The sequence below is a fragment of the Homoserinibacter gongjuensis genome, assembly GCF_030161875.1.
Taxonomy (GTDB): domain Bacteria; phylum Actinomycetota; class Actinomycetes; order Actinomycetales; family Microbacteriaceae; genus Homoserinibacter; species Homoserinibacter gongjuensis.
Genome location: NZ_BSVA01000001.1, coordinates 614,922 through 671,220 on the forward strand (window position 1 = coordinate 614,922; position 56,299 = coordinate 671,220).

Here is a 56,299-nt window from a genome sequence, read left to right on the forward strand (position 1 = left end):
CGTTGACGCACTCGACCGGCCCGATGCCCTCCGGGAAGTGGAACACCTCGGGCTCCGAGAACGGCTCGGTCGTGTACCACCCGCGGTCCTTCTCCCACACGACCGGCGGGTTGAGGCACTCCTCGATCGTGGTCCAGATCGAGAAGGAGGGCGCGAAGATCTCGTTGCCCGCCTCGTCGCGCACGACCAGATTGGCGCCGTCGCGCACGCCCAACTCGTCGATCTCGCGGAAGAGCTCGTCGGAGGCGTAGCGGGCGAAGACATCCGAGAGCCCCGGCTCGACGCCCATGCCCACGAGCGCGAGACGGCCCGCGCGCTCCCAGTCGGGCGCCGTCGCGAACTGATCATCGCCGAGCTTGACCCCCGGCTCCGCGTACGGGCGCTCGGGATGCGGCTCCGAGAGGCTCATGGCCATGTCGAGATAGTCGGCGCCCGCCGCGAGCGCGCCCGCGAAGATCGTGGGCACGAACTTCGGCTCCACGGCGTTCATCACGTGGGTCGCGCCGTGTTCGCGGGCCACCGCGGCGACGCTGTCCGGGTCGGATGCGTCGATCCTTGCGGCGACGAAGCGCTCGCCCTGCGGCCCGTGCTTCGCCTCGATCCAGCTCAGCGTGCGCTCGGCGCGGGTGAGGTCGTAGTCGCTCACGACCATGGTCTCGAAGAAGTCGCGACGAGCGGCGATCTTGGCGATGGCATCACCGACACCGCCCGCCCCCACGAGGAGGATTCTCATGGCAACGAGGCTAGTGGCCACGCGCACGGCCGGGAGCCAGGCGCGGCCCAGCTTGCGGCTAGCACGGGGCCGGGCCACGGTCAACCACCTCTGCCGACGGCCGCCGTCGAGGCATCCTGACTCTCGACGGGAGGTGGCGCATGGCCGACGCCGGGTGGGCGCTCATCGTGCACGGTGGTGCGCGCGAGATCCCCGATACCGACCGCGACGACTTCCGACACGGCTGTGCCGCGGCGGCGGCGCGGGGGCGAGCCGTGCTCGAGGCGGGTGGTTCCGCTGTCGACGCCGCGATCGCCGCCGTTCGCGCGCTCGAGGACGACCCCACCTTCAACGCCGGCATCGGCGCGGCCGAACGCGCGGATGGCCGCGTGCAGCGCGACGCCGCCGTCATGGACGGCTCGACCCTCGACGTGGGTGCCGCGGCGGCCGTCGAGGGGTTCCCCATCCGATCGAACTCGCCGCCTCGCTGCTGCGCGAGGAGGAGGTGCTCCTCGTCGGCCCGGGCGCGGAACACGTCGCGGCCCGCCGCGGCCTCACCGCGCCCGCCGCCTCGCACGGTGGCCGAGAGAAAGCCCCGGCACTCGACACCGTCGGATGCGTCGCGCGCGACAGCGAGGGGCACCTCGCTGCCGCCGTCTCCACGGGTGGCATCGCGGGCGCCCGCGTCGGCCGTGTCGGCGACAGTCCGCTGCCCGGCGGCGGCTTCTTCGCCGACGACGAGGTCGGTGCCGTGGTGCTGAGCGGAGCCGGTGAGCAGATCGCGCGCGTCGCGCTCGCCGCGTGGGTCGAGCACAGGATGCGGGCGGGCCTCAACCCGGCCGCCGCCACGGCATCCGCGCTGGAACGACTCGACCGGGTGGGGGCCAAGCGGGCCTCATCGCCCTCGACCGCACGGGGCGCCCCGGTTGGGCTTACAGCAGCCCCGACTTCGCTATCGCGTATGTCTCGAGCACGCACGACGTGCACGCCTTCACCCGACCGCCCACCCCCGACATCGACGCCCTGGAGGAGCGAGCATGACCTTGACCCACGAGCCGCCGACCCGTCTCGGGATCGCAGTGCGCGGCCCCCTCAGCGCGGCCCTGCTGCCGCTGTTCGGCGGTGAGGCCTCCGTGGAACTCGACGAGCTCGCGGGACTCGCGGAGACCGTCGCGTCCTGCGACGACGCGATCTTCGACGACGACCTGCAGCTCTCGCTGTTCCTGCTCTACGCGATCTGCTACGGCTCGCTCGACCAGCTCGGCGCCCAGTGGGAGTGGCATCCGGCGGTCATCGGCGCGCGCACGACGCTCGAGCGCGCCTTCGAAGCCGCGCTCCGGACGCGCGTCGAGAGCCCCGCCGCGCCCGAACCGCACCGGGAGGCCGTGGCGGCGACGCTCTTCGAACTGACCGCCCCCACCCCCGGTCCGAGCCTCTCGCGTTACGTCGCGCGCACCGCCGACCGCGCGCAGGTGCTCGAACTGCTCATGCAGCGCAGCATCTACACCCTGCGCGAGGCCGACGCGCATTCGTGGACCATCCCGCGTCTCACCGGACGCGCGAAGGCCGCGCTCATGGAGATCCAGTCCGACGAGTACGGCGGCGGCAGCTTCACCCGCATGCACCAGGAGCTCTACGCGCGGGCCATGCGGGGCGCCGGACTCGATGACCGCTACGGCGCGTATGTCGACGAGGTTCCGGCGATCACTCTCGCCTCGTTCAATCTCATGACGATGTTCGGCATGAACCGTCGCCTGCGCGGCGCCTCGGTGGGGCATCTCGCGGCGTTCGAGATGACGTCGTCGATCCCGTGCCGCTTCGTCGCCGAGGGCATCAGGCGCGTCGGGTTCGGCGATGACGTCGCCGACTACTACGACGAGCACGTGGAGGCCGATGCCGTGCACGAGCAGATCGCGGGTCGCGACCTTGCCGGCTCGCTCGCCGAAGACGAGCCCGAGCTGCTGCCCGACATCCTGTTCGGAGCCGCCGCGTGCCTCACGGTCGACGGCTGGGCGAGCGACCACATCCTGCACAGCTGGGAGGCGGGTCGCTCGTCGCTGCGCCCCGCTGAGACGACCCGATGAGCGCCGAGCGCCCCGTGCAGATCACCCCATGCCCGAACGGGCCGCTGCTCGTGCGGGGAGACGTGGAGCTCGTCGACGGCGACGGCGAGGTCATCCCGCACACCCGTCGCACCGTGGCGCTGTGCCGCTGCGGCGTCTCGCTCATCAAGCCCTACTGCGATGGCAGCCACAAGATGGTCGGCTTTCGCACCGAGGAGGCAAGCGGATGAGGCGCCCACCGTTGCGCGATCAGGTCGCCGTGATCACCGGCGCGTCGAGCGGCATCGGGCGCGAGTGCGCGCTCATGCTGGCCGACGCGGGAGCGCGGGTGGTGCTGCTCGCGCGCGAGGAGCTGGCGCTCGCGACCGTCGCCGATGAGATCACCGAGCGCGGCGGCACGGCCCGCCACATCGTGTGCGACGTCACGGATGCCGCCCAGCTCGAGGCGGCGGCCGCCCGCACCGAGGAGTGGTTCGGCGGCATCGACACCTGGGTGAACAACGCCGGGGTGCTGCTCTACGGCGAGTTCTGGAACACGCCGCCTGACGAGTTCCAGCGCGTCATGGAGGTCAACTACCTCGGGCAGGTGCACGGCGCGCTCGCCGCGCTGCCCGCACTGGAGCGCAGCGGCGGAACCCTCGTGGCCATCGCATCCGCGGAATCCTTCCTCACCCTGCCCATGCACAGCGCCTATGCGGCGTCGAAGGCCGCGGTCTCGGCCGCCATGGACGGACTCCGCCGCGACCTCATCGCCCACCGGATCCCGGTGAATGTCACGACGGTGTTCCCCGCGGTCATCGACACGCCCATCTACCGCACGGCGCGCAACCACATGGACGTGGAGCCCTCCGCACCGCCGCCGTACTACGACCCCGTCGTCGTGGCGCGGTGCGTGCTGTTCGCCGCGACCCACCGCGTGCGCAACCTCTACGCGGGCGGTGCATCGCGCGGCATGTCGGTGCTGCAGGCGCTCGCGCCCGCCGCGGCCGACCGCCTCTTCGGACGCGTCGGCATGCCGATGCTCCGCACCGAGCAGCCGGAGACCGACCCCGCGGGCAACCTCGAGGTGGCGCACGACCTCGCCAGGTCGCGCGGCGGCGGGCTGCCGCGCGCGGGGCGACGAGTGAGCAGCTACACCTGGCTCGCCACGCACCGACCCGCACGATGGGGGCTCACCGCTGCCGCCCTGCTCGGCGCAGGGATGCTGCTCGGGCGACGCCGCTCGCGCTGAGGTGAGTGGCCGTCGCCCGGCGGCGTGACTCAGCGGAACCCTTCGGCCTGCGTTCCCTCTGCGGCCACCCGCACCCCGAAGTGGTAGGCGAGCTTGCCGCCCAGGTACCCGGAGAATCCCAGCACGAGCACGCCCACGAGGCTCACGACGAAGCCGAGCACGTTCTCCTCGTCTGCGCCCGCCACGAGCCGCACGACGAGGCTGATCACGAAGAGAGCGACGACCGTGAGATTGAGCAGCATGTGGGTGGTGGCCGTGCGGCGTGCCGGCGTGCCGTTCTCGAGCTGCGAGTAGTCGAGCAACCCGAGGATCGCCGCGAGCACAGCGCCGATCAGTCCGATGACGATGAGCACGGTAGCCCCCACCGCGAAGGGCTCGGGGTCGTCGACCACGAAGGCCACGATGTCGAAGACGAGGCTCGAGATCCAGGCTCCGATCGGGATCGTCACCATGATCGGGTGGAACGGGTGTCCGTAGGGTCCCGCGATGGGCGAGCGCGGTCGCTTCGAACGCGCGTGCGCGTCGGCCGCCGCGGCGGCCGTGTGGGGGCGTGGGATGACACGATCGGACCTCCTCCGTCTGCCGCGCCCGCCGGTTCTGCTGGCGCGGATGGGTCCAAGCTAGAAAGAGCGTCTTCCGGCGATCAGGGCCTTGACATCGAGCGACTAAGCTCGGCGGAGCCGTGTCGACGTCGACCGTCACCCGAGGGGGCGAGCCCGACAGCGCGTCGCGCGGACCCGACTTCCTCGAGCGAACGGAGCACCATGCGCAAGCGCGGCCTCATCACCCTCGGCGTCATCGTGGGCGTGCTCGCCCTCATCGTCGGCGGACTCTACTGGGCGGGCCGCTCGCTCTTCTACGAGCCGACCGCCCGCGGGGTCGACTCGGTGATCGGCGAACTGGGCGGCACCCGCGTGCTCGGCGTGTTCGCGCACCCCGACGACGAGCAGACCGTCAACGGGCTGTTCTGGCGCGCGAAGGATCGCGACGGCGCCTACACCGCCATGATCACCGCGACGCGCGGCGAGGCCGGCGAGCAGTCGCCCACGGTGGGCCGACAGGAGGACCTCGGCGACATCCGCAAGGCCGAGGCGCTCAAGAACAGCTTCAACCTCGGGGTCGACCGCCATGTCGTGTGGGACTACCCGGACGGCGGGGTGCCGCAGGCGGATGCGGACGAGATCGTCGAGCGCATCGTCGCGGAGCTGAAGCTGGTCAGGCCGGATGTGGTGGTCGCCTTCTGGCCGGAGTCGGGTGCGACCGGGCACAAGGACCACATGAAGATGGGTGAGCTCACCGAGCGGGCGATCGCCGAGCTCGCGGATGGCGAGGGCACGTACACGGGACCCGCCTACATCGTCTACACGATCAGCCCCTCGAAGGCGCTCGAGGCCTTCGGCGGCGAGGTCGGCGCCTTCGTCGTTGAGAACCAGCCCGACCCCGAGTACGCGATGTCGGCCGAGGTGGGCAAGAAGCACGAGGGCTGGACCATCCACGCCTCGCAGGCGAACTACATGCAGGAGTCCTACATCCTGCCCAACTGGCTCACCTACCTGCTCTGGGACGAGGAGTTCTACCACGTGCGCGATCTGCGGAGCGATCCGCTGCCGTAGTTCGCCTCAGCGCGGGGGCAGCGGCTCGAGGCGCAGCTTCGGCAGCAGCAGGCACCACACGAGCAGGGCCACACCCGCGCCGAGCAGGGCGCCGCCGAGGGTGTCGGTGAGCCAGTGCGCACCGAGGTAGGTCCGGCTGAACGCCATCGCGACGAGGTACAGCATCCCGAGCACCCACACCCACGCACGTCGCAGCAGCAGGCCGAGGCTCACCGCGATGACCGCGGCGTTCGTCGCGTGGCCCGACGGGAACGATCCGTTCTCGAGCGGCACGAGGATCTCTTCGGGGCGAGCTCGCCCGAAGAGCGCCTTGAGCAGCTGGCACACCACGGCGGCGAGCGCCGAGGCGAGCACGAAGGCGAGGGCCGACCAGGGGCGACGCGCGAGCACGAACGCGATCGCCACGCCGATGGGCACCACGAGGATGGCGAACCAGCCGCCGCCGAGAAAGTCGAAGACCAGACTCACCGACTCGCCCACGGGACCGCGCCACTCGAGCACCTCGGTCATCCACTCCTCGTCGAGCCCGACCGTGTCACGCAGCGCGACGAGCAGCCCGAGGCCGACCGCGAGCACGAGCGCCACGACACCCGCATAGACGATCGGTCGTCGCGAGGGAGCGTCCATCGCCCCACGTTATACCGGCGTCTCACGCCTCCAGGGGCGGCACCGTGGCGGGGCGCACGATCGTCCACAGCACCGCGATGGCGATCACGATGGCGACGACCATCACGCCCGCCATCGGGATGGCGTTCGTGATCGTGAACAGCCCCACGATGGGCGAGACGATGCCGGCGACACCGAAGTTGGCGGCCCCCAGCACCGACGCCGCGGTGCCCGCCTCGTGCCCGTGCCGCACGAGAGCAAGCGCCGAGATCGCGGGGAAGTTGAACCCGCACGCCGCGATGAAGAACCACAACGGGATCGCGATGCCCAGGAACCCGGCACCGGATGCGTCGAGCACGATGATCGCGACGGCCGCCACGAGCTGCACGATCGTGGCGCCCGCGATGATCCACTGCGGTCCGATGCGCTTCTGCATGCGGCTCGAGCTCTGCACGCCCACGATCACGCCGACGGAGTTGATGCCGAACAGGATGCCGTACTCCTGCGCCGAGAGCGTGTACACATCCTGGAACAGGAACGAGGAGCTCGAGAGGTAGGCGAACAGCGCCGAGAAGTTGGCACCCGCGATGATCACGGCGCCGACGTAGATGCGATCGCGGAACAGTGCGCCGTAGCGCTGTCGCACGGTCGAGTGACCGCGCGCGTGGCGAGCGGATGCCGGCAACGTCTCGCGCAGGAACAGCGCGTTGGCGACGAGCACGAGGAAGCCGAACGCGGCGAGGAACACGAACAGGCCGCGCCAGTCCACCACGAGCAGCAGTTGGGAGCCGAGCACGGGCGCGATCACGGGCGCGAGCCCGGAGACCAGCGCGAGGCGGCTGAGCATCTTCACGAGCGGGTAGCCGCCGAACAGGTCGCGCACGGTCGCCATCGCGACCACGCCGCCCGCGGCGGCCCCCACCCCTGCAGCACGCGCGCGACGCTCAGCCAGAACAGGTCGGGGGCGAGTGCCGCGCCGAGGCACGCGAGGATGTGCACCCCGGTCGCCAGCAGCAGCGGTCGCCGTCGCCCGACCTGGTCGGAGAGCGGCCCGACGAACAACTGACCGAGCGCGAAACCCACCATGGTGGCCGTGAGGGTGAGCTGCACGAGCGCGGTGCGCGCGTCCAGCTCACGCTCGAGGATCGGCAGGGCCGGCAGATAGAGGTCGATCGTGAACGGCCCGAGGGCCGTGAGCGCGCCGAGCACGAGGATGTAGGTGAGCCGCTCGGGGCGCGAGAGCGCGTCGCCGGGGTGCACGGCGGCCGTCATGGAGACCTCGGTGGGAGTCGGGTGGAGAAAGAGAAAAGAGCGGCGACGCCGCTCTGCTCTCGAAGTCTATGACGTTTCACCCATGGTCCGTCACGCCGGCGAGGCGCGCAGAACCTCGGCAAGCGGTTCGCGGATGACGCAGTTGGAGAAGGCGAAGGCGTCGGCAAGCGCCTCGGCGTCGTCCGAGGTCAGTCCACGGAACGCGTTCGCGTAATCGTCGACCATCGCCTCGGCCAACATGACGTGACGGATGTGGCCGGCGATCCAGCGGTCGGCGCCCCACGGATAGGGCGCGAAGTCCGGGAACTCCTCGCGGAACAACCGCTCGAACGGAGCGATCAACTCGCGTATCCCGACATCCGTGGATCCCCATGAGTCCACGCCCAAGCGCTTCTTCTTCTCCACCACGGGTGCGATCAGCCGCACATACGCGGAATCCGGCGCCGCGCTCAGGATGCCCTGCAGGCCGATGTCCTTGTAGGTCCAGAGCGCCCAGCTCGCGTCGTGCCTCGCGAAGATCTCCAGCTGGTCGGCGAGCAGCCGCCGACGCTGTTCGTCGCGCTCCGGATCACCCGTGTAGACCGGCCCGAACTCACCGACCCAGATCGGCGTGCCCGTCTCACGCATGTACCGCGTGCGCTCGAGGAAGGTCTCCTCGACTCGATCCCTGTTGACGTACTGTCCCCGGCTGACGCCAGGGTACGGGCCGCCGTCGACGAACCCCGGCAGCGCGTAATCGTGGGCGGTGTACACGGTGTTGGGCAAGGGATCGCCGAGCTGGTCGAACTGCGTGGAGTAGCGGTTCCCGTCGAGGAACAGGATGTGATCGGGGTCGACCGCGCGAATCGCCCGCTCAAGCCGCCGGTAGAACGGGCCGAGGGTCTCGCCGTGCGCATCGGCCGGTTCGTTCACGGGGTTGTATCCGGCCACCCAGGGGTTGCCGCGATAGCGGTCGGCGAGCGCCTCCCAGAGGTTGACCACGCGATCCTGGAAATGCCGGTGCGTCCAGAACGATGCCCACTGCGTGGGGTTGTCACTGTGCCAGTGCTGGTTCTGGCTGCCCGGAAGCGCGTGCAGGTCGAGGATCGTGTAGATCCTGTGACGCGCGCAGATCTCGATGACGCGGTCGAGCAACCGGAAACCGTCCTCCGTGAGCACCATCGGAGCGTCGTCGTCTTCGAAGTGTCGGTAGTTGAGCGGGATCCGCAGTGAGTTGAGGCCGAGACCTGCGAGGAAGGCGGCGTCCTCGTCGGCGAAGAACACATCGAGAAAGCGCGCGAAGAAGCGTTCATACCCGTCCTCGCCGAGAACGCGGTGCAGCGCGCGGCGCATCTGCGCCTCGGTGCCGGCGTGGCCCGTGATGAAGTTCTCCATGTTCATCCAGCCGCCGAGGCCGAAACCGCGGAGGATGAGAGGTCCACGATCGTCGACGATCCGCGTTCCCGAGACCCGGAGCACGCCGTGTCCGGTGCTCATCGCAGGGTCACGGCGGTCCAGGAGACCGGGGGCAGGATGACGCGCAACTCGCCGTCGGCGAGGCGCGCGGTCTCATTGGGCCGAAGTCGCACCCGGTCCGGGGCCGAGAGCGTGTTCGCGGCGTGGATGTCGTCGTCATAGAGGCTCTCGGCGCTGACGAGACTCACCTGCCCGAGGAGTGCAGCATCGACGATGAACTCCGCGGACTCGTCGAGGCTTCGGTTCACGACGAACACCGCGGTCTCGCCCGACTCGGCATCATGCGTGGCGACGGCGTCGACGAGGCTTGCGGTGCCGTGCTGCTCGGTCTCGTAGCTCGGGCAGTCGAGCTTCAGCTCCAGGGCGACCCCGCGCGCGAGCTTCGAGGTGACCGCGAACGGGAAGTACGTGGTCTGCTTCCACGCCGGGCCACCGGGCTCGGTCATGATCGGTGCGATCACGTTGACCAGCTGTGCCAAGCTCGCCGCGGTCACCCGATCGGCATGCCGGATGAGCGAGATGAGCAGATTGCCGAAGACGACCGCGTCGACGACGGAGTACACGTCCTCCAGCAACCGGGGGCCACCGGCCACTCCTGGGGGTCGGTGATGCGGTCGACCTCGGCATAGCGCGAGTGGTACCAGACGTTCCACTCGTCGAAGGAGATGTTGATCGTCTTGTCGCTCCCGCGCATCCCCTTCACATGATCGGCGGTCGCCACGACCGAATCGATGAAGTTGTCCATGTTGACGGCCGAGGCCAGGAAGCTGCCGTAGTCGCCGCCGATGGGCTCGTAGTAGGCGTGGCAGGAGATGAAGTCGACCTCGTCGTAGGTCTCCTCGAGCACGACGCGCTCCCAGGTGCCGAACAGCGGCATCTGGGCGCTCGAGCTGCCGCACACCACGAGCTCGAGATCCGGGTCGACCTGCCGCAGTGCCCGCGCCGTCTTCATCGCGAGCCTGCCGTACGCACGAGGGGTGTCGTGGCCGAGTTGCCACGGGCCGTCCATCTCATTGCCGAGGCACCACATCCGGATGTCGTAGGGCTCGGTGGCGCCGTTCGCGATCCGCTGCTGCGACAGGGTGGTACCTCCGCGCACGTTCGCGTACTCGAGAACGTCGAGCGCCTCCTGCACCCCCGCGTGCCGAGATTGACCGCGTACATCAACTCCGCGTCGACCTTGGCGATCCAGCGAGCGAACTCGTCGAGGCCGATCTCGTTCGTCTCGAGCGAGTGCCAGGCGAGATCGAGGCGCCGCGGACGCTCCTCGCGCGGGCCAACCCCGTCCTCCCAGCGGTAGCCGGAGACGAAGTTGCCACCCGGGTATCGCACCGTCGATACACCGAGCCCCTGACGAGGTCGATGACATCCTGACGGAACCCGTCGGCATCTGCGCGCGGGTGGCCCGGCTCGTAGATACCGTCGTAGACGCATCGACCGAGGTGCTCGACGAAGGAGCCGAACAGGCGACGGTTGATGGGGCCCACGACGAAGTGGGGGTCGATGGTGAGATGTGCGGTGATCACGAATTCCTCGGTGGCTGGGTGACGGCGGGCGCGGGTGGCTACTTGAGACTGCCGATGGCGAGACCCCTTGCCAATACCGCTGGAGGGTCAGGAAGGCGATGATGAGCGGGATCACCGACACGAGCGAGCCGAGGATGATGATGCTCCACAAGCTCTGTCCGCCCGCCGCGCCGTAGGTCGAGGCGGTGGACTGCCACAGGCCGATACCGACCGTAACGGGGAACAGCTGGTTGTTCGACAACATGACCAGCGGCAGGAAGTAGTTGTTCCAGGAGGCGACCACTGACAGCAGCAGCACCGTCACGATCGCGGGACGCAATAGCGGCAGTGCCACACGGAAGAACGACCGGAACTCCCCCGCGCCATCGACACGGGCGGCGTCCAGCAACTCGTCGGGAACCGCATCGCGCGCATAGACGTGCATGAGATACACCCCGAACGGGTTGAGCAGGGTCGGGAAGATCACCGACCAGATCGTGTTGGTCCAGCCCACCTGCGCGAACAGCATGAACGTCGGGATGACGAGTGCGGTGGTCGGCACCATGACGGCGCCGAGAAGGATGGCGAACGACAGGCGTCGCCCCGCGAAGCGGTACTTCGCGAACCCATAACCGGCGAGGACCGCCAGGACCGTCGCCCCGACTCCCCGGCGATCGCGTACAGCGCGGAATTGCCGAGCCAGCGCGCATAGATGCCGCCGCTGTAGGTGAACAGGTCGCTCAGATTCGAGAGGTAGTTGATGTCGCTCGCGAACCACAAGGCGCTGCCGCCGCCGAACAGCCCTGCGGCGCTCTTGGAGCTGTTGACGATGAGCCACCAGAACGGAACCAGGAAGTAGACCATGAGCAGCCCGAGCACGATGTTCAGGGGCAGACGCCCCGCCGCCCGCGGCGCGGCTGCCGGGGAAGGGATGTGGTGCTCATGAGAGGAAGCTCCTCGCTTGCGCGTCGCGAACAGGAAGATGTAGACGCACACGAACACCACCGCGCCGAGGGCGAATGAGATCGCCGAGCCGTAGTTGTAGTTGGCGAGCGAGAACGCCTGCTGGTAGGCGTACATGTTCGGGGTGAAGTCGTCGGGGATCGCGCCCGCGGCGAGCTGCTGCAGGATCTTCGGCTCGTTGAAGAACTGCAGGGTGCCGATGAGCGCGAACACGAGGATCAGCAGGAGCGCGGGCGCCACGAGCGGGATCTTGATCCTCAACACGATCTGCCACTGCGAAGCCCCGTCGATGCGCGCCGCCTCGTACAGGGTGGGGTCGATGCCTTGGAGGGCCGCGAAGAGGATGATCATGTAGTAGCCGGCCCACTGCCAGGTCACCACGTTGAGCAATCCGTAGAAGATGAGGCTCGAGCTGAGGAAGTTCGGCGCCGACGCGCCGAAGAGCCCGAAGATGTCGCCCAAGGGCCCGAAGTTCTTGCTGTAGAGGAAGCCCCACATGAGGGCTCCGATCACCGTCGGGATCGCGTAGGGCATGAAGATCATGAGGCGCGAGAAACGCGCGAACCGCGTGAGGACGATATCGAGGATGAGCGCGATCGCGAGGAGATCGCCATCTGCAGCGGGATCAGCACGAGCGAGAACGAGAGCACGAACCCGACACCGCTCAGGAACGACGGGTCACTGAACGCCTTGAGGTAGTTGCCGAACAGCACGAACCTGGTGCCGCCGATCAACGACTTCTGGAAGAGGCTGAGGTAGAAGGCGTAGCCGATCGGAAGCACGAGGAGTGCGAGGAAGATGAGGCCGAACGGGCCGACGAAGAGCCAGCCGGTCAGGTTGTGGCGTCGCGTCGTGGACCTGCGATGCTTCGTCGCGACGACCCTGTCGCTGGGGACGGTCATGAATGTCTCCGGATGTGAGGAACGGATGAGCGGGGCCGGCCCGCGCTGCGGCGAACCGGCCCCGGGATCAGGTCACTTGACAGTGAAGCCCTGCTCCTTGGCGTACGCCACGACATCGGCCTGCAGAGCATCCGCCGCCGCGGAGCCTGTCGTCGACCCCTCGTTGATGGCAGCGATCTGCTTCGTCAGCGCCGAATAGTAGTACTGCCCGAGCGGCGTATAGGTCATGCCCGTGTAGGCGTCTGCCGCGGGGACGTACACCTCCTTGTTGGCCTGCTGACCGCTGAAGAACGGCACCTCGTAGTTCTGGAACTCGTCGGACTTCAGCACCGTGAGGTTGAGCGGGAAGATGACCTGGTTCTTCCACCCTGCGTCGAGGGACGCCGGGTCGGCGTAGACGCCGAACGCGACCTTCGCCGCGAGCTTCGCGTCCTTGGCCTGCTTGGTCACCGAGAACGCCGAGCCGCCCCAGTTGATTGCGATGGGGTTGCCGGTGTCCCACTGCGGCATTGGAGCCGTCGCCCAGACAGCGGCGTCGGCGCCCTCGCCCACCCCGGCGCCCTGCAGATAGCCAGGTGCCCACGCGGCCGAGAGGTACGTCGCGTAGTCGCCGTTGATCACACCGGCGATGTACTCCGGCGTGAACTGGTCCTCGGTGCCGACCAGCCCCTTCTCGACCAGGCCGCTCCAGTAGTCGAGCACTCCCTTGATCTCATCGCTGTCGAGGTCGATCCCGATCTCGCCCTCGTTGGCCGGGTCGTACTCGAACGGCTGCGCACCGCTCTGGTACATGAGCGCCGTGACGTAGGCCGGCTGGTTGGCCGCGAAGCTCGCGAAGTACGGTCCGCCGGCATCCTTCACCTTCTGCGCCGCGGCTTCGAACTCATCCCAGGTGGTGGGAGGGGTGATGCCGTAGGTGTCGAAGACATCCGTGCGGTAGATCATGCCCATCGGACCGCCGTCGACCGGTGCGCCGTACACACCGTCGCCGACCGAGACGTCCTTCCAGGCTCCCGCGCTGAAGTTGTCCTTCACATCCTGATAGCCGAGGTCGGACAGATCGACCAACGCATCCTGCGCTTGGAAGGTCGGGATGCGGTCGGCTTCGAGCATGACGACGTCGGGGGCGCCGCTTCCCGCGGAGACGGCGGTCTGGAACTTGTCGTACTCGTCGCCGCCGGCGCCCGCGTTCGTCCAGCAGACCTGCACGTCGTCGTGCGCCTTGTTGAAGTTGTCGACGACCTCTTCCATGTTGGGGTACCACGCCCACATCGTCACGACGGGCGCGTCGGTGTTCACGAGCTTGTTCGTGCACGTCGCGTTGCTGTTGTCGCCGCCTCCGCCACCGGTTCCGCCATCGGAACAGGCGACGAGAGCACCCGCGACCACGAGGGTCACGGCGGCGGCGATTGACTTCTTGGTGTTCATCAATCGATTCCTTTCGGGGGCATTCCTGTCGGTGCAAATGTCGCGCCCCGGCACGTGCTCGATGCCACAAGGGTTTCAGGCATCGTCGCCAGGGAGTTTCTAACGTTGTACTTCCAACGTTGTAGGAAGACTATTGCTAACGTCCTTCCTGATGTCAAGGAGATTCTGGCGAGCCGCGCCAACCTCGACAGCAACGAGAAGAACAGAAGGGAGCGCCGATGGGCTCGACGCTCCATGACGTCGCCCGGATCGCAGGTGTGTCGATCAAGACCGTCTCGAACGTGGTCAACAACTACCCCCATGTGCGGCCGAGCACCCGCGAGAAGGTGCTGTCGGCCATCGAGGAGCTCGACTACCGGCCGAACCTCTCGGCGCGCGGTCTGCGCTCCGGACGGACCGGGGTGATCGGGCTCGCCATCCCCGAACTCCGCCAGAACTACTTCGCCGAGCTGGCCGACTCCATCATCCGTGCCGCGGACGCCCACGGGGTGGGCGTCGTCATCGACCAGACGAGCGCAACCAGGGAGGGCGAGCTCGCGGTGCTCTCAGGTGAACGGCTACGCCTCACCGACGGAGTGCTCTTCAGCCCGGAACGACTCGGCCAGGACGACGTCAACCTGCTGAACGTCGGCTTCCCCCTCGTGTTGCTCGGCGAACGGATCTTCGGCGGCCCGACGGATCACGTAACCATGCGGAACGTCGAATCCGCGCGGGCCGCGACCGAGCACCTGATCGGCATCGGCCGCCGCCGCATCGCCGTCATCGGCGCCCACCCCGTCAACCAGGACGACATCCGTTCGGCGAACCTTCGCGTGCGGGGCTACCGCGAGGCACTCGACGCCGCGGGGCTGCCCTACGACACGACGCTCGTGCGCACGGCCGCCCCGTGGCACCGCGAGAACGGAGCAGTCGCCATGCGACGCCTGCTCGAGGACGGGGTCGACTTCGACGCGCTGTTCACCCTCAACGACACGCTCGGTTTGGGAGCCCTCCGTGCGCTCGGCGAAGCCGGCGTGCGGGTGCCCGATGATGTGGCCGTCATCGGCTTCGACAACATCGATGAGTCACGCTTCTCGGTGCCGTCGATGTCGAGCGTGGATCCGGGCCGGGACGAGATCGCGCGGGTCGCGGTCGACACCCTGCTCTCCCGCATCCACGAGAAGGGCGAACCGGCTCCTCCCCGGCAGATCCTGGCCGACTACCGCATCGTCGGCAGGGAGTCGACTGGCTTCTCCGAGCCGATCGAGGCCGAGCCCCCGAGACCGAGCCCGCCTTGGCGGAATCCGCTCGCGGTTGAGCGAGTCACCCGCGGACCGGGAGCACGCCGAGCCGCGCCCCGCAACCGCGCGAGCGCACGCCGCGCCGACGCACTTCGGTCGGCGCATGTGACAACATTGGCGGATGGTCGACATAAGCGGGGCTGACGCCCAGCGGCACATCAACGCCCTCGGCTCCTCGGTCGCGAGCGACCTGTTCCAGATCCTGCGCGACGGCCGACCACGTACCCGCAGTGAGCTCTCCGCCATCACCGGCCTCGCCCGCTCGACCGTCGCCCTGCGCATCGACGCCCTCATGAAGCTGGGCCTCGTCGACTCCGTCGGCGACGCCGTGTCGACCGGCGGTCGCCCCTCCTCGCAGTTCGCCATCGCCACGAGCGGCCGCGTCGTGCTCGGCGTCGACGTCGGCGCCACCCACGTGCGCATCGCCGTCAGCGACCTCGCCGGCGGCGTGCTCGCCCAAGACGTCGAACGGATGAATGTGTCCGAAGGCCCCGAGAAGGTGCTCACCTGGGTGATCTCCGCGGCCGAACGCCTGCTCGCCTCCGTCGATCGCGCATCCGCCGACCTGCTCGCCATCGGCATCGGGCTACCGGGCCCCGTCGAGCACTCCACTGGACGCCCCATCAACCCGCCCATCATGCCCGGCTGGGATCGCTTCGACGTGCCCGACTACCTCGCGTCGAGCTTCGACGCGCCCGTGCTCGTCGACAACGACGTCAACATCATGGCCCTCGGCGAGCGCGAGCACGCCTGGCCGCACGTCGACCATCTCATCTTCGTGAAGGTCGCCACGGGCATCGGCTCCGGCGTCATCTCGAGCGGCCTCCTGCAGCGCGGAGCCCAGGGCACCGCGGGCGACATCGGCCACGTCTACGTCGCACGCGGTGCCGACGTGCCCTGCGCATGCGGCAACCGCGGCTGCCTCGAAGCTCTCGCATCCGGGCCCGCACTCGCGCGCGCCCTCGCCGCCACCGGGCTCACCGCATCCTCGAGCCAAGACGTCGTCGAGTTCGTCAAGCGCGGCAACATCGACGCCATCCAGGCCGTGCGCCAGGCCGGCCGCGACATCGGCGAGGTGCTCACCACCTGCGTGAGCCTCATCAACCCCTCCGCCATCGTGCTGGGCGGCGCCCTGGCCCAGGCGGGCGAGCATCTCATCGCGGGCGTGCGCGAAGTCGTCTACACCCGCTCGATGCCGCTCGCCACCGAGCACCTGCAGATCACCCAGTCGAAGCTCGGACCGGATGCGGGAGTGCTCGGCGCGAGCATGCTCGCCATCCACCATGCGCTGGCCCCCGAGTCGATCGAGGCCATGGTCGCCTCGAACGGCTCGCGGTAGCCACGCGAGGGGCGCCGAGCCCGCAAGCCCGACGCCCCTCGACCTGAGCTGTCAGTCGCCCGAGGAGAACGCGGCGTCGAACGCCGCATCCGGCGCGTCGAACGCGAGCCGACGCACGAACTCGAGCGCCTCCGGGGCACCCACCAGGCGGTCCATCCCGGCGTCCTCCCACTCCACCGAGATGGGGCCCTCGTAGCCGATCTGGTTCAGCATCCGGAAGGCGTCCTCCCAGGGCACGTCGCCGTGGCCCGTCGAGATGAAGTCCCAGCCGCGGCGGCCGTCCGCCCACGCGAGGTGCGAACCGAGACGCCCATTGCGCCCGTTGTTCATGCGCTTGCGGGTGTCCTTGCAGTCCACGTGATAGATCCGGTCGCGGAAGTCCCACAGGAACCCGACCGGGTCGAGGTCCTGCCACACCATGTGCGAGGGGTCCCAGTTGAGCCCGAAGGCCTCCCGGTGCCCGATCGCCTCGAGGGTGCGCACGGTCGTCCAGTAGTCGTAGGCGATCTCGGAGGGGTGCACCTCGTGTGCGAAGCGCACGCCCACCTCGTCATAGACATCCAGGATCGGGTTCCACCTGTCCGCGAAGTCCTGGTAGCCCGCGTCGATCGCCTCCTGCGAGACGGGCGGGAACATCGCCACGTACTTCCAGATCGACGACCCCGTGAACCCGATCACGGTGTCGACGCCGAGCGCCCGGGCCAGGCGCGCCGTGTTCTTCATCTCCTCGGCGGCGCGCTGCCGCACGCCCTCCGGTTCGCCGTCTCCCCAGACCCGCGCCGACACGATGTCGCGGTGGCGCTGATCGATCGGGTCGTCGCACACCGCCTGACCCTTGAGGTGGTTCGAGATGGCCCACACCTTCAGGCCATAGCGCTCGAGCAGCTCGAGCTTGCCCTCGACGTAGCCGGGCTCGTCCCATCGCCACGGGTCGAGATGGTCGCCCCAGCAGGCGAGCTCGAGACCGTCGTAGCCCCACCCGGATGCGAGGCGCGCCACCTCCTCGAGCGGCAGGTCGGCCCACTGGCCGGTGAAGAGCGTGATCGGACGAGACATGGTGTCCTCCTCGATGGATCTGTCGGTTGTCAGACGGTAGTCCAGACGCTCTGCGCGGCGGCGCTGCGCTCGACGGCGTCGAGCACACGCTGCACGTGCAGTCCGTCGGCGAACGACGGCGTGGGCTGGTGCCCCTCGGCGATCGCGGTGACGAAGTCGACCACCTGGTGCGAGAAGCCGTGCTCGTAACCGAGCATGTGGCCTGCGGGCCACCAGGCGGAGACGTACGGATGCGAGGGCTCGGTCACGAGGATCCGCGTGAAGCCCTGGCGGTCATCCGGCGCGGTGCGGTCGTAGAACTCGAGGGTGTTGAGGTCTTCCAGATCGAAGGCGATCGCCCCCTCGGTGCCCGACACCTCGACCCGCAGCGCGTTCTTGCGGCCGGTGGCGAACCGGGTCGCCTCGAAGCTGCCGAGCACACCCGAATCGAAGCGGCCCGTGAACATCGCGACGTCGTCGACGGTGACCTCGCCGGTGCCCGAGCCGGCGGCTCCCCGAGGCTCGCGACCTCACCGGGTGAGGTGTCGGCGGGCAGCGGGCGCTCCTTCACGATCGTCTCGAGCGTGCCCGAGACCGATTCGAGCCGCTGACCGGTGATGAACTGCGCGAGGTCGATGGCGTGCGCTCCGATGTCGCCGAGGGCGCCCGAGCCCGCGAGCTCCTTGCGCAGGCGCCAGGCGAGCGGAACCTGCGGGTCGACGAGCCAATCCTGGCGGTAGCTCGCCCGCACCTGGGTGACCCGACCGATGCGGCCCTCCGCCACGAGCTGACGGGCGAAGGTGGTCGCCGGCACCCGGCGGTAGGTGAAGCCGACCATCGCGAAGACGCCGCGTTCCGCGGCACGCGCCGCGGCATCCGCCATCGCCTCCGCCTCCGCGACCGTGTTGGCGAGCGGCTTCTCGCAGAGCACGTGCTTGCCCGCCTCGAGCGCCGCGATGGCGATCTCGGCGTGCGAGCTGCCCGGGGTGACGATGTCGACCAGATCGATGTCGTCGCGCTCGAGCGTCGAGCGCCAGTCGGTGGCGCTCTCCTCCCAGCCCCACTTGGCGGCGGCGGCTGCCACGGCATCCGCGTTCCGCCCTACGACGAGCGCCATCTGCGGATCGGCGGGCAGGTCGAAGAAGCGGGGCGCCACGCGCCACCCCTGTGAATGGGCGGCACCCATGAACCCGTAGCCGATCATGGCCACGCGCATCGACGGCATAAGTCTCTCCTGTCGGAACGTGTGTGGAAGGCGAGCCGGGCGCCCGCGCGAACGCGGACGCCCGGCGGGTGCGTCAGGACGTGAACGCCGTCGGCAGGTACTGGTCGACGTTGTCCTTCGTGACGACCGGTGCGTAGAGCACGATCCGGTTCGGCACGTCGACCTCGACGAGGTCGCCGAGCGCCTTGTTCTGCACGAGCAGACGGGCCAGGCGGATGCCGTCGGCAGCCTGCGTCGACGGGTAGATGATCGTCGCCTTGAGCACGCCGTCGTCGGCCTTGATGGCCTCCATGGCGTTCTTCGAGCCGGCGCCGCCGACCATCACCATCTCGCTGCGTCCCGCGGCGTCGAGGGCCGCGAGCACGCCGACACCCTGGTCGTCGTCGTGGTTCCACAGCGCGTCGATCTTGGGCGCGGCGGCGAGCAGCTGGGATGCTGCCGCCTCCCCGCCTGCCACCGTGAAGTCGGCCGCCACACGGTTGTTCACCTCGAGCCCGCAGTCCTCGAGCGCGTCGGCGAAGCCGCGCGACCGGTCCTGCGTGAGCGGCAGCGAGTCGATGCCGGCGATCTCGGCGACGACCGCGTCGGTGCCGCCGAACTCCTCGCAGATGTAGGTGCCGGCCGAGACGCCCATGCCGTAGTTGTCACCGAGCACGGTGACGCGCGCGGCGAACGGGCTCGAGAACTCGCGGTCGACGTTGACGACCGGGATGCCGGCCTCCATCGCCTTGATCGCGGCGCCGGTGAGGGCCGCCCCGTCGGTCGGCAGCAGCACGATCGCGTCGACCTTGTCGTTGATGAAGGTCTCGATCTGACTGATCTGCAGGTTGGCGTCGTTGGTGCCCTCGGCGACCTTCAGTTCGATGTCGTCGTACTTGGCGGCCTCGGCGAGCGCGGCCGAGTTGATCGCGCCGAGCCATCCGTGGTCGGCCGCGGGGCCCGAGAAGCCGATGACGACCTTGTCGCCGCTGGCCTCGTTGTCGGTGTTGTTGGTGGGCTGGCTCGACGTGCCTGTGTCGCCCGCGGTGCAGCCGGTGATGAGTCCGGTGACCGCGAGGGCGGCGCCTGCCGCGATGACGACGTGCCGCCTCGTGCGGGATGCGCGCATAGGTTCCTCCATAGCTCGGTGAGTGCTGTGTGCCACGGAGACCTGCGCCGCGCGACGCGGAGCTGGATGGGTGTCCCCGTTGACGTGGGTCACGCTAGCAGAAACGTCGCGAAGGGTCCTAACTTTTTCTGTCGCTCGACATAAGCCCCAATGCTATGGTGCATCCCATGGTCAAAGGCGATTCTTCGACGTCATTACTGTCGATGCGCGGGATCACCAAGTCCTTCGCGGGCGTTCACGCCCTCAAGGGCGTCGATCTCGAGGTGCACGCGGGCGAGGTGCACTGCGTGCTCGGGCAGAACGGTGCCGGCAAGTCGACGCTCATCAAGATCCTCTCGGGCGCCTATCAGCCCGACGACGGCGAGCTCGTGTGGCAGGGCGAGACGGTGACGATTCCCGGCCCCGTCGCCGCCCTCGACATGGGCATCGCCACGATGTACCAGGAGCTCGACGTCGTCGACGGCCTCAGCATCGCCGAGAACATCTTCCTCGGCCACGAACTCTCCACCGCCGGGGTGTTGCATCGCGGCGTCGCCGCCAAGCGCACCCGCGAGTTGCTCACGCGTCTCGGTCACGGCGATCTCAACCCGCACACCGAGGTCGAGTCGCTCTCGGCCGCCGGCAAGCAGATCGTGAGCATGGCGCGCGCGCTCTCGCGCGACGCGAAGCTCATCATCATGGACGAGCCGAGCGCCGTGCTCGACTCCGAAGAGGTCAAGAACCTGTTCCGCGTCGTCGAGGAGCTCACCGCCCAGGGCATCGCGATCATCTACATCTCGCATCGCCTGGAAGAGATCCGCCAGATCGGCGACCGCATCACCGTCATCAAAGACGGAGCGAGCATGGCATCCGGCCTTCAGGTGGCCGACACCCCCACGACGAAGCTCATCACCCTCATGACCGGGCGCGAGATCGAGAACGTCTTTCCGCCGCGTCGGCCGGTGGCGCCGGATGCCGCGGTCGCGCTCGAGGTCGAGGGCCTGACCCTGCGCGGTGTGTTCGCCGACATCGACTTCACGGTGCGTTCCGGCGAGGTCGTCGGACTCGCGGGCCTCGTGGGCTCCGGGCGATCGGAGATCGTCGAGACCGTCTACGGCGCACGCAAGGCGACGAGCGGAACGGTCACCGTGCGGGGTGCCCAGCTGCGCCGCGGATCGGTGCGCCACGCCGTCGCGGCGGGCGTCGGCCTCTCGCCCGAAGAGCGCAAGAGCCAGGGGCTGCTTCTCGACGAGCCCGTCTTCAAGAACGTCACCCTCGCGAGCTTCGCCCGCTTCGCGAAGGCCTCCATGCTCGACGAGCGCCGCGAGCGTGCGGTCGCACGCGAGCAGATCGACGCCCTCGAGCTGCGGCCCGCCGACCCCGATCGCGAGACCCGCACCCTGTCCGGAGGCAACCAGCAGAAGATCCTGCTGGCGCGCTGGCTCGTCGAGGGCAGCAGGGTGCTGCTGCTGGACGAACCGACCCGGGGTGTCGACGTCGGCGCCCGCAGCGAGATCTACAACCTCATCCGACAGCTCGCCGATGCGGGCACGGCGATCGTGGTCGTCTCGAGCGAGATCGAAGAGGTGCTCGGGCTGTCCGACCGCGTTCTCGTGATCGCCGAGGGCCAGCTGTTGACCACCGTCGACGCCGACCAGATCGACGAGCACGGCGTGCTCGACCTCGTCATGAAAGGAACCGCCGCGTGAGCGTCACGACCACGACCCCCGAGTCCCCCGCGCCCGGCGAGCACCGCCCGAGCGCCATCCGCCGCGCCCTCAGCGGGTCGGCGGGTCGCAACCTCGGGCTCGTCATCGCCCTCATCCTCATCGTGCTGGTCGGGTGGATCACCGCCCAGGAGCGCTTCATAAGTCTCGACAACTTCGAGACGATCGTGCGCTACGGCTCGATCCTCGGCGTCGTCGCGATCGGCACGACCTTCGTCATCACCGCGGGCGGCATCGACCTCTCGGTCGGTTCGGTCATGGGGCTCGCGAGTGTCGTCGCATCGCTCTCCTGGGTGCAGAACGCCGCGAGCCAGTCGACGTGGCTGCTCATGGTCGTGGTCGCCATCGGGGTCGGCGGCCTCGCGGGGCTCGTCAACGGTCTCGTGATCGCCTACGGGAAGGTGGTGCCGTTCATCGCGACGCTCGCGATGCTCGTGGCCGCCCGCGGGCTCGCCGAGATCTTCGCGAACAAGCAGACCCAGGTGGTGAACGTCACCGGATTCCTAAGCTTCTTCCGCGGCGACCTGCTCGGCATCTCGCTGCTGATCTGGATCTTCGTGCTCGCCGCGGTGGTGGGCTGGTTCCTGCTGGCGCGCACCACCTACGGCCGCCGCACGATCGCCATCGGAGGCAACTTCGAAGCGGCACGCCTCGCCGGCCTGAACGTCAAGCGCCACACGGTGTCGCTCTACGTGCTGGGGGCATCGCGGCCGGTATCGCGGGCGTCATGATCCTCGCGCGCACGACGGCCGGTTCCTCGACGCACGGAACGCTCTACGAACTGGATGCGATCGCCGCGGTGGTCGTGGGCGGCACCCTGCTGATCGGTGGACGCGGCACGATCGTCGGCACCGTGCTCGGCGTGCTCATCTTCTCGACGCTCACCAACGTCTTCACCCAGAACAACCTCAACATCTCGGTGCAGTCGGTGATCAAGGGCGCCATCATCGTGATCGCGGTGCTGCTGCAGCAGCGCTTCGCCTCGCGCTCCAGTTCGGGTTGACGGTGGCGCTCGGCCGTGGGCTCAGCGCCAGCTGAGCCAGGCGGCCGGGTTGTCGACGAGGACCGCGTTCAGCGCGTCGGCGCCGATGCGCTCGGCCATGCGGGGAACGAATCGCTCACCCAGATAGGCGAGCCCGGGGATGCCCCCGTAGGCCGCGTAGCGACTGGCGCGCGCGACATCCGCGCCCAGCAGGATCCGATCGCCCCTGCCCGCGGCGACGACCGCGGCGCAGCTGTCGATGAGGGCGCTGTCGGGCCAGTCCTTGAAGCGGCCAGCACCGTCGTAGCCGAGGTAGGCGCCACGCTCGGCGATCGCGGCATGCAGGCCGGGGTCGGGGGTTCGATCGGCATGGGCGATCGCGACGCGCTGCGCGGCCACGCCCTCGGCGTCGAGCAGATCGAGCACCTCGTCGACGGCCGAGCAGCGCTCGGTGTGCACCATGACGGGTGCCCCCGTCGCCCGGTGCGCTTCGGCGACGGCCTCGAGGGTCGTGCGTTCGGCGGGAGTGATGCGCCAATAATCGATGCCGGCCTTGAGCACCCCGGCGCGCACCGGCGCGCCATCCGGTCCGATGGCGCGGGGGCCGTCGACATCACGATCGTCGGCGGGCATCCCCTCGCGCAGCTCGCGCGTGAAGCGCTCGGCCCACACCGAGGCAGTCCTCCAACACGTGCGGTTGGTCACGGTAGTGATCGTCGCGGTGGCGCCCAGCCGTGGCGACGACCGTGAGGCGAGCGGCGCGGCTCAGCCGCGCGAGCGCATCCGGTCGCCGACCGAGTCCGTGCGGGGTCGCATCCACGACCGCGGCGAAGCCCGACGCGCGCAAGCTGCGCGCCTCCTCGGTCGACGCGGTCTCATCCACGAGCTCATCGCCCGGCAGCAGGGGGCTCACCTGGAAGAAGTGCTCGTGGTAGTTCGTCGCACCGAGGGCGTCGACGGCGAGATCGCCCCCGACGGTTCGGACGAACCCGCCCGTCACCGAACCTCGCCCGCCCGTACCGCGAGACGCTCGAAGAGCTCAGGGGTGAGTTCGATGTCGAAGACCTGCGCGACGACCTGCCCCCATCCGTGCAGGAAGTACACCCAGCCGTCCTCGACGATGAGCTCGCGAGCCTCCTGCTGCGCCCGCGCCTGGTGGAGGAACTCGAGCGTGCCGCGGTAGTTGAACTCCCATACGGCGGCCTTCCGCGGAAAGGCGACATCGTCGCTCAGCGGCGAGCCGGGGCGGTCCTTGCCCATGCCGGTGGCGTTCGCCACGAGCACACCCTCGCCGCCCGCCTCCACCAGCCGGTCGGCCGAGCCCGCGAGGTCGTCGCCATCGAGCAGCTCGTAACGGAACAGGCCGCGGTCGAGGCCGCCGCGTTCGTGCACCTCGCGCAGGTGGTCGAGACTCGCCTGCCGCCGGGCGGCGACCGTCACGAAGGCCGGGCGGTCGGCACGGTGCGCGAGATACCACGAGAGCGCGGTGCCGGAGCCGCCGGCGCCGAGGCAGACGACTCCGGCCTGCGTGCGGGCGAAGTAGTCGTCGGGCAGGAACGACTCGAGGGCAGCCCCGACCGTGATCGGGTCCTTGGCTGCGCCGTGGATGCTGCCGTCCCGCTTGTACACCGAGGAGATCTCGCCGCACGCCTCGGCGAACTCGTCGACGCTCGCGAACAGGTCGCGCGCCGCCTCGAAGACCCGCACCTTATGGGTCGTCACGAGCGCTCCGGCCTGGCCGGGGTCGTCGCGGATCTCCTCCACGACCTCGCGGTAGCGCTCGTCGGGGGCACCGAGGGCGACGTCGAAGCCCTTCAGCTCACGGCTGTCGAGTCCGAGCTCGTCGGCCCAGGCCGGGAACACCCGGTTGATCGAGGAGTTCGCGGTGTCGACGCCGACGAATCCCATGCGTCCGCGCGTCACGCCCCGGCCTCCTTCCGCGCCTGCTCGAGCGCCTCGGTGAACTGCTGCGCGCGGCGCCGCGTCGACGAGAAGTCCTCCGCGGCCAGATCGGCTGACGACACGAGCTCCCCGCCGACCCCCACGGCGATCGCGCCGGCCGCGAGCCACTCGGCCACGTTTCCAGCGCTCACACCCCCGGTGGGCATGAGCGGCACGTCGGGGAACGGGCCGCGAAGGGCACGCAGATAGGACGGGCCGCCGAGACTCGCCGGGAACACCTTGACGACATCCATGCCCGCCCCGCGCACCGCCATCACCTCCGACGGGGTGAGGGCCCCGGCCATCGTCGTGAGGCCCGTGGCCCGCATCGCCGCACCGAGGTCGGGAGCGAAACCGGGCGACACCAGGAACACCGCGCCCGCATCCGCGGCCCGCTGCACGTCATCCGGAGTGGTCAGGGTGCCCGCGCCCAACAGGATGTCGCTGCCGAAGTCACGTGCGAGGTCGGCGATGAGCGTCGCGGCGTCGGGCACCGTGAAGGTCACCTCGATGCCGCGTACCCCTCCCGCGATGACCGCATCGATGGCGCGACGTGCGAGAGCGGCGGACGGCGCGCGGACCACGGCGATCACGCCGGTCTCACGCACCACGGTCAGGTCGTGTGCGTTCATGATTCCTTACTTCAAGCGGTGACGAGGTGCACGGGTTCGCGCCCGGCGACGACGTCGAGCACGGCGTCGACGCTCAACCGGGTCATCATGTCGATGGCCTGCACGGTCTGGGCGCCGAGGTGCGGGGTGAATGTGGTGAGCTCGCGGAGATCGTCGGCGAGCAGCGGGCTCTCACCGCCCGCGGACTCGGTGGACAGGGTGTCTGCCGCGTAGGCGGCAAGACGTCCGGCGCGCAGCGCGTCGGCGACGGCGACCTCGTCCACGAGGTCGGCGCGTGCGGTGTTCACGAGCACGAGCCCCTCGACTCGCGCGAGCCAGTGCGCATCGATGAGGGTCTCGCCGCCGGGCGAGTGCAGCGAGACCACGTCGAGACCCGCGAGCTCGGCGAGCGAGTCCACACGCGTGACGTCCTCCACGACGCCGGGCGGAAGCCACGGGTCGAAGACGTGCACGCTCGCCCCGAGGGCCCGCACGCGGCGTGCGAACCCGCGGCCGATGCGACCGTATCCGATCACGCCGACCCGCCTGCCGTCGATGCCCATGCCGCGGATCGCCGACCAGTCACCACGGCGAAGCGCGGCGTCGCCGCGGGCGATCCGGCGCAGCCCGAGCAGCGCGAGCGTGAGGGCGAGTTCCGCCACCGACTCGGAGTTCGCGGCGGGGGTGTTCGCGACCAGGATGCCCCGACGCGTGGCTGCCGCGAGGTCGACGGCATCCACCCCGACGCCGTAGCGGGCGACGATCCGCAGCCGGGGGCGAGACCGAGGTGATCGTCCGTGACCGGGCCGGTTCCCGCGATCCAGGCGTCGACCTGCGGAAGCACCTCCGCGAGCTCGTCGAGGGAGTGGGAGGGCGGCGCGGTGATGACCTCCAGACCCGCCTCGGCCAAGCGCGCGCGACCGTCGTGGCCACCGGACGAGAATGAGCGGCTCGTCACGAGCACCGCACCACTCATCGGGTGCCTCCGTACCAGGGCTCGAGAGATGCATAGGCCTGCTCGAACCGCTCGGCCGCGACACGATAGGCCGCAGTGCGGCCCGCATCGGGCACGAACTCGGCCTCGACGACCGAGAGCGAGCGAGCCGCATCCACGCTCGGCACGCTGCCCAGTCCGACCGCGCCGAGCACGGCGGCACCCAGGCTGTTGGCCTCGTCGACGATGCTGCGCCGGCGCACCGGCAGCCCCCACACGTCCGCGAGCACCTGCAGCCAGACATCCGACTTGGCACCCCCGCCGACGGCGTCGACCGAGTCGATGCGGGCGCCCGAGGAGCGGAAGGCGTCGATGCAGATGCCGAGGTTGAACGCCACGCCTTCCAACACGGCACGCGTCAGGTGCTGCCGACCGTGCGAGCGGGCGAGGCCGACGAACGAGGCGCGAACGCTCGGATTCCATCGCGGCGAACGCTCCCCCAGCAGGTGCGGCAGGAAGAAGAGCCCCTCCCCGAGGCGTCGACCGTCTCGGCCTCTGCCACGAGCCGTGCGAAGCGCTCGCTTCCCGCACCCGGTTCCAGCACGTCGGCAAGCCAGTCGAGGGCGCCCGCCCCGGTCTGCATCGTCGCGGTCGGGACGAACCGGCCCGGTACGACGTGGTTGAAGGTCATGGTGCGTCGCCGGGGGTCCAGCAGCGGCGCATCCGAGGCGAGCGAGACCCACGAGCTCGTGCCCAGGCACACGTAGGCGCCGTCCTCGGGGGCGACGATGCCGGTGCCGAGTGCGGCCATCGGTCCGTCGCCGCCTCCCACGACGACGGCGATCCCGGCGCGCAGCCCCAGCTCGGATGCGGCATCCGGCAGCAGCGGTCCCAGCACCTCGGTCGAGGGCAGGATCTCGGGCATGAGCTCACGCGCGACACCGGCCGCGTCGAGCAGCGGTGCCGACCAGTCGGCCGACTGCTGATCGTAGGCATTCGCTCCGGATGCGTCAGAGGCGTCCGTCGCGAGGCGTCCGGTGAGGCGACGGTTCACGTAGTCCTTGGCGAAGGCCAGGTGGCGCACCCGATGCCAGACGTCGGGCTCGTTCTCGCGCACCCACATCACCTTGGGCAGGGTGTAGGTGGCGTTCAGCGGATGCCCCGTGATCCGGTAACCCTCCTCGGCACCGACGGTCTCGACGAGTTGCGCCGTCTGCTGCGAGCTCCGCGTGTCAGCCCAGATGATCGCGGGCCGGACGGGCTCATAGTCGGCGTCGAGGAAGATGCCGCCCATCATGTGCCCCGATACCGAGACCGCCTCGACCGCGGAGCCCGCGACCTCTGCCGACGCGAGCAGTTCGCGCGTTGCGGCGACGACCGCGGTCCACCAATCGGCGGGATCCTGCTCGACCACGCCCGCCGCGCCGTAGTGCGTCGAGTAGCTCACGGTCGTCGCCGCGACGAGCACGCCCTCCACGGTGTGCAACGAGGCCTTGTTCCCGGTGGTTCCGAGGTCGTGCGCGATGATCATGGCGCTACTTGATGCTGCGCAGACGCGAGCGGTCGATCGTGAGCGCCACGGCCGCGACGATCACGGCACCGTAGAACACCTGCTCCCATGCCGGGTCGACGCCGACGGCCGAGAGACCCACGCGCAACACCACGATGATGAGCGCGCCGACCAGCGTCTTCATGGCGCCGCCGACACCACCCGTGATCGCCGTGCCGCCGATCACGACCGCCGCGATCGCGGGCAGCTGCATGCTGTCGGCGAGCGACGGCCCACCCGAGCGCTGCAGAGCAACGAGCATGACTGCTGCGAGACCCGAGAACAGACCCGAGAGGGTGAAGGCGAGGATGCGCAGGCGCACGGTCGAGATGCCCGACATGAGCACCGCCGGCTCGGCCAGGCCGAGCGCGTGCAGAGCACGTCCGCGCCGCAGCGTGCCCATGAGCACCGCGATGACCACCGCGATGACGATCGCGAGCAGACCGCTCGCCGGCAGCTGCGCGATCCGGAGGTCGGCGAGCCACCCGACGACGTCATAGCCCTCGCTGAGGCGAATCGTCGAGGCGCCCGAGATCCACAGGCCGATGCCGGAGTACAAGCCGAGCGCGCCGAGGGTCACGATGAACGACGGCACCTGGGCCTTGGCCACCACGAATCCGTTGACGAACCCGATGAGCGAGGTCACCAGGAGCGCGAGCACGATGCCCCCGGGGCCCATGTCGGGGATCCAGAGCGCCAGCAGCACGGTGCCGAAGGAGGCGACCGCCGCGAAGGCGAGGTCGATGCCGCCGGTCAGGATCACGAACATCTGCCCGAGCGCCAGCAACAGCAGCGGGGCGACGCTCTCGAGCAGCCCACGCATGCTGTAGAGGCTCAGGAAGTTGGGCTGCTTGATCGTGATCACCAGCACGAGGGCGATGAGCACCACGAGCGGGATGAGCGGCGTCAGCCGGTCGCGCCAGCTCCGCCCCGTCGCGGGGACGATGGCGCGGAGTGCCGCGGTGCTGGGATCGGCTGCGGCTTCATCGGTACGACGGTTCATCAGCGTCACACCATCCTCTCGACGAGATCCACGGGCTTGGGCTTGGATCCGGCGGGCGCGTCGAATCGGCGCTCGATCCGGCCGTCGCGCATCACGAGGATCGTGTGACTCAGGGCGATCGTCTCCTCCAGCGAGTCGGCGAGCAGCACCACCGCCATGCCCTTCGCGCACTGCTCGCGCACGAAGATGTAGACGTCCTCCTTGGCGCCGACATCGAGTCCGCGCGTGGGGTGGTCGAGGATGAGCACCTCGAGCTCGGGCGAGTTGAGCCACTTCGCCAGTACGACCTTCTGCTGGTTGCCGCCGCTCAGGTTGCCCACGTTGGTGCGCTCGTCGGGTGTGCGGATGCGCAGGCGCTTGATCCAGGCGCCCGCGATCTCGAGCGCCTTCTTCGGGTTGCGGAACGGCCCCCAGGCGGCGGTCTGCGGCGCCACCAGGAAGATGTTCTCGGCCACGCTCAGGCCGTCGGCGATGCCCTCGATGCGGCGCTCGGCCGGGATGTACCCGAAGCCGGAGGAGACCGCGTCGACCGGGGAGGCGAACTTGACCGGCTTGCCGTCGACGACGATCGAGCCCGAGGTGCTCGGCTCGGCGCCGAACAGCACGCGGCTGAGCTCTTCGCGTCCGGAGCCGATGACGCCCGCGATGCCGACGACCTCGCCCGCACGCACGTCGAAGCTCACGTCCTCGAACTGGCCCGCGCGTGTCAGGTTCTTCACCTGCAGCTTGACCGGAGCCTCGTCGACGGGAAGCTGTTCGTCCTCGTGGTAGAACTGCGCGGAGCTCTCGCGTCCGACCATGAGGCGGTGCAGCAGATCGATGTCGGCGGATGCGGCATCCGTCTCGCCCACCGAGCGGCCGTCCTTGAGCACGTAGACGCGATCCGAGACGCGCAGCACCTCTTCGAGTCGGTGCGAGACGAAGATCACGGATGCGATCTGCCGCAGCCGGTCGATCTGGGCGAAGAGTGTCTCGAGCTCGGCGCCCTCGAGCACACTCGTGGGCTCGTCGAGGATGATGACGGGCTCGACCTGCGCGCCCTCCTCGACATACATCGCCTTGGCGAGCTCGACGAGCTGGCGTTCGGCGAAGCTGAGCTTTTCGACGATCGTGGTGGGGCTGATGGCCGAGGCGATCTTGTCGAGCTGGCGCTGCGCGACGGCGTTGAGCTTGGGCCAGTTGTAGAAGCCGAAGCGCACCGCGTCGCCCTCGGCGCCGAGCAGGATGTTCTCGGCTACGCTCACGCTCGTGACGAGCGACTGCTCCTGGTGCACCATGCCGATGCCGGCGCGGGCGGCGTCGCTGGAGTTGCGGAAGGTCACGGGCTCGCCGTTGCGGAGCACGACGCCCGCGTCGGGCTGGTAGATGCCCGTGAGCACCTTGAGCAGCGTGGACTTGCCGGCGCCGTTCTCTCCGATGAGGCCGACCACCTCGTGGGGGCGCACCTCGAAGCTCACCCCGTCGAGGGCGACGACGCCGCGGAAACGCTTCGTGAGGTCCTTGACCTCGAGCACTGCGGTCACTTGATGATCCTCACTCTCGTGCGCAGACGCCATCCGGTGGCGACCACGGCCGCGATGATCACGAGGCCCTGCACGGCGACCTGGGCGTACGGGTTGACGCCGATCAGGATGAGGCCGTTGGCCAGGACGACGATGATGAGCACGCCGACGAAACTGCGCAGCACCCCGCCGCGTCCACCGGTGAGCAGAGTGCCGCCGAGCACGACGGCGGTGATGGCGGTGAACATGGTGCCGGAGCCAATCGTGGGCATCCCGACGCCCAGCTGCGACCCGAGCAGCACACCCGCGATGCCCGAGGCGGTGCCGCCGAGCACGAAGGCACCGATCTTGTAGCGGCCGACGCGCACGCCGGAGAGACGGGCGACCGCCTCGTCGCCGCCGATGACGTAGCCGTAGCGGCCGAGCCGCGTGAAGCGCTGCACGAACCAGCCGATCACCAGTACGAGCACCGCGATGAGGAAGATGTTCGCGATGCCGAGGGTGCTGCCCTGGCCGAGCATCCGCATTCCGGAGTCGAGCACACGCGGCGAGCGTCCCGCGAAGAGCACGGTCGCGATGCCGATGCCCACCGCACCCAGCCCGAGCGTCGCCATGAACGACGGGATGCCGAGCTTCACGTTGGCGAGGCCGTTCGCGAGGCCGAACACCGAGCCGGCGAGCACGGCCAGCAGCGCGCCGAACAGGCCGAGGGCGAGGTCGTTGCGATCGTTGGCGACGGTGAGCGCGAACACGAGCGACGATGTCGCGACCACGCCCTCGATGGAGAGATCGATACCGCCGAGGAGGATGACGAAGGTCAACCCCGTCGCGATCACGAGCGGCACGGCCGCCTGCGACAGCAGGATGCCGATGTTGCCCGGGCTCACGAAGACCGGGTTCGCCACGGCGAAGACGACGATCAGCACGATGAGGGCGACGAGCGGCCCTGCGTCGGCGATCAAGCGGCGGACACGCGGCGAGAGCCTCCGCTCGTCCACAGTGGGCGGGTGCGTCATGTTCTTCCTCGAAGTCATCGGACAGGGGCGGGAGCGTCGGGACGGTGGTCACCGTCCCGACGCTCCCTGGCTCATCCAGCCTGGGTCAGGAGATGGGTCCCTGCGAACGCAGGAACGGGTTCTCCAGGTCGGACTTGAGCGCGTCCAGCAGCGGAGCCTTCGTGAAGTCGCCGACGTTGTCGAGCGTCACCACGATCTGCTTTCCGTAGAAGGCGCGCTGCTCGTGTGAGAGCTCCGACACCTTGATCTTGCCCGTCGCCGCCTGGTAGGCGAGCGAGAGGCCCGCGCCGCCCTGCCACCACGGATCGGTGGAGACCGTCGCGATGTAGCCGGTCTCATCCGAGTTCTGGATGTTCTCGAGCGCCTCGGGAACCGCGTCGAAGCCGACGATCGGGATGGTGCCGGCGAGCCCGGCGGCCGTGAGGGCCTCGAATGCCCCGAGCGCCATGTTGTCGTTGGCGGCCCAGATGCCGTCGACCTGGCCCTGGTACTGGCTCAGCAGCGTCTGGGTGACCGAGAACGCCTCGGCCCGGTCCCAGTTGGCGGTCTGGTCGGCGAGGAGCTTGATGCCCGGGTTCGCCTCGAGCGCCTTCTGCAGGCCGGCGAAGCGCTGCTTCGCGGGGACGTTGTCGAGGATGCCCTGCAGCGCGATGATGTTGCCGGAGCCGCCCATCGCGTCGAAGAGGGCCTGCGACACCTCTTCACCGCTGGTCTCGCCGTTGAACGAGATGTGCGCGACCCAGTTGTCGCTCACATCCCACGGCCACAGGTCGTCGGGCTTGTTCCACTGCGTGACGACGTAGCCGCCCGCCTCGGTGACGGCCTTGACGATGGCTTCCGTGGTCGAGGAGTCGTTGGGGTCGACGTTCAGGGCGAACACCTTGCCCTCCGCGCCGAGCGCGCGGATCTTCGACAGCTGCGTCTGCGAGTCGCCCTCGTCGACGATCGTGACGACCTCGACGTCGGCCCAGTCGCCGAACAGGGCACCGCCGTCGGCCCAGTTAGCGTGGTACGGGTTGGACATGCTGCGGATGGACTGCACGGCGGTGACGTCGTCCGACGTGCCCCCGGTCGATCCGCTGTCGTCCGAGGCGGACGAGCAACCGATCAGCGCAGCGGCCAGGGTCAGTGCGATACCCCCGGCGACGATGCCACGCCTGCGGAAAATGTGATTCATCGAAGGAATCTCCTTTTTCACCTCTTTGTGGGAACGACTCGACGATGATCGAGCCGATTTCGTAGTCATACTACGCGGTCCGGCCGCCCAGTCAACTCGAACTGTGCTCAGAGCCGTCAATATCCCCCATTTTGGTAGTAGTGCTACGCATATACTCGTTTTGACGTCCCTCTTCCGGGACGAGCGCAAAGGAGCAGAGAACGTGTCCGAAACTTCCCAGAATGCACAGCGCTGGCGCGCCAAGGTGACGCGGTCAGGTGTCGTCGAGATCCTCGAGGAAGCGGCAGCCGAGCTCGGCGCCACCGAGGCGCGCGTGTCGATGCGGATCGCCGGCGTCTGCGGCTCGGATACGCACGCGTACCACGGCCGCCACCCCCAGATGTCGATCCCGTACTACCCGGGCCACGAAGTCGTGGGAGTCGTCGAGGAGCTCGGCGCCGAGGTGACCGGGCTCGCGGTGGGCACCCGCGTCACCCCCGAGCCGACGCTGCCCTGCGGCACCTGCAAGGTATGTCGCGCCGGTCACGAGAACGTGTGCGAGAACCTGCAGTTCTTCGGATGCGGATACCGCGAGGGCGGTATGGCCGAGAACTTCACCATCCCGGCCGACCGACTCCGCCTCGTGCCCGACGACCTCAGCGACGACCAGGCGATCCTCATCGAGCCGCTCGCGACCCCGGTGCACGCCGCCCGCCTCGCGGGAGATCTCACCGGCAAAGTCGTGCTCATCCACGGCTGCGGCACGATCGGCCTGCTCATGCTCGCCGCCGCGCGCGCCGCCGGCGCCGGCCGCATCGTCATGAGCGACCTGCTCCCCGCCAAGCGCGAGGTCGCGACGCGCCTCGGCGCCGACGCGACGATCGACGCCGCCTCGGCGACCTTCGTCGACGACGCCATCGCGGCCCTCGGCGAGACCGCCGACGTCGTCTTCGACTGCGTCTCGATCCAGAGCACGGTCTCGGCCTCCACCGCGATCGTGTCGAAGGCCGGCACCGTCGTGATCGTGGGCGTCCCGGCGCGGCCCGTCGAGATCGATCTGCCGACCGTGCAGGATCGCCAGATCACGGTGCAGGGGGCGGCCACCTACGTGCGCGAGGACTACGAAACGGCGATCGAGATCATCCGTTCGGGTGCCGTCGACCCCTCGGTCATGCTCTCGAGCCGCTTCCCGTACACCCGCACCCAGGAAGCCTTCGACCTCGCGGCCACCGGGGCGGAGATCAAGGTCGTCGTCACGGCCTGACACCCCACGTCGGCGAACGGGCCGCGCACCACTGCGGTGCGCGGCCCGTTCCGTCATCCGGACGGATGCAGCTCAGTCCTTCATGCCGCCTTCACGGAACTCGCGCAGGCCTTCCTTCATGGCACGGAACTCCTCGGCGTGCTCGCCACCACGGCGCACCGCGACGGCGGCGGCGAGCGCGTCGATCACGGCGAGCCCCGCGATGCGGCTCGCGGACGGCGTGTAGCGATCGGTGTTCTCGAAGGTGCGCACGACGATCGGCACATCGACGTGCTGAAGCAGCTCGGACTCGTCGTATCCCGTGATCGCGACGACCGGCAGTCCGCGTTCGTGGGCGAGTTCGGCGAGCTGCACGACCTCGCGCGTGCGACCGGTGTTCGAGATCGCGACCACGACCGCACCCGGCGGCAGGGTCGCCACGGTCATGTACGCCTGGTGCGGATCCGTGGGCGCCGACAGCGGTCGGCCGAACACGGCGACCTTCTGGGCGGCGTCGAACGCGATGACGTTGGATGCGCCGAAGCCCAGGAAGACTATCGACGGCGCCTGCTCGAACAGGTCGACCGCGCGCTCGAGGGCGGACACCTCGAGGAGCCGCGCGCGCGGTCGAGACTCGTGATGGTGTGGTCGAAGACCTTGCGCGAGATATCCGCGACGGTGTCGTCATCGTCGATCGCCGAGAAGGTCACCGGCATACCGAGCGCGAGGGACTTCGCGAGGGCGATCTTGAACGCCTGATAGCCGTCGCACCCCATCGAGAGCGCGAAGCGCATGACCGTCGGCTCGCTCACGTTCGCGACGTCGGCCGCTCGCGCCATCGTGTACTCGGTGAACGCGGCCGGGTCGGCGAGGATCGCCTCGGCGACCTTGCGCTCGGACTTGCTCAGCGCGTCGACGTGAAGCGAGATGCGGTCGAGTATCGACTGGTGGTCGGCATCATCGATTCCCAACGGTTCCCCTTCGTGGATGCTGTCGAGGGGCGTGTGTCCGGCCATGACGGAAGTCCAGCAGCTTGGCGCCCCTGTGCCAAGTCCCCGGGTGCGGACTCAGCGTGTCGCACGCCCGGATTCGTAACCTCGGTGCCCCGGATTGGGAATCGCCTCCCAGCCGCCGTCACCGTCGTCGACCACGAGTTCGCGCATCCCTCCGGCACGCGCGATGATCTCGTAGTCCTGGCCTGCATCTGTGTTGTAGCAGAAGATCGTGACGAAGGCTTCATTTCCCACGTTGACGCTCCGATGCACCCAGCCACCGGGAACGTGCGCAGCGCGGCCGGGCGTGAGCTCGATCGCCTCAGTGCGCCCGTCGAGCGAGTCCATGAGCATGACGCCGCGCCCGCTGATGCAGTAGTACAGCTCAGCGCGATCGGACCGGGCGTGGAGGTGGCCACGAGTGAGGGCGAACTCCGCGCCGACGCGGCCCGGTTCGAGTCGGCTCGTGCCGATCGTGAGGCCGCCCGGCCCCTCGCCGTAGTCGTGCGATTGCACGGAGTAGACCTCGGCGTCGGCCCCGAGCCGTGCGACCTCCGCTGCATACGACTCGGCGTCGGAGTAGACGCCCTCGAGCCGCTTGAGTTGCACGCGGTACGTGGAGGACCTTCCCTCCATCGCCCCGTCGACGGCGATGTCGAGAAGGGCGGGGTCGGGCACAGTGGCCGCTCCATTCTGTTCGATCATGTAGCTATACTACCGAATCAGGGACTCACGACGCCTCCGGTGGGCGTATATGACCGAAAATCCGTAGTCCTACTACTGAGACCGGGGCGCGCCGCGCCCCGCAACCCCCAATGGAGGGAAGAAGCGATGAAGGCCGTCGTATTCCGCGAGGGCGCCCGTTGGGCTGTCGAAGACGTTCCGAAGCCGGTGCCTGCCGAGGGCGAGGTGCTGCTCGAGGTCATCCGCACCGGCGTGTGCGGCACCGACGAGCATCTGCTCCACGGAGGCTTCATCGCGAAGCTCCCCCTCATCCCCGGCCATGAGATCCTCGGTCGCGTGGTCGAGCACGGCCCCGGCGTCACCTCGCCGGCCGTCGGCACGGTCGTCGTGGTCGACAACACGATCCACTGCGGCCACTGCGACCCCTGCCTCACCGGACGCGCGCTGTTCTGCGAGAACTTCGTCTCGCTCGGCTGCAACGCGCCCGGCGGCTTCGCGGAGTACGTCGCCGTCCAGGCGGCCAAGACCTTCGACACCGACGGGATGGACCTGACCACCGCCGGGCTCGCCGAGCCCACGGCGTGCGCCGTGCACGGGGCCGACATGCTCGCCCTGCGGCCCGGCTCCGACGTGCTCGTCTTCGGCGCGGGCCCGACCGGCCTCATCCTCGCGCAGTTGTTGCGCGCCTCCGGGGCCTCACGCGTCGTCGTGGCGGCACCCACCGCGAGCAAGCTCGAGCTCGCGCGCGAACTCGGCATCGACGAGACCGTGCAGCTCGACCGCAACGACCCGGATGCGGCGGAAGACACCCTGCGGGCTCTCGCTCCGAAGGGGTTCGACGCGGTCGTGGAGGCGACCGGCTCGACCGCCGTGTTCGAACTCGCCGTGCGCCTCACCGCGACCGGAGGCACGGTGCTCGTCTACGGCCTGGCCGGCGAAGACGCCACCGCGAAGGTGTTCCCCTACGAGATCTTCGCGCGCGAGCTCACCATCAAGGGCTCCTACGCGCAGGCGTTCACGATGAAGCGCGCCGTCGACATCCTGAAGTCGGGCGCGATCCGCACGGAGGGTATCGTGACCGAGGTCGTCGGTTTCGAGGACTTCGAGCGCGGACTCGCCAATCTGCATGACTCCAGCCAGATCAAGACCGTCTTCGAACCCCAGAAATGAGCACCGACATGACCACGCCTGTTCAGCCCCTCGTCATCGACCACATCGGATTCCTCGTCGAGAACCTCGAAGAGGCGATCGAGCGCTGGTCGGTCGCGACGGGCTACACCTTCAGCCCCATCGCCCGCTACCGCACCCAGAGCTGGGTCGACGACAGCAACCCCGAGCCGCACTGGCACGACGCGCGCATCTCCTTCTCCAAGGAGGGCTCGCCCGCCATCGAGCTCATGGAGTTCCACGGTGAGGGCACGCACTCTGCACGGGAGGGCGAAGGCTTCCACCACATCGCGTTCATGAACGTGACCGACATCCAGGAGCGGAAGCAGCAGATGGCGCAGCTGGGGTTCTCCAACAACGGTCAGGCGATCGACGAGAATGGCAATGTCATCCTCTGGTTCACCGAGAAGAAGGACCTCAACAATGTGCGCCTCGAGTACGTCAGCGCCGATCCGCAGCCGATCGTGGCGGACAACGGCGACGCCCTCGCTCCCGACGCCGCCGGCAAGCCCGACCTCTGGGCTCCTCGGTAGGCCGTGATGGGCGCTGCCGCGCTCGTCGTGGGCGAGACCCTGATCGACGTCGTCCACGCCGAGGGTGACCAGCCGACCGAGAAGGTCGGCGGGAGCGCCACCAACACCGCCGTGGCCCTGCGCCGTCTCGGCCGCGATGTGCTCATGGCGACATCGTTCGGCCGAGACGAGCGGGGGCCGCGATCGCCGAGTTCCTGGAAGCCGAACGCATCCCGCTGGCCGTGGATCCCTATGTGATCCCGCACACCTCGACCGCGACCGCGACGATCGGCGCCGACGGGGCCGCGAGCTACACCTTCGACCTCGACTGGCGGCTCGGCGAACTGCTGCCGGCCGAACGCCCCGAGCTCGTGCACGTGGCCTCGCTCGGCGCGGTCGTGCCGCCGGGGAGCGCGGCGGTGCTCGCCATGGTGCGCGACCTCGCGGCGAGCACGACCGTGAGCTACGACCTGAACCTGCGGCCCGCCATGGTGGACTACCAGAGCGACCTCGCGGGCACGATCGGTCGGCTCGTCGACATCGCCCACATCGTCAAGGCGAGCGACGAGGACCTCGCGATGCTCTTCCCGCACCTGAGCTGGGACGACGCCGCCCGCGAACTGCTCGCGCGCGGTCCCGCCCTCGTCGTGATCACCTTGGGCGACAAGGGCTGCGCCTGGGTGGATGCCGACGGCACGGTCTCGGTGCCCGCTCACCCCACGACGGTCGTCGACACCATCGGCGCCGGCGACACCTTCGGTGCGGCACTGCTGGACGGGCTGTGGCGCCACCAGCTGCTGGATCGGGCGCGCGCCGGTCGCCTCGAGATCGACGACGCGACACGGGTAGAGATCCTCACGCGGGCGGCACGCGCGGCCGCCATCTGCGTCGCGCGACGCGGAGCGAACCCGCCCACGCTCGCCGAGCTCGACGGCTGAGGCGGGCATCCGCCGTTCGCCGCCCCGGCCTGGCCTATCCGGGCCGGCCTAGGGGATGCGCCGCGTCGCGATGAGCTCCCGCAGCCAGAGCGCCGAGTCCTTGAGGATGCGCTCCTGCGTGTCGTAGTCGACCCGCACGATGCCGAAGCGCTTGGAGTAGCCGTAGCCCCACTCGAAGTTGTCGAGCAGCGACCACACCTGGTAGCCGCGCAGGTCCACCCCCTGCGCCATCGCCCGGTGCGCCGCCCCGAAGTGACGCCGCAGGTAGTCCACGCGTTCGACGTCGTGCACGCGCGGACCCGCCTCCGTCTGGGTCACCCGGTCGGGGAACGCCGCGCCGTTCTCGGTGATCATGAGCGGCTGCTCGGGGAACTGCGCCTTCAGCGAGAGCAGCAGCTCCTCGAGCCCGTCGGGCACGATGTTCCAGCCCATGTCGGTGAAGGGGCCGGCCTGCGGCAGGAACTCGACGTTCCGCGAGCCCGGCCAGGGCGAGCCACCCATGTCCTTGTGGCCGTCGTTGTTGGTGCGCGGGCTGACGCCATCCCACATCCGCACCGTCACCGTGGAGTAGTAGTTGACGCCGAGCACCTCGAGCGGCTGGTTGATCTGCGCAAGGTCGCCGTCGCGCACGAAGCCCCAGTCGGTGACCTCGCGCGTGTCGTCGAGCAGATCGGCGGGGTACTCGCCCAGCAGGATCGGATGCGTGAACGCCCGGTTGGCGAGGCCGTCGACGCGGCGGATCGCCTCGGGCGACGTGTCGTCGCTGCCCCGGATGACGTGGAAGTTGAGCGTGACTGAGAGGTCGGGGTCGTTGGTCGCCGCGCGACGCACCTCTTGCACCGCGAGGCCGTGGGCGAGGTTCAGGTGGTGCACGGCAGCGAGCGCCGCTGCACCGTCCGTGCGCCCCGGCGCATGCGCTCCCGAACCGTAGCCGAGGTAGGCCGAGCACCACGGCTCGTTGAGCGTCGTCCAGGTCGCGACGCGGTCGCCGAGCGCCTCGGCGGTGCGGGCCGCATACTCGGCGAAGCGATACGCGGTGTCACGCGCGGGCCACCCGCCCGCATCCTCGAGAGCCTGCGGCAGATCCCAGTGGTACAGCGTCGCGATGGGACGGATGCCGCGCTGCAGCAGGCCGTCGACGAGCCGCGAGTAGAACGCGATCCCCGCCGGGTTCACCGCGCCCGCACCGGTGGCCTGGATGCGCGGCCAGGCGATCGAGAAGCGGTACGACTGCAGCCCGAGTTCCGCCATCAGGTCGAGGTCCGACTCCCAACGGTGGTAGTGGTCGTCGGCCACGTCGCCCGTGTCGCCGTTCCACACCTTGCCGGGTGTGTGGCTGAAGGTGTCCCAGATCGATGGGCCGCGCCCGTCTTCCCGGGCCGCACCTTCGATCTGGTACGAGGCGGTGGCGGAGCCGATGAGGAAGTCGGGCGCGAACTCGAGTCCGCGGTCAGAGGAATCCGGGGGTGCGGGGGCATTGCTCCATTCTGCCCCGGTCGTGGGTTTCGATACGTCGCTTCGCGGTTACTCGACCATCGAGGGCGTCGAGCCGAACGACGCCGGGTCGCGCAGGATCTGCGAGAACGCGAGCTCGGCCGCGCCGATGAGCAGGCGATCGCGGCGCAGGGCCGCGGCGCGGATGCGGGTGCCCTCCCAGGCGACGGGCAGCGTGCGTGCCGCGACGGCGGCCTCGAGTGCGGGCGCGTCCCACGCGAGGAGGGTGCCGAGGAAGCCGCCGAGCACGACGAGTTCGGGGCCGATCACGTTGATCGCGTTGCCGAGCGCGCCGCCGAGCACGATCTGCTGGCGCGCGAGCTCGGCGTGCAGCTTCGGGTCGTCGGAGGCGAGCACCGCCGCCTCGAACTCGGGCTCATCGGAGGTGCGGCGACCGAGGATCTCGAGCAGCCGCGAGCGACTCACCTCCTCCTCAAGCGTGCCGCCCACCGTGGCGCGGTGGGCCGGATCGTCGAGTCGCGGCCGGTTGTGCCCGAACTCCCCGCGTAGCCGAACGCGCCGCGATACGGCTGGCCGTTGACGATGACGCCGCCACCGATTCCGCTCGCACCGCCGTTGAGGTACACGAGCTGGTCGACCCCGCGCCCCACCCCGAACAGACGCTCCGCGAGCGCACCCAGGGTCGCGTCGTTGTCGGCGACGGTCGGCAGGCCGACCACCGACTCCACGAGGCGCGCGAACGAGCTCTCACGCCATCCGAGATGCGGAGCCCAACGCACCACACCGTCGCTCGCCCGCACGAGTCCCGGCACGGCGAGGCCGACCGCGACGAGCCGACGATCCTGAGCGGGCCCGGACCGCAGCTCGTCGACGACCTCGCCGACGACCGCGGCGGCCTCCTCGGGGCTGGGGATGTGGTCGAGCTCGTGGCGGATGCGGTGCTCCACGCGCGCGCCGAGGCCCACGAGAGCCACGGTCACGGCGTCGATCTCGGGGTTGACGGCGATGATCGCGGGGCGCGGATCGGGCACGACGCGTCGCGAGGGACGGCCCACCCGATTGGTCGCCCCGGGGTCGGCCTCCTGCACGAGACCGAGCTCGACGAGCTCGGCGACGAGCGCCCCGATCGTCGATCGGTTGAGGCCGGTGAGCGCGGTCAGATCGGCGCGCGAGGGCGTGCCGCCCCGGTGCACGAGCTCGAGCACCGTCGAAAGGTTTCGACGGCGAACCGAGTCGACGGTGTCTCCGAGGGCTGCCACGTCGCACACAATAGCGGCTGCCGAAGCGTCGCCCGGCCCGACACCGCGGGGGCTGTGGCCCCTGGATGGGGGCGCAACCGTTATTTTGTTGTTATTGACCCCAATTGCGGCATCTGCGTATGATCGCGGCATCCCAACCACTTTCGACGTAGTTGTCGAAACTTTCGAGAGGTGTTCGAAGATGAACAGAGCCCGGATTATCCGGGTCGGAGCGATCGCCGCGGCATCCGCTCTGACCATCGGCGGTCTCACCGCCTGCAGCGCCGGCGGCGGAGGCAACGACGACGGCACCGTCACCATCACCTGGTGGCACAACGCGACGACCGACCCGCAGCAGGGCATGTGGGAAGACGTCGCTGCGGAGTTCGAGAAGGACCACCCCGGCGTCAAGGTCGAGGTCACCGGCTACCAGAACGAGGACCTGCAGCGCACGCTCATCCCGAACGCGCTCCAGTCCGGCGACGCGCCCGACATCTTCATGGTGTGGCCCGGCGGCGAGGTTCGCTCGCAGGCCGACGCCGGCTACCTCATGGACCTCACCGACGTGATGTCCGACACCATCTCCGAGTACGGCGGAACCGTGAAGCCGTGGCAGGTCGACGGCAAGCAGTACGCCATCCCCTACACCTTCGGCATCGAGGGCTTCTGGTACAACAAGGACCTCTTCAAGGCCGCCGGCATCGACGAGCTGCCCGAGACCCTGCCCGAGCTCGAGGACGCCAACAAGAAGCTCCGCGCGGCCGGCACCACGCCGATCGCGGTCGGCGCCGGCGACCTGTGGCCGGCCGGCCACTGGTGGTACCAGTTCGCGCTCGCCGCGTGCTCGACGGACACCCTGCAGAAGGCCATCCCGGCGCTCGACTTCAGCGACCCCTGCTGGGTCGAGGCGGGCGAGCTGCTGCAGGACTTCGTGGCGACCAACCCGTTCCAGGACGGCTTCCTCGCGACCTCCGGCCAGCAGGGCGCTGACAGCTCCGCGGGTCTCGTCGCGAACGGCAACGCCGCGATGGAGCTCATGGGCGCATGGAACGCCGGTCAGATCGGCTCGCTGACGCCGGATGCCACCGTGCCCGAGTGGCTCGGCTGGTTCCCGATGGTGTCGGTGCCCGGCACCGCGGGTGACCCGACCATCACCATGGGTGGTGGCGACGGCTTCGGCATCTCGAAGGACGCCCCGAAGGAGGCCGTCGAGCTGCTGAAGTACATCGCGAGCGAGGACGTGCAGAAGCGCTTCGCCGAGACCGGCGCCGGCATCCCGGCTCACCCGGGTGCCATCGACTCGCTGACCGACCCCAGCCTCAAGTCGATCGCCGAGGGTCTCGCCGGATCGTCGTACGTTCAGCTCTGGCTCGACAGCGACCTCGGCCCGTCGTTCGGCAACCCGCTCAACCAGGCCATCGTGAACCTCATGGCGGGCTCCGGCACGCCCGAGGATGTCGTGAAGGCGCTGGAGGACACGGCCGCCGCGCTGTAGCGCGGCCCGTCCGGACGTACACCCGTACAGATAGACAACATGACCAGCATCACTCAGGCAGGGCCCGCGGTCTCCGCGGGCCCTGCCGCCCCACCCACCCGTCCGCGCGCGCGCGGCGCGACGGCCGCAAGTGGCTCGAGATCGCCCTCTTCGCCGGCCCCGCGCTCATCGTCTTCGTCGGCTTCGTGATCCTCCCGGTCGTGCTCGCCGCCGTCTACAGCTTCTTCAACTGGAACGGCCTCGGCCCGCTCGAGCGGTTCATCGGCTTCGACAACTACGCGCGCGCACTCACCGACCCGCTGTTCCTCAAGTCGATCGGCAACAACTTCACGATCGTCGGGCTCTCCCTGCTCATCCAGGGGCCGCTCGCGATCATCGTCGCGCTCCTGCTGAACCGCCGGATGCGCGGCCGCACGATCATCCGCGCCGCCATCTTCGTTCCCTACGTGCTGGCGGAGGTCATCGCCGGTCTCTCGTGGAAGCTCCTGCTCTCGCCGCGCGGTGGCGTGAACGCGTTCCTCGAGTCCATCGGCCTCGGCGACCTCGCCCAGCCGTGGCTCGCCCAGCCCGACACCGCCCTCTGGGTGATGTTCGGCATCCTGACCTGGAAGTATCTGGGCTTCGCCATCCTGCTCATGCTCGCGGGACTCCAGGGCGTGCCCGAGGAGCTCTCGGAGGCTGCGGCCATCGACGGCGCCAGCTGGTGGAAGATCCAGTGGCACATCACGATCCCGCTGCTCGGCCCCACGATCCGCATCTGGGCGTTCCTCTCGATCATCGGATCGATCCAGCTGTTCGACATGGTCTGGGTCACCACCAAGGGCGGTCCCGTCGGGGCCACCAGCACGATGGCGACCTACATGATCCAGTACGGCCAGGGGAACCCCGGCTACGGCAGCGCCGTCGCCGTGATCCTGTTCCTGATCTCGCTCGTGATCGCCGTGCTCTACCAGCGCCATGCCATGCGTCGTGACCTCGGAACGTCCGACGCGCGAGGAGATGACTGACATGACGACCGCATCCGTCCCCGCAGCTCAGGCGGGCACGCATTTCAACTGGCGCCAGCCGGTCATCTACGTGGTGGCCCTCACCGCGATCCTCATCTCGATCATCCCGGTGCTCTATATCTGGATCTCCGGCTTCCGTACGAGCGCCGACCTCAACGCCTCCCCCGGCGGGTGGCCGAACCCGTGGTTCCTCGGCAACTACGCGAACGTGCTCTCGAGCCCGAGGTTCTGGGGCTCGGTGTTCTCGTCGTCGCTCGTGGCCGTCGGAACGACGGCGGGCGTGGTCGTGCTCGGCCTGTGCGCGGCGTACGTGATCGCGCGCTACAAGTTCCGCGGGCGCCAGTGGCTCTACACCTTCTTCTCGGCGGGCCTCATGTTCCCGCTCACGGTGGCGGCCCTGCCGCTCAGCATCCTGCTGCGCGACATCGGTCTGCACGGCACGTTCCTCGGCCTGATCATCCCGCAGGTGGCGTTCGCGCTGCCGGTGACGATCATCATCCTCGTGCCGTTCCTGCGGGCGATCCCCCTCGAGATCGAGGAGGCCGCGTCCATCGACGGCGCGAGCCGCATCGGGTTCTTCTGGCGCATCGTGCTGCCGCTCTCGCTGCCCGGCCTCATCACGGTCGGCGTGCTCGCGTTCCTCGGAAGCTGGAACGGCTACCTGCTGCCGCTACTCGTGATGGCTGCCGGCGGCATGCCGCAGGAACTCTGGACCCTGCCGCTCGGCGTGCAGCAGTTCTCCACGCAGTACTCGCAAGACACCGGAGCCGTGCTCGCGTACACCTCGCTCTCGATGGTGCCCGCGCTCGTGTTCTTCCTCGCCGCAGAGCGCCGCATCGTCGGCGGTCTGACCGGCGCCGTGAAGGGATAGGAATGTCGATCGACGTCGGTGTCGTGCCGGTCTGGCGCGACACCTCGCAGACCACCGATGCCCGGGTCGAGGCGCTCATCGCCTCGATGACCCTGGAGGAGAAGCTCGCCCAGCTCTACGGGATCTGGGTGGGCGCCTCCTCCGACGGCGGCGAGGTGGCCCCCACCAGAACGACATGATCGACGACGTCGACATCGACGAACTGCTCCCGACCGGCATCGGCCAGCTCACCCGCCCCTTCGGAACGGCGCCCGTCGATCCTGCCCTGGGTGCGCTCTCGCTGCAGCGCACCCAAGAACGGATCGCGGCATCCAACCGTTTCGGCATCCCGGCGATCGCGCACGAGGAGTGTCTCGCCGGGTTCGCCACGTGGGGGCCACCGCCTACCCCGTGCCGCTGTCGTGGGGCGCGAGCTTCGACCCCGACCTCGTGCGCCAGATGGCGTCGCGGATCGGCAGCGACATGCGCTCGGTGGGCGTGCACCAGGGCCTCGCTCCTGTGCTCGACGTGGTGCGCGACGCCCGTTGGGGCCGCGTCGAGGAGACGATCGGCGAAGACCCGTACCTCGTCGGCACGATCGCGACAGCGTACGTGCAGGGGCTCGAGCGCGCGGGAGTCATCGCGACCCTCAAGCACTTCGTGGGCTACTCGGCCTCCAAGGCCGGTCGCAACCTCGCGCCCGTCTCGGTCGGCCCCCGGGAGCTCGCGGATGTGCTGCTTCCGCCGTTCGAGATGGCCATCCGCGAGAGCGGTGTGCGTTCGGTCATGAACGCCTACACCGACATCGACGGGGTTCCCACCGCCGCCGACCGCAGCATCCTGACCGAACTGCTCCGCGAGCGCTGGGGCTTCGCCGGCACGGTCGTGGCGGACTACTACGCGGTCGGCTTCCTCGCGCTCCTGCACGGCGTCGTGCCCGAGGGCGACTGGGGTGCCGCGGCGACCGCGGCCCTCACCGCCGGCATCGACGTCGAACTGCCGACGGTGCGCGGCTACGGCGCCCCCTGGCCGAGGAGGTACGTTCGGGCCGACTCGACGAGTCGGTCATCGACACCTCGCTGCGCCGCGTACTCGCCCAGAAGATCGAACTCGGGCTGCTGGATGAGCACTGGTCGCCCGTGCCGGCAGCGCTCGCCGGAGCGGATGACGTGGCCGACACCGACGCTCTGCGCGGCACCGTCGACCTCGACGGCGACGAGAACCGCGCCCTCGCCGCGCGTCTCGCCGAGCGGGCCATCGTGCTGCTCAAGAACGACGGCGTGCTTCCGCTCACCTCGCCGCGCCGGATCGCCGTGGTCGGGCCGACCGCCGACGACCCCTACGCGGTGCTCGGCTGCTACTCCTTCCCTGCCCACGTGGGGGTGCAGCATCCCGAGACCCCGATCGGCATCGGGCTGCCAACGCTGCTCGAGTCGCTGCGGGCCGAGTTCCCGGGCAGCGACCTCGTCTATGTGCGGGGCACGAGCGTCGACGGCGGCGAGACCGCCGAGATCGAGGCGGCCGCCGCCGCAGCCCGCGACGCGGATGTCGTGATCGTGGCTCTCGGTGATCGCGCGGGCCTCTTCGGGCGCGGCACGAGCGGCGAGGGCTGCGACGTCGAGTCGCTCGAACTGCCCGGCGCCCAGCAGCAGCTGCTCGACGCCGTGGTCGCCGCGGGCACCCCGACCGTCGTGACGCTGCTGGCCGGTCGCCCCTACGCCCTGGGCGATGCGCCCGAGAGCGCGAATGCGATCATCGAGGCGTTCTTCCTCGGCGAGGAGGGCACGCGCGCCATCGTGGGCGCCCTGAGCGGCCGCGTCAACCCGGGCGGTCGCCTGCCGGTGAGCGTGCCCGCCACGCCGGGCGCCCAGCCATCGAGCTACCTTGCGGCCCCTCTCGCGCGCAAGAGCGGCGTGTCGAACATCGACCCGACGCCGGCGTACTGGTTCGGGCACGGCCTCTCGTACTCGAGCTTCAGCTGGGGCGACCTCGGCGTCTCGGGCAAGCTCTTCTCGCAGACCGTCGACGTGCGTCTCACCGTGACCAACACGAGCGAGCGCGACGGATCGGATGTCGTGCAGCTGTACCTGCACGATCCCGTCGCGAGCGTGGTGCGTCCCGTGCAGCGGCTCATCTCCTACGCCCGCGTCGACCTCGCCGCGGGGGCCTCGGCCACCGTGACCTTCCGGGTTCCGGCCGAGCTGGCTTCCTTCACCGGTCGCGACGGCCGCCGCATCGTGGAGCCGGGCACGCTCGTGCTCGGCGTCGCGCGCTCGGCCGGCGAGATCCTGTTCGCACACACCGTCGAGTTGACGGGCGAGACGCGCGTGGTGGACCACACGCGCCCTCTCCACGCCGACGTCTCGGTCGAGGAGCATTAGGTGGTTGAGGAGCCCGCACAGCGGGCGTCTCGAAACCACCCCCACCCCACCCCCGCACACCGGGTCGGCGAGCGCGTCCTCCGCCTCGCCGACCCGTCGGGGGCCCCACTCGCCCGCCGGGACGTCGAGGTCGCCCAGACGCGCCATGCCTTCGCCTTCGGGTCGACGGGCTTCGAGCTGATCCCACACGCCAACGGAGAGCGGGGTGCCACGGGCGCGTTCAGCACGGCGCTCGCGGATGACTGGCTCGGCGTCTTCGACACCGCCACACTGCCCTTCTACCGAGGCGACTTCGAGCCGCAGCGCGGCGTGACGCAGACCGAGCGCATCCGCACCGCCGCGCGCTGGTTCACCCAGCGCGGGGTGCGTCTCAAGGGCCACCCCTCGTCTGGCACACGGTCAAGGCGGCGTGGATGGACGAGTTGCCGCTCGACGACGCCTGGCAGGTGGTGCTCGATCGCATCCGGCGTGAGGTGTCGGACTTCCGGGGACTCATCGATGCCTGGGACGTCGTGAACGAGGCCGTCATCATGCCGGTCTTCGAGAACGAGCCCGACGGTGTGCCCAACGTGGTGTCGCGGATCGCACGCGCGAAGGGGCGTATCCCCCTCATCCGCGAGGCGTTCGAGGCGGCCCGCGAGACCGACCCCGGCGCGACGCTGCTCATCAACGACTTCGACCTGTCGAGCGCCTATGAGTGCCTCATCGAGGGCCTGCTCGAGAACGGCGTGCGCATCGACGCGATCGGCCTGCAGACCCACATGCACCAGGGCTACTGGGGCGAGGAGGCCATGCTCGCCATGGTCGACCGCTTCGCGCGCTACGGGTTGCCGCTGCACCTCACCGAGAACACCCTCGTGTCGGGCGAGCTCATGCCGGCGCGCATCGTCGACCTCAATGACTACCAGCCCGCCTCCTGGCCCTCGACCGCCGAAGGCGAGGCCCGTCAGGCCGACGAGATCGTGCGGCACTACCGCTCGCTCGTGGAGCACCCCGCGGTGCAGTCGATCACCTACTGGGGCATCACGGATGCCGGCGCATGGCTCGGCGCCCCCGCCGGACTGCTGCGCGTCGACGGCTCGCACAAGCCCGCCTATGACGCGCTGCGCGACCTCGTGCGCGGCGAGTGGTGGCTGCCGCCCACCCGAACCCGCACGGACGACAACGGCGTCGTTCGTGTGTCGGGCTTCCTCGGCGACTACCGCGTGACTGCGGGAGCCGCGAGGGCGGCCTTCGCGATCGAGTCGGCGGGAACGGATGCGACGGTCGCCCCGCTGACGCTCGCCTGACCCGGCGGGCTCCGCCTCAGGCGGCGTGCGGTGCCGTGCTCTCGCGCACCACGAGATTGGTGGCGAGGTCCATGCGCGGCACCGACTCGAGGGGGCCTCGCCCATGCGGATGACGAGACGCGTCGCCTCCTCCGCCATGCGTCGCAGAGGCTGCCGCACCGTGGTGAGCCGCGGGCTCACCCACTTGGCGAGCGGGATGTCGTCGTAGCCGACGAGCGAGAGGTCGTCCGGAACGCGCAGGCCCAGTTCGCGCACCGCCTCGAGCACCCCGAGGGCCTGCAGGTCGGAGCCGGCGAAGATCGCGGTCGGTGCGTCGGGGCCGGTGAGCAGAGCGCGTCCGTGCTCGTAGCCACCCGAGGTGTGGAAGTCGCCGAACCGCACCCAATCGGGGTCGATCGCGAGGCCGGCCGAGTTCATCGCCGAGCGGTAGCCGTCGATGCGGGCGTGCGAGCACATCATGTCGTCGGGGCCGGTGATCGCGGCGATGCGGGTGTGCCCGAGCTCGATGAGGTGCCGGGTGGCCATGAGCCCGCCCGACCAGTTCGCCGAGCCGACCGAGGGCACCTCGGGCGAGGGGTCGCCCGCGGGATCGATGATGACGAAGGGGATGGCGCGCGCCCGCAGCGCCTCGCGGTACTCCGCGGGCAGGTCGGAGAACACCAGCACGACGCCCGCCGGGCGACGGCGCAGCACTCCTCGACCCAGTCGTTGCCGGGCGCGTGCCTGCTGCCGCTCTCGGTGAGCACGACGCTCAGGCCGTGCGCGCTCGCGACGTCCTCCACCCCGCGGATGATCTCCATCGACCACGCCGCCTCGAGCTCGTGGAAGACGAGCTCGATGAGGCCGGTGCTCGAGAGGTTCGACTTGCGCCGCAGGTAGCCGTGCTCGGCGAGCAGCGCCTCCACGCGTCCACGGGTCGCGGCAGACACATCCGGGCGCCCGTTGAGCACCTTCGAGATGGTCGAGAGCGAGACCCCTGCCTCGTCGGCGACTTGGGCGAGCGTCACCCGGCGAGGTGCAGCGGTGCGGGCCATCGGCGTCCTTTCGACCGGTTCAGTCTAGGCCGACTTTTTCGAAGATTTCGCGAAACTGTCGGGGTGACATCCGTCGTTCTGATGGTATATGTTTGCTCTCACAACATTTACTCGACGAGGAGCACCGCGATGACCGCGCCCACCCCTACCCGCGAAGACAAGTTCAGCTTCGGCCTCTGGACCATCGGCTACAACGGCACCGACCCGTTCGGCGGCCCCACGCGCAACCCGCTCGACGTCGTGCACGCCGTCGAGAAGCTCGCCGAGCTGGGCGCCTACGGCCTCACCTTCCACGACGACGACCTGTTCGCGTTCGGATCCACGGATGCCGAACGCCAGAAGCAGATCGACCGCCTGAAGGGCGCGCTCGAGGCGACCGGGCTCATCATCCCCATGGCCACTACCAACCTGTTCTCGGCCCCCGTCTTCAAGGACGGCGGCGTCACCTCGAACGACCGGGCCGTGCGTCGTTACGCGCTGCGCAAGGTCATCCGCCAGCTCGACCTCGCCGCCGAGCTCGGCGCGAAGACGCTCGTGTTCTGGGGCGGCCGCGAGGGCGCCGAGTACGACTCGGCCAAGGACATCCGTGCCGCGCTCGCCCGCTACAAGGAGGCCATGGACCTGCTCGGCCAGTACGCGCTCGACCAGGGCTACGACATCCGCTTCGCGATCGAGCCCAAGCCCAACGAGCCCCGCGGCGACATCCTGCTGCCGACGGTCGGCCACGCGCTCGCCTTCATCAACGAGCTCGAGCACCCCGAGCTCGTGGGCCTCAACCCCGAGGTCGGCCACGAGCAGATGGCGGGCCTCAACTTCGCGGCCGGCATCGCGCAGGCGCTGTGGCACGGCAAGCTCTTCCACATCGACCTCAACGGCCAGCGCGGCATCAAGTACGACCAGGACCTCGTGTTCGGTCACGGCGACCTGCACAACGCCTTCGCCCTCGTCGACCTGCTCGAGAACGGCGGCGTCAACGGCGGACCGGCCTACGAGGGCCCCCGCCACTTCGACTACAAGCCGAGCCGCACCGAAGACGAGACGGGTGTGTGGGAGTCGGCCGCCGCCAACATGCGCACCTACCTGCTGCTCAAGGAGCGCGCCGCGGCCTTCCGCGCCGACCCCGAGGTGCAGGAGGCCCTCGAGGCCGCCAAGGTGGGCGAGCTCGGTCAGCCGACGCTCAACAGCGGCGAGACCGTCGCCGACCTCGTCGCCGACCGCTCGGCGTGGGAGGACTTCGACCCGAGCGCCTACCTCGGCGGCAAGGGCTTCGGCTTCGTGCGCCTGCAGCAGCTCGCGACCGAGCACCTGCTCGGCGCCCGCTGACATACTCCTCTGAGGGGTCGCAGAGTGTCGCCAACACGGCGTGTTGAGCGCAGTCTGCGACCCCTCACCGCACACCTGGAAGGGGCATAGCCGATGACGTTGGTCGCAGGAGTCGACTCGTCGACCCAGAGCTGCAAGGTCGTCGTGCGGGATGCCGACACGGGCGCCGTGGTGCGCACCGGTCGCGCCGCGCACCCGGATGGCACCGAGGTCGCCCCCGCCGCCTGGTGGGACGCCCTGCGCGCCGCGATCGCGGATGCCGGCGGCCTCGACGACGTCGCCGCGATCTCGGTGGGCGGCCAGCAGCACGGCATGGTCGTGCTGGATGCCGATGGCCGCGTCATCCGCGACGCCCTGCTGTGGAACGACACCCGTTCGGCGCAGGCCGCCCGCGATCTCATCGCCGAGTTCGGCGCCGACGCGCTCGCCCGCCGCACGGGCAGCGTGCCGGTTGCGAGCTTCACCGCCACCAAGTTGCGCTGGCTGCGGGATGCCGAGCCCGAGAACGCCGCCCGGGTCGCGGCGGTCGCCCTCCCCACGACTGGCTGAGCTGGCGCCTGCGCGGTTTCGGGCCCGCCGACGAGAGCCCCCTCGGCCCCGTGCTCGAGGAGCTCGCGACCGACCGCTCCGACGCATCCGGAACGAGCTACTGGAACCCCGCGACGGGCGACTACGACCGCGAACTGCTCACGGCATCCCTCGGCCACGACGCCGTGCTGCCGCGCCTCGTGGCGCCGGGCGCGTCGATGGGCACCACGGTCGCCCAGCCCGACGTGCCGGCTGGCATCGTCGTCGGCCCCGGTGCGGGCGACAACGCGGCCGCGGCGCTCGGCCTCGGCGCCCGCGAGGGCGACGTCGTGGTCTCGATCGGCACGAGCGGCACCGTCTTCGCGGTCACCGACAGGCCCGTCGCCGACGAGACGGGCGCCGTCGCGGGCTTCGCCGACGCATCCGGCGCCTTCCTTCCGCTCGTCGCGACCCTCAACGCGGCCCGCGTGCTCGACCGCACGGCGGCGCTGCTCGGTGTCGACCACGCGGGCCTCGGTGAGCTCGCTCTCGCGGCGGAACCCGGATCGGGCGGTCTCGTGCTGCAGCCCTACTTCGAGGGCGAGCGCACCCCAACCTGCCCGATGCGACGGCGACGCTGTTCGGCATGACCCTCGCCTCGACCACGCGCGAGAACCTCGCGCGCGCCGCGATCGAGGGGATGCTGTGCGGCCTTGCCGACGGCCTCGACGCCGTGCGCCGCCTCGGGGTTACCGCATCGCGGGTGCTGCTGGTGGGGGCGCCGCCGCGAACCCCGCGGTCTCGCACATCGCCGCGCAGGTGTTCGACGCGCCTGTCGAGTTGCCCGAGGCTGGCGAGTACGTCGCGTTCGGTGCGGCCGTGCAGGCCGCGTGGGCGTTGTCGGGCCAGCGCCCGAACTGGCAGGTCGCGACCCTCGCCCGGCCGACCGCGACGCCGGAGCCCCGCATCCGCGAGCAGTACGCGGCGCACGCCGCCGTCTGAACCTCTCGCGATCGGCGGCGCGCGCACCGCGCTGAACCCGCGATAATAGAGAGGCAAGACCCCGCCCGCGAACGCCGCGGACGCGGCCGACGAGCGCGAGTTCACGCATGCTGGTAATCCTCACAGCCTTCGCGGTGCTTCCCCTTGCCCTGCCCTGGCTGACGAGGCGGATGGGAGCCCGCGGGTTCCTGGTTGCGGCGACCCTTCCCGCGGTCGCCTTCGTTCAGGCCGCGGTCATGGCGCCGGCGATCCTCGCGGGTGGCGAGGTCGTCGAACGAGTCGAGTGGATCCCCTCCTCGAGATCTCCCTCACGATGCGCATGGACGCGCTCGGCTGGATCATGACGCTCATCGTGACGGGCGTCGGCGCTCTCGTGCTGCTCTACTGCCGTTGGTACTTCGACGGCAAGAAAGACGGCCTCGGCCTCTTCAACGCCGTGCTGCTCGCCTTCGCGGGCGCGATGTACGGGCTCGTGCTCACCGACGACATCGTCGTGCTCGTGATGTTCTGGGAGCTCACGAGCGTGCTCTCCTACCTGCTCATCGGCTTCTACCACACGCGCGGTGTCAGCAGGCGTGCCGCCCTGCAGGCGCTGCTCGTGACGACACTCGGCGGGCTCGTGATGCTCGTGGGCGTCGTGCTGCTGGTCGTCGAGACGGGCACCACCCGGATGTCGCAGATCTTCGCCGAGGCACCGTCGGGCCCCGTCGTGAGCGCCGCGCTCGTGCTGATCCTGGTGGGTGCGCTCAGCAAGTCGGCCATCTTCCCGTTCCACTTCTGGCTGCCGGGTGCGATGGCCGCGCCGACCCCCGTGAGCGCCTACCTGCACGCGGCCGCGATGGTGAAGGCCGGCATCTATCTGCTCGCGCGCTTCGCTCCCGCCTTCGCCGACTCCGAGCCCTGGCGGCCGATCGTGATCTCGCTCGGCGTGTTCACGATGCTGCTGGGCGGCGTGCAGGCGCTGCGCGAAACCGACCTCAAACGCATCCTGGCATTCGGCACGGTGAGTCAGCTCGGGATGCTGTCGGTCGTGCTCGGCTTCGGCACGAGGGATGCGGCCCTCGCCGGGCTCGCTCTGCTCATCTCCCACGCCCTGTTCAAGTCGGCACTGTTCCTCATCGTGGGCGTCATCGACCGCCAGCTCTCGACGCGCGACATCACCGAGCTGAGCGGTCTCTGGCGACAGGCACCCGTCATGACCGTGGCCGCGGTCGTCGCCATCGCGGGCATGGTGGGCGTGCCGCCGACGCTCGGCTTCGCGGCCAAGGAGGGTGTGCTCACGGCGTTCCTCGACGAGGCCTCGGCAGGGTCCGGGTGGGGCTGGGTGGCGCTCGCGGGCATCGTGCTCGGGTCGGTGCTCACGACGGCGTACGGCATCCGCTTCGTGTGGGGCGCGTTCGGCACCAAGAAGCACGCCGACGGCACCGCCCGCGCGCGCACCGAATGGCCCGACCCGCCGATCTGGTTCCTCGCGGCGCCCGTCGGGCTCGCCGCGCTCGCGCTGCTCGGCGGGCCGTTCGCGGGCGCGCTCGACGTGCCGCTGCAGCACTACGCGGCGACCCTCCCGGGCGCAACCCCGGCATCCCGAGCCCCGAGCACGCGGCCCACCTCGCGCTCTGGCACGGCGTCGAGCCCGCCTTCTTCCTCTCGCTCGGCATCTTCGCGTTCGGCGCCCTCGTGTTCTGGGCGAGCATCGCATCCGGCTGGAGCACCGCCCCGCGGCTCGTGGCCTTCACGGCTCCGGATGCCTACAACGCGATCCTGCGCGGCATCGACCGCCTCTCGGTCGTCACGACGCGCGTCACCCAACGCGGATCGCTGCCGGTCTACGTGGGCACGATCTTCATCGTGCTCGTCGCCGCCGAGGGCACCGCCCTGCTCGCCTCGCCCGACTGGCGCGTGCGGCTCGACGGCTGGCAGGATCCCGTGCAGCTCGTGGTCGCGCCCATCATGATCCTCGCGGGGGTGCTCGCCGTGCGGGCGCGCAAGCGCTACACGGCCGTCGTGCTCGTCTCGGTCACCGGCATCGGCATGGTGACCCTCTTCGCCTTCAGCGGCGCCCCGGATCTCGCGCTCACCCAGATCCTCGTCGAGACCGTCACGCTCGTCGCCTTCACGCTCGTGCTCCGCCGCCTGCCCTCGCGCCTCGGCGACCACAACGCGAGCGTCTGGCCCGTCGCGCGCGCCGTGCTCGCGATCGCCGTCGGCATCACGATGGCGATCGTCGTGATCGTCGCGACCGGCTCGCGCGTCGCCGACCCGATCTCGGTCGAGTGGCCGAAGCTGGCCTACGAGATCGGCCACGGCACGAACATCGTCAACGTCGCCCTCGTCGACCTGCGCGGCTGGGACACCATGGGCGAGCTCTCGGTGCTCATCCTCGCGGCCACCGGGGTCGCCTCCCTGGTCTTCGTCACCGACCGCACCGATCTGCTCTCGCAGACCCGCGCGGTGCCACGCTCCTCCGGTCGCCGCACCGACCGTCGGCCGCTCGTCGAGACCACCGACGGCATCAGCCTCGAGACCGAGCACAACCGCGACTCGCATCGCGCGTGGCTCATCAGCAGCCTCCGCGTGCGGCCCGAGAACCGCTCGATCATGCTCGAGGTGATCGTGCGCATCCTGTTCCACACGATCATCGTCGTGTCGCTCTACGTGCTGCTCGCCGGGCACAACCTGCCCGGCGGGGGCTTCGCGGGCGGGCTCATCGCCGGCATGGCCCTCGTCATGCGCTACGTCGCGGGCGGACGCCACGAGCTGGGCGCGGCCGCACCCACGGATGCCGGAACGCTGCTCGGGGCCGGCATGACGCTCGCGGTCGCCTGCGCGATCGTGCCGCTCTTCTTCGGTCAGGCCCCGCTCACGAGCACCTACTGGGATGCCGTGCTGCCGCTCGTCGGACACATCGAGTTCGTCTCGTCGACGATCTTCGACATCGGCGTCTACCTCGTGGTGATCGGGCTCGTGCTCGACGTGCTGCGCAGTCTCGGTGCCGAGGTCGACCGGCAGGCCAAGAGCCTCGGTGTCGGGGCGGAGGGCACGCGATGAACATCTCCCTCGTGCTCGTCGTGATCATGGCCGTGCTGTTCGCGTGCGGCGTGTACTCGATGCTCGAGCGCAGCCTCACACGCGTGCTCATCGGCTTCCTGCTGCTCGGCAACGCCACCAACCTGCTGCTGCTCATCGTGATCGGGGCCCCCGGGATCGCACCCTTCGTGGGCGACGGCGATCCCTCCGAGATGAGCGACCCCGTGCCGATGGCCCTCACCCTCACCGCGATCGTCATCACCTTCGCCGTCTCGGCGTTCCTGCTCGCCCTGATCTACCGCTCCTGGCAGCTCGGCCAGGCCGACACCGTGCAAGACGACCACGAGGACGTCGCGCTGCGCGAGCGCACCGTCGAAGACGACGAGGTCATGGACGACGAGGACGACACCGAGCACGACGACGCCACGACCGACTTCGTCGGCACGGCGACGGCACCGATCACGATCGTGCGACCCGAGCGGTCCGCAGAGGCGGATGCCGACGCGGACGGGGACGCGGACGGGGGTGAGCGATGAGCGCGCTGGTTCCGCTGATCGTCACGCTGCCCTTGCTCGGGGCGGGCATCGCGCTCATCTTCGGTCGGCGACGGCGCATGCAGGTGGCGATCTCGATCGTGACCCTCACGCTCGTCTTCGTCATCGCATCCGTGCTGCTCGTGACGGTCGACGGCGGCAGTCCGATCGCCGTGTCGGTGGGCGGCTGGCCCATCCCGTTCGGGATCGTGCTCTACGTCGACCGGCTCGCCGCACTGCTGGTCGCCGTCTCGAGCCTCGTGCTGCTCGCGGTGCTGCTGTTCTCGGTGGGTCAGGGCGCGGCCGACGGTGACCACGACACCCCCGTGTCGATCTTCCATCCGACGTACCTCATCCTGGCCACCGGGATCTTCACGGCGTTCATCGCGGGCGACCTGTTCAACCTCTACGTCGGCTTCGAGATCCTGCTCGTCGCCTCCTACGTGCTCATCACGCTCGGCAGCACCGAGTCGCGCATCCGGGCCGGTGTGATCTACATCGTCGTGTCGCTCGTCTCGTCGATCCTGTTCCTGGCGGCGATCGCGGCGATCTACGGCGCGCTCGGCACCGTGAACATGGCGCACATCGCCGAGCGGATGGTGGAGCTTCCGCAGGAGACGCAGCTCGTCTTGCACCTGCTGCTCGTGATCGCGTTCGGCATCAAGGCCGCGATGTTCCCGGTCTCGTTCTGGTTGCCGGACTCGTATCCGACGGCGCCCGCCCCCGTCACGGCGGTGTTCGCGGGCCTGCTCACCAAGGTCGGCGTCTACGCACTCATCCGCACCGAGACGCAGCTCTTCGCCGACAACGACATCAACCTGGTGCTCATGATCGTCGCGCTCGCGACCATGATCGTCGGCATCCTGGGTGCCGTCGCGCAGGCCGAGATGAAGCGCATCCTGTCGTTCACCCTCGTCTCCCACGTGGGCTACATGATCTTCGGGCTGGCGATCGGCACGCCGGCCGCGATCGGCGCGACGATCTACTACACCGTGCACCACATCATCGTGCAGACGACCCTGTTCCTCGCGGTGGGGCTCATCGAACGTCGCGCCGGCTCGACGTCGATCCTGCGGGTGCGCGGTCTCATGCGCGCGGCGCCGATCATCGCGGTGCTGTACTTCATCCCGGCGATCAACCTCGGCGGCCTGCCGCCCTTCTCGGGCTTCATTGGCAAGTACGCCCTGTTCGATGCCGCGGCGAGCGTCGGCACCCCCATAATGATCGTGCTCATCGTGGGCGGCATCGTGACCTCGCTGCTGACGCTCTACGCGCTCATGCGGGCGTGGGCGCTGTCGTTCTGGCGCGAAGACGACGAGGGTGCCGAGCCGGATGTGCGCATCTCCTATCTCGACAGCGCACCCGCCGCGGGTGAGCAGTCGGAGCGCCGGGTGATCCCGCGCATCATGACGACCGCGACGGCGGGCATGGTCGGTGCGACGCTGCTGCTGACGGTCGCCGCGGGACCGCTCTACGCCGTGTGCG

50 protein-coding genes and 11 pseudogenes (2 of these 61 only partly in view) are annotated in these 56,299 nt (G+C 69.5%); 29 read left to right on the plus strand and 32 right to left on the minus strand.

Annotated features, from left to right (window positions below; genetic code table 11):
* A protein-coding gene (locus QQK29_RS03415; protein WP_284297804.1) for a saccharopine dehydrogenase family protein crosses the window boundary here: on the minus strand, positions 1 to 733 show its 5' portion. 551 nt of this gene lie to the left of the window's left edge; 733 of the gene's 1,284 nt are visible here — the first part of the coding sequence; it begins with the start codon at positions 731 to 733; its stop codon lies beyond the left edge, outside the window.
* Positions 734 to 873: 140 nt separating this feature from the next.
* Between QQK29_RS03415 and QQK29_RS03420 the strand changes: the two are divergent.
* The 5 genes and pseudogenes from QQK29_RS03420 to QQK29_RS03440 all read left to right on the plus strand — a co-directional run.
* Positions 874 to 1,155: pseudogene (locus QQK29_RS03420) on the plus strand (isoaspartyl peptidase/L-asparaginase); the annotation flags it as partial.
* 62 nt (positions 1,156 to 1,217) lie between these two features.
* Positions 1,218 to 1,838 (plus strand): isoaspartyl peptidase/L-asparaginase, encoded by a 621-nt coding sequence (locus QQK29_RS03425; protein WP_284297806.1) that lies wholly within the window; start codon positions 1,218 to 1,220, stop codon positions 1,836 to 1,838.
* A complete protein-coding gene (locus QQK29_RS03430; RefSeq protein WP_284297809.1) occupies positions 1,750 to 2,796 on the plus strand; it encodes an iron-containing redox enzyme family protein in 1,047 nt (348 codons plus the stop codon). The genes QQK29_RS03425 and QQK29_RS03430 overlap by 89 nt, the downstream gene beginning before the upstream one ends.
* Positions 2,793 to 3,005, plus strand: a complete 213-nt coding sequence (locus QQK29_RS03435; RefSeq protein ID WP_284297811.1) for a CDGSH iron-sulfur domain-containing protein — start codon at positions 2,793 to 2,795, stop codon at positions 3,003 to 3,005. The genes QQK29_RS03430 and QQK29_RS03435 overlap by 4 nt, the downstream gene beginning before the upstream one ends.
* Positions 3,002 to 4,006 carry an SDR family oxidoreductase gene (locus tag QQK29_RS03440; protein WP_284297812.1) on the plus strand — a complete coding sequence of 335 codons (1,005 nt, stop codon included), beginning with the start codon at positions 3,002 to 3,004 and terminating at the stop codon, positions 4,004 to 4,006. Before QQK29_RS03435 ends, QQK29_RS03440 begins: the two co-directional genes overlap by 4 nt.
* Positions 4,007 to 4,035: 29 nt before the next feature.
* Here the strand turns inward: QQK29_RS03440 and QQK29_RS03445 are convergent, their stop codons facing one another.
* The gene (locus QQK29_RS03445; RefSeq protein ID WP_348533909.1) at positions 4,036 to 4,563 is read right to left on the minus strand and encodes a DUF2231 domain-containing protein; all 528 of its coding nucleotides are present in this window, start codon (positions 4,561 to 4,563) and stop codon (positions 4,036 to 4,038) included.
* A gap of 207 nt (positions 4,564 to 4,770) precedes the next feature.
* On the opposite strand from QQK29_RS03445, the gene QQK29_RS03450 reads away from it, so the two are divergent.
* Complete coding sequence (locus QQK29_RS03450) at positions 4,771 to 5,619, plus strand: PIG-L deacetylase family protein (RefSeq protein WP_284297816.1); 849 nt, start codon at positions 4,771 to 4,773, stop codon at positions 5,617 to 5,619.
* Between the two features lie 6 nt (positions 5,620 to 5,625).
* On the opposite strand, the gene QQK29_RS03455 is transcribed toward QQK29_RS03450, so the two are convergent.
* From QQK29_RS03455 to QQK29_RS03490, 8 genes and pseudogenes are all read right to left on the minus strand, one after another.
* Positions 5,626 to 6,246: a phosphatase PAP2 family protein gene (locus QQK29_RS03455; protein ID WP_284297818.1), complete on the minus strand. Its 621-nt coding sequence runs from the start codon at positions 6,244 to 6,246 to the stop codon at positions 5,626 to 5,628.
* Between the two features lie 22 nt (positions 6,247 to 6,268).
* Positions 6,269 to 7,497, minus strand: a pseudogene (locus QQK29_RS03460) (multidrug effflux MFS transporter).
* Positions 7,498 to 7,587: 90 nt separating this feature from the next.
* On the minus strand, positions 7,588 to 8,973 hold the full coding sequence (locus QQK29_RS03465; protein ID WP_284297820.1) for a glycoside hydrolase family 5 protein: 1,386 nt from the start codon (positions 8,971 to 8,973) through the stop codon (positions 7,588 to 7,590).
* Positions 8,970 to 10,478: pseudogene (arfA, locus tag QQK29_RS03470) on the minus strand (arabinosylfuranosidase ArfA). The gene QQK29_RS03465 and the pseudogene arfA overlap by 4 nt, the downstream one beginning before the upstream one ends.
* Positions 10,479 to 10,626: 148 nt before the next feature.
* Positions 10,627 to 11,052 (minus strand): annotated as a pseudogene (locus tag QQK29_RS03475) (carbohydrate ABC transporter permease); the annotation flags it as partial.
* On the minus strand, positions 10,941 to 11,954 hold the full coding sequence (locus tag QQK29_RS03480; protein ID WP_284297822.1) for an ABC transporter permease subunit: 1,014 nt from the start codon (positions 11,952 to 11,954) through the stop codon (positions 10,941 to 10,943). The pseudogene QQK29_RS03475 and the gene QQK29_RS03480, both read right to left, overlap by 112 nt.
* A 5-nt stretch (positions 11,955 to 11,959) precedes the next feature.
* The gene (locus QQK29_RS03485; protein ID WP_284297824.1) at positions 11,960 to 12,322 is read right to left on the minus strand and encodes a hypothetical protein; all 363 of its coding nucleotides are present in this window, start codon (positions 12,320 to 12,322) and stop codon (positions 11,960 to 11,962) included.
* Positions 12,323 to 12,394: 72 nt separating this feature from the next.
* Positions 12,395 to 13,750: an ABC transporter substrate-binding protein gene (locus QQK29_RS03490; protein WP_284297826.1), complete on the minus strand. Its 1,356-nt coding sequence runs from the start codon at positions 13,748 to 13,750 to the stop codon at positions 12,395 to 12,397.
* A gap of 218 nt (positions 13,751 to 13,968) precedes the next feature.
* Between QQK29_RS03490 and QQK29_RS03495 the strand changes: the two genes are divergently transcribed.
* Together QQK29_RS03495 and QQK29_RS03500 are read left to right on the plus strand one after the other, a co-directional pair.
* The gene (locus QQK29_RS03495) at positions 13,969 to 15,174 is read left to right on the plus strand and encodes a LacI family DNA-binding transcriptional regulator (protein ID WP_348533791.1); all 1,206 of its coding nucleotides are present in this window, start codon (positions 13,969 to 13,971) and stop codon (positions 15,172 to 15,174) included.
* Positions 15,152 to 16,369: an ROK family transcriptional regulator gene (locus QQK29_RS03500; RefSeq protein WP_284297828.1), complete on the plus strand. Its 1,218-nt coding sequence runs from the start codon at positions 15,152 to 15,154 to the stop codon at positions 16,367 to 16,369. Before QQK29_RS03495 ends, QQK29_RS03500 begins: the two co-directional genes overlap by 23 nt.
* A gap of 51 nt (positions 16,370 to 16,420) precedes the next feature.
* On the opposite strand, the gene QQK29_RS03505 is transcribed toward QQK29_RS03500, so the two are convergent.
* The 3 genes and pseudogenes from QQK29_RS03505 to QQK29_RS03515 form a co-directional block, all read right to left on the minus strand.
* Positions 16,421 to 17,425, minus strand: a complete 1,005-nt coding sequence (locus QQK29_RS03505) for a sugar phosphate isomerase/epimerase family protein (protein WP_284297830.1) — start codon at positions 17,423 to 17,425, stop codon at positions 16,421 to 16,423.
* 29 nt (positions 17,426 to 17,454) lie between these two features.
* Positions 17,455 to 18,629 (minus strand): annotated as a pseudogene (locus QQK29_RS03510) (Gfo/Idh/MocA family protein).
* 73 nt (positions 18,630 to 18,702) lie between these two features.
* Positions 18,703 to 19,737 (minus strand): substrate-binding domain-containing protein, encoded by a 1,035-nt coding sequence (locus QQK29_RS03515; protein ID WP_284297832.1) that lies wholly within the window; start codon positions 19,735 to 19,737, stop codon positions 18,703 to 18,705.
* A gap of 167 nt (positions 19,738 to 19,904) precedes the next feature.
* Here QQK29_RS03515 and QQK29_RS03520 point away from each other — a divergent pair, with 167 nt between their 5' ends.
* Together QQK29_RS03520 and QQK29_RS03525 are read left to right on the plus strand one after the other, a co-directional pair.
* Positions 19,905 to 21,425, plus strand: coding sequence for a sugar ABC transporter ATP-binding protein (locus QQK29_RS03520; protein ID WP_284297834.1), 1,521 nt, complete (start codon positions 19,905 to 19,907; stop codon positions 21,423 to 21,425).
* Positions 21,426 to 21,481: 56 nt separating this feature from the next.
* Positions 21,482 to 22,446: pseudogene (locus tag QQK29_RS03525) on the plus strand (ABC transporter permease).
* Positions 22,447 to 22,467: 21 nt separating this feature from the next.
* Here QQK29_RS03525 and QQK29_RS03530 read toward each other — a convergent pair.
* From QQK29_RS03530 to QQK29_RS03580, 11 genes are all read right to left on the minus strand, one after another.
* Entirely contained in the window at positions 22,468 to 23,097 is a 630-nt protein-coding gene (locus tag QQK29_RS03530; RefSeq protein ID WP_284297836.1) for a phosphotriesterase family protein, read from the minus strand.
* Positions 23,039 to 23,425 carry a phosphotriesterase family protein gene (locus QQK29_RS03535; RefSeq protein WP_284297838.1) on the minus strand — a complete coding sequence of 129 codons (387 nt, stop codon included), beginning with the start codon at positions 23,423 to 23,425 and terminating at the stop codon, positions 23,039 to 23,041. Before QQK29_RS03535 ends, QQK29_RS03530 begins: the two co-directional genes overlap by 59 nt.
* Positions 23,422 to 24,348, minus strand: coding sequence for a shikimate dehydrogenase family protein (locus QQK29_RS03540; protein WP_284297840.1), 927 nt, complete (start codon positions 24,346 to 24,348; stop codon positions 23,422 to 23,424). The genes QQK29_RS03535 and QQK29_RS03540 overlap by 4 nt, the downstream gene beginning before the upstream one ends.
* On the minus strand, positions 24,345 to 24,998 hold the full coding sequence (locus QQK29_RS03545; RefSeq protein ID WP_284297842.1) for a bifunctional 4-hydroxy-2-oxoglutarate aldolase/2-dehydro-3-deoxy-phosphogluconate aldolase: 654 nt from the start codon (positions 24,996 to 24,998) through the stop codon (positions 24,345 to 24,347). The genes QQK29_RS03540 and QQK29_RS03545 overlap by 4 nt, the downstream gene beginning before the upstream one ends.
* Positions 24,999 to 25,009: 11 nt before the next feature.
* A complete protein-coding gene (locus tag QQK29_RS03550; RefSeq protein ID WP_284297844.1) occupies positions 25,010 to 25,717 on the minus strand; it encodes a 2-hydroxyacid dehydrogenase in 708 nt (235 codons plus the stop codon).
* A gap of 232 nt (positions 25,718 to 25,949) precedes the next feature.
* Complete coding sequence (locus QQK29_RS03555; protein ID WP_284301892.1) at positions 25,950 to 26,426, minus strand: FGGY-family carbohydrate kinase; 477 nt, start codon at positions 26,424 to 26,426, stop codon at positions 25,950 to 25,952.
* Complete coding sequence (locus tag QQK29_RS03560; RefSeq protein ID WP_284297846.1) at positions 26,330 to 27,442, minus strand: xylulokinase; 1,113 nt, start codon at positions 27,440 to 27,442, stop codon at positions 26,330 to 26,332. Before QQK29_RS03560 ends, QQK29_RS03555 begins: the two co-directional genes overlap by 97 nt.
* 4 nt (positions 27,443 to 27,446) lie before the next feature.
* Positions 27,447 to 28,463 carry an ABC transporter permease gene (locus tag QQK29_RS03565; RefSeq protein ID WP_284297848.1) on the minus strand — a complete coding sequence of 339 codons (1,017 nt, stop codon included), beginning with the start codon at positions 28,461 to 28,463 and terminating at the stop codon, positions 27,447 to 27,449.
* A 5-nt stretch (positions 28,464 to 28,468) separates the two neighbouring features.
* A complete protein-coding gene (locus QQK29_RS03570; protein ID WP_284297850.1) occupies positions 28,469 to 29,986 on the minus strand; it encodes a sugar ABC transporter ATP-binding protein in 1,518 nt (505 codons plus the stop codon).
* The gene (locus QQK29_RS03575; RefSeq protein WP_284297852.1) at positions 29,983 to 30,927 is read right to left on the minus strand and encodes an ABC transporter permease; all 945 of its coding nucleotides are present in this window, start codon (positions 30,925 to 30,927) and stop codon (positions 29,983 to 29,985) included. The genes QQK29_RS03570 and QQK29_RS03575 overlap by 4 nt, the downstream gene beginning before the upstream one ends.
* 139 nt (positions 30,928 to 31,066) lie before the next feature.
* Positions 31,067 to 32,158: a sugar ABC transporter substrate-binding protein gene (locus QQK29_RS03580; RefSeq protein ID WP_284297854.1), complete on the minus strand. Its 1,092-nt coding sequence runs from the start codon at positions 32,156 to 32,158 to the stop codon at positions 31,067 to 31,069.
* Positions 32,159 to 32,360: 202 nt separating this feature from the next.
* On the opposite strand from QQK29_RS03580, the gene QQK29_RS03585 reads away from it, so the two are divergent.
* Positions 32,361 to 33,401, plus strand: a complete 1,041-nt coding sequence (locus QQK29_RS03585) for a zinc-dependent alcohol dehydrogenase (RefSeq protein ID WP_284297856.1) — start codon at positions 32,361 to 32,363, stop codon at positions 33,399 to 33,401.
* A 72-nt stretch (positions 33,402 to 33,473) separates the two neighbouring features.
* Here the strand turns inward: QQK29_RS03585 and QQK29_RS03590 are convergent, their stop codons facing one another.
* From QQK29_RS03590 to QQK29_RS03600, 3 genes are all read right to left on the minus strand, one after another.
* Positions 33,474 to 33,986, minus strand: coding sequence for an SIS domain-containing protein (locus QQK29_RS03590; RefSeq protein WP_284297858.1), 513 nt, complete (start codon positions 33,984 to 33,986; stop codon positions 33,474 to 33,476).
* A complete protein-coding gene (locus QQK29_RS03595; protein ID WP_284297860.1) occupies positions 33,935 to 34,351 on the minus strand; it encodes a MurR/RpiR family transcriptional regulator in 417 nt (138 codons plus the stop codon). Before QQK29_RS03595 ends, QQK29_RS03590 begins: the two co-directional genes overlap by 52 nt.
* 96 nt (positions 34,352 to 34,447) lie before the next feature.
* Complete coding sequence (locus tag QQK29_RS03600) at positions 34,448 to 35,077, minus strand: glucose-6-phosphate isomerase family protein (protein WP_284297862.1); 630 nt, start codon at positions 35,075 to 35,077, stop codon at positions 34,448 to 34,450.
* Positions 35,078 to 35,203: 126 nt separating this feature from the next.
* On the opposite strand from QQK29_RS03600, the gene QQK29_RS03605 reads away from it, so the two are divergent.
* The 4 genes from QQK29_RS03605 to QQK29_RS03620 are packed head-to-tail and all read left to right on the plus strand — an operon-like array spanning position 35,204 to position 37,673.
* Positions 35,204 to 36,226 carry a zinc-dependent alcohol dehydrogenase family protein gene (locus QQK29_RS03605; protein ID WP_284297864.1) on the plus strand — a complete coding sequence of 341 codons (1,023 nt, stop codon included), beginning with the start codon at positions 35,204 to 35,206 and terminating at the stop codon, positions 36,224 to 36,226.
* A gap of 8 nt (positions 36,227 to 36,234) precedes the next feature.
* Positions 36,235 to 36,756, plus strand: coding sequence for a VOC family protein (locus QQK29_RS03610; protein ID WP_284297866.1), 522 nt, complete (start codon positions 36,235 to 36,237; stop codon positions 36,754 to 36,756).
* Between the two features lie 6 nt (positions 36,757 to 36,762).
* Positions 36,763 to 36,993 (plus strand): PfkB family carbohydrate kinase, encoded by a 231-nt coding sequence (locus QQK29_RS03615; protein WP_284297868.1) that lies wholly within the window; start codon positions 36,763 to 36,765, stop codon positions 36,991 to 36,993.
* Positions 36,978 to 37,673, plus strand: coding sequence for a PfkB family carbohydrate kinase (locus QQK29_RS03620; RefSeq protein ID WP_284297870.1), 696 nt, complete (start codon positions 36,978 to 36,980; stop codon positions 37,671 to 37,673). The genes QQK29_RS03615 and QQK29_RS03620 overlap by 16 nt, the downstream gene beginning before the upstream one ends.
* A gap of 48 nt (positions 37,674 to 37,721) precedes the next feature.
* Here the strand turns inward: QQK29_RS03620 and QQK29_RS03625 are convergent.
* The 3 genes and pseudogenes from QQK29_RS03625 to QQK29_RS03630 form a co-directional block, all read right to left on the minus strand.
* Positions 37,722 to 39,137: pseudogene (locus QQK29_RS03625) on the minus strand (GH1 family beta-glucosidase); the annotation flags it as partial.
* Positions 39,138 to 39,197: 60 nt separating this feature from the next.
* Positions 39,198 to 39,617: a hypothetical protein gene (locus QQK29_RS17725; RefSeq protein ID WP_348533792.1), complete on the minus strand. Its 420-nt coding sequence runs from the start codon at positions 39,615 to 39,617 to the stop codon at positions 39,198 to 39,200.
* On the minus strand, positions 39,590 to 40,387 hold the full coding sequence (locus QQK29_RS03630) for an ROK family transcriptional regulator (protein ID WP_348533793.1): 798 nt from the start codon (positions 40,385 to 40,387) through the stop codon (positions 39,590 to 39,592). The genes QQK29_RS17725 and QQK29_RS03630 overlap by 28 nt, the downstream gene beginning before the upstream one ends.
* A gap of 181 nt (positions 40,388 to 40,568) precedes the next feature.
* Here QQK29_RS03630 and QQK29_RS03635 point away from each other — a divergent pair, with 181 nt between their 5' ends.
* From QQK29_RS03635 to QQK29_RS03665, 8 genes and pseudogenes are all read left to right on the plus strand, one after another.
* Positions 40,569 to 41,861, plus strand: a complete 1,293-nt coding sequence (locus QQK29_RS03635) for an ABC transporter substrate-binding protein (RefSeq protein ID WP_284297872.1) — start codon at positions 40,569 to 40,571, stop codon at positions 41,859 to 41,861.
* A gap of 185 nt (positions 41,862 to 42,046) precedes the next feature.
* Positions 42,047 to 42,868 (plus strand): carbohydrate ABC transporter permease, encoded by an 822-nt coding sequence (locus QQK29_RS03640; protein WP_284297874.1) that lies wholly within the window; start codon positions 42,047 to 42,049, stop codon positions 42,866 to 42,868.
* A gap of 1 nt (position 42,869) precedes the next feature.
* The gene (locus QQK29_RS03645; protein ID WP_284297876.1) at positions 42,870 to 43,739 is read left to right on the plus strand and encodes a carbohydrate ABC transporter permease; all 870 of its coding nucleotides are present in this window, start codon (positions 42,870 to 42,872) and stop codon (positions 43,737 to 43,739) included.
* A gap of 2 nt (positions 43,740 to 43,741) precedes the next feature.
* Positions 43,742 to 43,918 carry a hypothetical protein gene (locus QQK29_RS03650; protein WP_284297878.1) on the plus strand — a complete coding sequence of 59 codons (177 nt, stop codon included), beginning with the start codon at positions 43,742 to 43,744 and terminating at the stop codon, positions 43,916 to 43,918.
* Between the two features lie 211 nt (positions 43,919 to 44,129).
* Positions 44,130 to 44,663 (plus strand): annotated as a pseudogene (locus QQK29_RS03655) (glycoside hydrolase family 3 protein); the annotation flags it as partial.
* Positions 44,664 to 44,887: 224 nt separating this feature from the next.
* Positions 44,888 to 46,099 (plus strand): glycoside hydrolase family 3 C-terminal domain-containing protein, encoded by a 1,212-nt coding sequence (locus tag QQK29_RS03660; RefSeq protein ID WP_284297880.1) that lies wholly within the window; start codon positions 44,888 to 44,890, stop codon positions 46,097 to 46,099.
* Entirely contained in the window at positions 46,100 to 46,615 is a 516-nt protein-coding gene (locus tag QQK29_RS17730; RefSeq protein ID WP_348533794.1) for a hypothetical protein, read from the plus strand.
* Positions 46,513 to 47,388: an endo-1,4-beta-xylanase gene (locus tag QQK29_RS03665; protein ID WP_348533795.1), complete on the plus strand. Its 876-nt coding sequence runs from the start codon at positions 46,513 to 46,515 to the stop codon at positions 47,386 to 47,388. Before QQK29_RS17730 ends, QQK29_RS03665 begins: the two co-directional genes overlap by 103 nt.
* A gap of 144 nt (positions 47,389 to 47,532) precedes the next feature.
* On the opposite strand, the pseudogene QQK29_RS17735 reads toward QQK29_RS03665, so the two are convergent.
* Positions 47,533 to 48,195, minus strand: a pseudogene (locus QQK29_RS17735) (substrate-binding domain-containing protein); the annotation flags it as partial.
* A 125-nt stretch (positions 48,196 to 48,320) separates the two neighbouring features.
* Positions 48,321 to 48,422: pseudogene (locus tag QQK29_RS17740) on the minus strand (LacI family DNA-binding transcriptional regulator); the annotation flags it as partial.
* A 129-nt stretch (positions 48,423 to 48,551) separates the two neighbouring features.
* On the opposite strand from QQK29_RS17740, the gene xylA reads away from it, so the two are divergent.
* The 6 genes and pseudogenes from xylA to QQK29_RS03695 form a co-directional block, all read left to right on the plus strand.
* Complete coding sequence (xylA, locus tag QQK29_RS03675; RefSeq protein ID WP_284297881.1) at positions 48,552 to 49,745, plus strand: xylose isomerase; 1,194 nt, start codon at positions 48,552 to 48,554, stop codon at positions 49,743 to 49,745.
* Positions 49,746 to 49,838: 93 nt separating this feature from the next.
* Positions 49,839 to 51,254 (plus strand): annotated as a pseudogene (gene xylB, locus QQK29_RS03680) (xylulokinase).
* Between the two features lie 283 nt (positions 51,255 to 51,537).
* Positions 51,538 to 53,208, plus strand: coding sequence for a proton-conducting transporter transmembrane domain-containing protein (locus QQK29_RS18425; RefSeq protein WP_431308648.1), 1,671 nt, complete (start codon positions 51,538 to 51,540; stop codon positions 53,206 to 53,208).
* Positions 53,094 to 54,302, plus strand: coding sequence for a hydrogen gas-evolving membrane-bound hydrogenase subunit E (gene mbhE / locus QQK29_RS18430; RefSeq protein WP_431308769.1), 1,209 nt, complete (start codon positions 53,094 to 53,096; stop codon positions 54,300 to 54,302). Before QQK29_RS18425 ends, mbhE begins: the two co-directional genes overlap by 115 nt.
* Positions 54,299 to 54,817: a Na(+)/H(+) antiporter subunit C gene (locus tag QQK29_RS03690; protein ID WP_284297884.1), complete on the plus strand. Its 519-nt coding sequence runs from the start codon at positions 54,299 to 54,301 to the stop codon at positions 54,815 to 54,817. Before mbhE ends, QQK29_RS03690 begins: the two co-directional genes overlap by 4 nt.
* Positions 54,814 to 56,299: the 5' portion of a Na+/H+ antiporter subunit D gene (locus QQK29_RS03695; protein WP_284297886.1), read on the plus strand. 68 nt of this gene lie beyond the right edge of the window; 1,486 of the gene's 1,554 nt are visible here — the first part of the coding sequence; its start codon is at positions 54,814 to 54,816; the stop codon falls past the right edge of the window. Before QQK29_RS03690 ends, QQK29_RS03695 begins: the two co-directional genes overlap by 4 nt.

What these genes read in the sequence shown, in the direction of transcription:
- QQK29_RS03520 (WP_284297834.1), top strand. Translation starts at nt 19,905, where the DNA reads ATGGTCAAAGGCGATTCTTCGACGTCATTACTGTCGATGCGCGGGATC.
- QQK29_RS03580 (WP_284297854.1), bottom strand. Translation starts at nt 32,158, where the DNA reads ATGAATCACATTTTCCGCAGGCGTGGCATCGTCGCCGGGGGTATCGCA.
- QQK29_RS03455 (WP_284297818.1), bottom strand. Translation starts at nt 6,246, where the DNA reads ATGGACGCTCCCTCGCGACGACCGATCGTCTATGCGGGTGTCGTGGCG.
- QQK29_RS03490 (WP_284297826.1), bottom strand. Translation starts at nt 13,750, where the DNA reads ATGAACACCAAGAAGTCAATCGCCGCCGCCGTGACCCTCGTGGTCGCG.
- xylA (WP_284297881.1), top strand. Translation starts at nt 48,552, where the DNA reads ATGACCGCGCCCACCCCTACCCGCGAAGACAAGTTCAGCTTCGGCCTC.
- QQK29_RS03450 (WP_284297816.1), top strand. Translation starts at nt 4,771, where the DNA reads ATGCGCAAGCGCGGCCTCATCACCCTCGGCGTCATCGTGGGCGTGCTC.
- QQK29_RS03690 (WP_284297884.1), top strand. Translation starts at nt 54,299, where the DNA reads ATGAACATCTCCCTCGTGCTCGTCGTGATCATGGCCGTGCTGTTCGCG.
- QQK29_RS03565 (WP_284297848.1), bottom strand. Translation starts at nt 28,463, where the DNA reads ATGAACCGTCGTACCGATGAAGCCGCAGCCGATCCCAGCACCGCGGCA.
- QQK29_RS03545 (WP_284297842.1), bottom strand. Translation starts at nt 24,998, where the DNA reads ATGAACGCACACGACCTGACCGTGGTGCGTGAGACCGGCGTGATCGCC.
- QQK29_RS03440 (WP_284297812.1), top strand. Translation starts at nt 3,002, where the DNA reads ATGAGGCGCCCACCGTTGCGCGATCAGGTCGCCGTGATCACCGGCGCG.
- QQK29_RS03465 (WP_284297820.1), bottom strand. Translation starts at nt 8,973, where the DNA reads ATGAGCACCGGACACGGCGTGCTCCGGGTCTCGGGAACGCGGATCGTC.
- QQK29_RS03615 (WP_284297868.1), top strand. Translation starts at nt 36,763, where the DNA reads ATGGGCGCTGCCGCGCTCGTCGTGGGCGAGACCCTGATCGACGTCGTC.
- QQK29_RS03645 (WP_284297876.1), top strand. Translation starts at nt 42,870, where the DNA reads ATGACGACCGCATCCGTCCCCGCAGCTCAGGCGGGCACGCATTTCAAC.
- QQK29_RS03485 (WP_284297824.1), bottom strand. Translation starts at nt 12,322, where the DNA reads ATGACCGTCCCCAGCGACAGGGTCGTCGCGACGAAGCATCGCAGGTCC.
- QQK29_RS03610 (WP_284297866.1), top strand. Translation starts at nt 36,235, where the DNA reads ATGACCACGCCTGTTCAGCCCCTCGTCATCGACCACATCGGATTCCTC.
- QQK29_RS03480 (WP_284297822.1), bottom strand. Translation starts at nt 11,954, where the DNA reads ATGCCCTACGCGATCCCGACGGTGATCGGAGCCCTCATGTGGGGCTTC.
- QQK29_RS03505 (WP_284297830.1), bottom strand. Translation starts at nt 17,425, where the DNA reads ATGTCTCGTCCGATCACGCTCTTCACCGGCCAGTGGGCCGACCTGCCG.
- QQK29_RS03500 (WP_284297828.1), top strand. Translation starts at nt 15,152, where the DNA reads ATGGTCGACATAAGCGGGGCTGACGCCCAGCGGCACATCAACGCCCTC.
- QQK29_RS03435 (WP_284297811.1), top strand. Translation starts at nt 2,793, where the DNA reads ATGAGCGCCGAGCGCCCCGTGCAGATCACCCCATGCCCGAACGGGCCG.
- QQK29_RS03650 (WP_284297878.1), top strand. Translation starts at nt 43,742, where the DNA reads ATGTCGATCGACGTCGGTGTCGTGCCGGTCTGGCGCGACACCTCGCAG.
- QQK29_RS03635 (WP_284297872.1), top strand. Translation starts at nt 40,569, where the DNA reads ATGAACAGAGCCCGGATTATCCGGGTCGGAGCGATCGCCGCGGCATCC.
- QQK29_RS03560 (WP_284297846.1), bottom strand. Translation starts at nt 27,442, where the DNA reads ATGATCATCGCGCACGACCTCGGAACCACCGGGAACAAGGCCTCGTTG.
- QQK29_RS03515 (WP_284297832.1), bottom strand. Translation starts at nt 19,737, where the DNA reads ATGCGCGCATCCCGCACGAGGCGGCACGTCGTCATCGCGGCAGGCGCC.
- QQK29_RS03430 (WP_284297809.1), top strand. Translation starts at nt 1,750, where the DNA reads ATGACCTTGACCCACGAGCCGCCGACCCGTCTCGGGATCGCAGTGCGC.
- QQK29_RS03665 (WP_348533795.1), top strand. Translation starts at nt 46,513, where the DNA reads ATGGACGAGTTGCCGCTCGACGACGCCTGGCAGGTGGTGCTCGATCGC.
- QQK29_RS03495 (WP_348533791.1), top strand. Translation starts at nt 13,969, where the DNA reads ATGGGCTCGACGCTCCATGACGTCGCCCGGATCGCAGGTGTGTCGATC.
- QQK29_RS03605 (WP_284297864.1), top strand. Translation starts at nt 35,204, where the DNA reads ATGAAGGCCGTCGTATTCCGCGAGGGCGCCCGTTGGGCTGTCGAAGAC.
- QQK29_RS03600 (WP_284297862.1), bottom strand. Translation starts at nt 35,077, where the DNA reads ATGATCGAACAGAATGGAGCGGCCACTGTGCCCGACCCCGCCCTTCTC.